This is a genomic window from Streptomyces sp. NPDC043878 (assembly GCF_056435735.1).
This window is the reverse complement of sequence record NZ_JBWKDW010000027.1, coordinates 57,672-115,342: the sequence shown is the minus strand read 5'-3', so window position 1 is coordinate 115,342 and position 57,671 is coordinate 57,672. Positions and strand designations below refer to the sequence as shown.

Annotated in this window: 26 protein-coding genes and 4 pseudogenes (1 of these 30 only partly in view); 9 read left to right on the top strand and 21 right to left on the bottom strand. The window is 70.1% G+C overall.

What is annotated here, in order from left to right; genetic code table 11:
* The 7 genes from AC07AZ_RS31005 to AC07AZ_RS30975 form a co-directional block, all read right to left on the bottom strand.
* A protein-coding gene (locus tag AC07AZ_RS31005) for an amino acid adenylation domain-containing protein (RefSeq protein ID WP_478853594.1) crosses the window boundary here: on the bottom strand, nucleotides 1-6,860 show its start. It extends 9,778 nt beyond the left edge of the window; 6,860 of the gene's 16,638 nt are visible here — the first part of the coding sequence; it begins with the start codon at nucleotides 6,858-6,860; the stop codon falls past the left edge of the window.
* Complete coding sequence (locus AC07AZ_RS31000) at nucleotides 6,860-25,987, bottom strand: non-ribosomal peptide synthase/polyketide synthase (RefSeq protein ID WP_478853589.1); 19,128 nt, start codon at nucleotides 25,985-25,987, stop codon at nucleotides 6,860-6,862. The genes AC07AZ_RS31005 and AC07AZ_RS31000 overlap by 1 nt, the downstream gene beginning before the upstream one ends.
* Nucleotides 25,988-26,080: 93 nt before the next feature.
* Nucleotides 26,081-26,365: an acyl carrier protein gene (locus AC07AZ_RS30995; RefSeq protein ID WP_478853587.1), complete on the bottom strand. Its 285-nt coding sequence runs from the start codon at nucleotides 26,363-26,365 to the stop codon at nucleotides 26,081-26,083.
* Complete coding sequence (locus tag AC07AZ_RS30990) at nucleotides 26,362-28,053, bottom strand: acyl-CoA dehydrogenase (RefSeq protein WP_478853585.1); 1,692 nt, start codon at nucleotides 28,051-28,053, stop codon at nucleotides 26,362-26,364. The genes AC07AZ_RS30995 and AC07AZ_RS30990 overlap by 4 nt, the downstream gene beginning before the upstream one ends.
* Complete coding sequence (locus tag AC07AZ_RS30985) at nucleotides 28,050-29,795, bottom strand: acyl-CoA dehydrogenase family protein (protein WP_478853583.1); 1,746 nt, start codon at nucleotides 29,793-29,795, stop codon at nucleotides 28,050-28,052. Before AC07AZ_RS30985 ends, AC07AZ_RS30990 begins: the two co-directional genes overlap by 4 nt.
* Nucleotides 29,792-31,573, bottom strand: coding sequence for a fatty acyl-AMP ligase (locus tag AC07AZ_RS30980; protein WP_478853581.1), 1,782 nt, complete (start codon nucleotides 31,571-31,573; stop codon nucleotides 29,792-29,794). The genes AC07AZ_RS30985 and AC07AZ_RS30980 overlap by 4 nt, the downstream gene beginning before the upstream one ends.
* Before the next feature lie 40 nt (nucleotides 31,574-31,613).
* A complete protein-coding gene (locus tag AC07AZ_RS30975) occupies nucleotides 31,614-31,832 on the bottom strand; it encodes an MbtH family protein (RefSeq protein ID WP_327320529.1) in 219 nt (72 codons plus the stop codon).
* 324 nt (nucleotides 31,833-32,156) lie between these two features.
* Between AC07AZ_RS30975 and AC07AZ_RS30970 the strand changes: the two genes are divergently transcribed.
* From AC07AZ_RS30970 to AC07AZ_RS30960, 3 genes are read left to right on the top strand one after another with little or no spacing between them, the layout of a single operon-like run.
* On the top strand, nucleotides 32,157-33,746 hold the full coding sequence (locus tag AC07AZ_RS30970) for an MBL fold metallo-hydrolase (protein WP_478853578.1): 1,590 nt from the start codon (nucleotides 32,157-32,159) through the stop codon (nucleotides 33,744-33,746).
* A gap of 9 nt (nucleotides 33,747-33,755) precedes the next feature.
* On the top strand, nucleotides 33,756-34,556 hold the full coding sequence (locus AC07AZ_RS30965; protein ID WP_478853576.1) for an alpha/beta fold hydrolase: 801 nt from the start codon (nucleotides 33,756-33,758) through the stop codon (nucleotides 34,554-34,556).
* A gap of 38 nt (nucleotides 34,557-34,594) precedes the next feature.
* Nucleotides 34,595-36,610 (top strand): ABC transporter ATP-binding protein, encoded by a 2,016-nt coding sequence (locus tag AC07AZ_RS30960; protein ID WP_478853574.1) that lies wholly within the window; start codon nucleotides 34,595-34,597, stop codon nucleotides 36,608-36,610.
* 34 nt (nucleotides 36,611-36,644) lie between these two features.
* On the opposite strand, the gene AC07AZ_RS30955 is transcribed toward AC07AZ_RS30960, so the two are convergent.
* A complete protein-coding gene (locus AC07AZ_RS30955) occupies nucleotides 36,645-37,637 on the bottom strand; it encodes a ParB and winged helix-turn-helix domain-containing protein (protein ID WP_478853572.1) in 993 nt (330 codons plus the stop codon).
* Nucleotides 37,638-39,160: 1,523 nt separating this feature from the next.
* Between AC07AZ_RS30955 and AC07AZ_RS30950 the strand changes: the two genes are divergently transcribed.
* Entirely contained in the window at nucleotides 39,161-40,165 is a 1,005-nt protein-coding gene (locus AC07AZ_RS30950; protein ID WP_478853570.1) for an ArsR/SmtB family transcription factor, read from the top strand.
* 260 nt (nucleotides 40,166-40,425) lie between these two features.
* On the opposite strand, the pseudogene AC07AZ_RS30945 reads toward AC07AZ_RS30950, so the two are convergent.
* From AC07AZ_RS30945 to AC07AZ_RS30935, 3 genes and pseudogenes are all read right to left on the bottom strand, one after another.
* Nucleotides 40,426-40,993: pseudogene (locus tag AC07AZ_RS30945) on the bottom strand (IS630 family transposase); the annotation flags it as partial.
* A 10-nt stretch (nucleotides 40,994-41,003) separates the two neighbouring features.
* Nucleotides 41,004-41,738: an SDR family oxidoreductase gene (locus AC07AZ_RS30940; protein ID WP_478853568.1), complete on the bottom strand. Its 735-nt coding sequence runs from the start codon at nucleotides 41,736-41,738 to the stop codon at nucleotides 41,004-41,006.
* Entirely contained in the window at nucleotides 41,735-42,001 is a 267-nt protein-coding gene (locus tag AC07AZ_RS30935) for an Atu4866 domain-containing protein (protein ID WP_478853566.1), read from the bottom strand. Before AC07AZ_RS30935 ends, AC07AZ_RS30940 begins: the two co-directional genes overlap by 4 nt.
* A gap of 141 nt (nucleotides 42,002-42,142) precedes the next feature.
* On the opposite strand from AC07AZ_RS30935, the gene AC07AZ_RS30930 reads away from it, so the two are divergent.
* Nucleotides 42,143-42,976 (top strand): helix-turn-helix transcriptional regulator, encoded by an 834-nt coding sequence (locus tag AC07AZ_RS30930; RefSeq protein WP_478853564.1) that lies wholly within the window; start codon nucleotides 42,143-42,145, stop codon nucleotides 42,974-42,976.
* 179 nt (nucleotides 42,977-43,155) lie between these two features.
* Here AC07AZ_RS30930 and AC07AZ_RS30925 read toward each other — a convergent pair whose 3' ends face one another.
* The 4 genes and pseudogenes from AC07AZ_RS30925 to AC07AZ_RS30910 all read right to left on the bottom strand — a co-directional run bounded on the left by AC07AZ_RS30925 (nucleotide 43,156) and on the right by AC07AZ_RS30910 (nucleotide 46,653).
* Complete coding sequence (locus tag AC07AZ_RS30925) at nucleotides 43,156-43,563, bottom strand: hypothetical protein (RefSeq protein ID WP_478853562.1); 408 nt, start codon at nucleotides 43,561-43,563, stop codon at nucleotides 43,156-43,158.
* 35 nt (nucleotides 43,564-43,598) lie between these two features.
* Nucleotides 43,599-44,777, bottom strand: coding sequence for a M24 family metallopeptidase (locus AC07AZ_RS30920; RefSeq protein ID WP_478853560.1), 1,179 nt, complete (start codon nucleotides 44,775-44,777; stop codon nucleotides 43,599-43,601).
* Nucleotides 44,778-44,907: 130 nt separating this feature from the next.
* Nucleotides 44,908-45,534, bottom strand: a pseudogene (locus AC07AZ_RS30915) (PfkB family carbohydrate kinase); the annotation flags it as partial.
* A gap of 90 nt (nucleotides 45,535-45,624) precedes the next feature.
* Nucleotides 45,625-46,653, bottom strand: coding sequence for an SIS domain-containing protein (locus AC07AZ_RS30910; protein ID WP_478853558.1), 1,029 nt, complete (start codon nucleotides 46,651-46,653; stop codon nucleotides 45,625-45,627).
* A gap of 396 nt (nucleotides 46,654-47,049) precedes the next feature.
* On the opposite strand from AC07AZ_RS30910, the pseudogene AC07AZ_RS30905 reads away from it, so the two are divergent.
* The 3 genes and pseudogenes from AC07AZ_RS30905 to AC07AZ_RS30895 all read left to right on the top strand — a co-directional run.
* A pseudogene (locus AC07AZ_RS30905) lies at nucleotides 47,050-47,718 on the top strand (transposase domain-containing protein); the annotation flags it as partial.
* A gap of 390 nt (nucleotides 47,719-48,108) precedes the next feature.
* Nucleotides 48,109-49,527, top strand: a complete 1,419-nt coding sequence (locus tag AC07AZ_RS30900; protein WP_478853556.1) for a non-reducing end alpha-L-arabinofuranosidase family hydrolase — start codon at nucleotides 48,109-48,111, stop codon at nucleotides 49,525-49,527.
* A 905-nt stretch (nucleotides 49,528-50,432) separates the two neighbouring features.
* Nucleotides 50,433-52,118 carry an LPXTG cell wall anchor domain-containing protein gene (locus AC07AZ_RS30895; protein ID WP_478853554.1) on the top strand — a complete coding sequence of 562 codons (1,686 nt, stop codon included), beginning with the start codon at nucleotides 50,433-50,435 and terminating at the stop codon, nucleotides 52,116-52,118.
* A gap of 129 nt (nucleotides 52,119-52,247) precedes the next feature.
* Here AC07AZ_RS30895 and AC07AZ_RS30890 read toward each other — a convergent pair.
* The 4 genes and pseudogenes from AC07AZ_RS30890 to AC07AZ_RS30875 all read right to left on the bottom strand — a co-directional run.
* A pseudogene (locus AC07AZ_RS30890) lies at nucleotides 52,248-52,430 on the bottom strand (hypothetical protein); the annotation flags it as partial.
* A gap of 346 nt (nucleotides 52,431-52,776) precedes the next feature.
* Nucleotides 52,777-52,974, bottom strand: a complete 198-nt coding sequence (locus tag AC07AZ_RS30885; RefSeq protein ID WP_478853552.1) for an RICIN domain-containing protein — start codon at nucleotides 52,972-52,974, stop codon at nucleotides 52,777-52,779.
* Nucleotides 52,971-53,351 carry a VOC family protein gene (locus tag AC07AZ_RS30880; protein ID WP_478853550.1) on the bottom strand — a complete coding sequence of 127 codons (381 nt, stop codon included), beginning with the start codon at nucleotides 53,349-53,351 and terminating at the stop codon, nucleotides 52,971-52,973. The genes AC07AZ_RS30885 and AC07AZ_RS30880 overlap by 4 nt, the downstream gene beginning before the upstream one ends.
* Before the next feature lie 217 nt (nucleotides 53,352-53,568).
* Nucleotides 53,569-55,143, bottom strand: coding sequence for an AsmA family protein (locus AC07AZ_RS30875; protein WP_478853548.1), 1,575 nt, complete (start codon nucleotides 55,141-55,143; stop codon nucleotides 53,569-53,571).
* A gap of 285 nt (nucleotides 55,144-55,428) precedes the next feature.
* Between AC07AZ_RS30875 and AC07AZ_RS30870 the strand changes: the two genes are divergently transcribed.
* Complete coding sequence (locus tag AC07AZ_RS30870; protein WP_478853546.1) at nucleotides 55,429-55,746, top strand: hypothetical protein; 318 nt, start codon at nucleotides 55,429-55,431, stop codon at nucleotides 55,744-55,746.
* 430 nt (nucleotides 55,747-56,176) lie between these two features.
* Here AC07AZ_RS30870 and AC07AZ_RS30865 read toward each other — a convergent pair whose 3' ends face one another.
* Entirely contained in the window at nucleotides 56,177-56,548 is a 372-nt protein-coding gene (locus AC07AZ_RS30865; RefSeq protein ID WP_478853544.1) for a fic family toxin-antitoxin system, toxin component, read from the bottom strand.
* Nucleotides 56,545-56,844 (bottom strand): hypothetical protein, encoded by a 300-nt coding sequence (locus AC07AZ_RS30860; protein ID WP_478853542.1) that lies wholly within the window; start codon nucleotides 56,842-56,844, stop codon nucleotides 56,545-56,547. Before AC07AZ_RS30860 ends, AC07AZ_RS30865 begins: the two co-directional genes overlap by 4 nt.
* Nucleotides 56,845-57,671 lie beyond the last annotated feature (827 nt).

Sequence of the window (57,671 nt, the reverse complement as noted above, 5' to 3'; positions counted from 1 at the left end):
GTCTCGAAGTCGGTGCCGAGCACGCGCAGCGACCAGCCGTCGCAGGCGATGTGGTGCATGACTCCCACCAGGACGTGGGCGTTCGGCCCGAGGGCGAACAGGACCGCGCGGATCGGCAGCTCCCGGGCCAGGTCGAACTCGTGCCCGAGCACCACTTCGACGTCCCGCTCCAGGTCGGCCTCCGAGGTCTGGACGACCTCCAGCTCCCAGCCGGACTCGGCCAGCTCGACGACCCGCTGGTACGGCTCGCCGGCCACCGCCCCGAACATCGTCCGCAGCACCTCGTGTCGGGCCACGACGTCGTGCAGCGCGACACCGAGGGCGTCCCGGTCCACCGGCCCGTTCAGCCGCAGCGCCGCGGACACGTTGTAGGTGGTGCTCGGCCCGGTCAGCTGGTCGATGAACCACAGTCGGCGCTGCGAGTGGGACAGCGGGATCAGGTCGGGCCGCTCGCGAGCCTCCAGTCCGACCCGTGCCGGACCGGCAACGGCTGTGTGCGCCGTCAGACCGGCGACAGTGGGGTTCTCGAACAGAGTCCGGATGCTCACGTCGACCCCGAGGGCGGCACGGATCCTGGACACCAGGCGAACCGCCAGCAGCGAGTGCCCGCCGAGGCCGAAGAAGTCGTCGTCCACGCCGACCGAGGGCACGCCGAGCACCTCGGCGAACACCCCGCACAGCAGCTCTTCGCGTGGTGTGGACGGTGCCCGCCCGACAGTGAGCGTGTACTGCGGCGCCGGCAGGGCCCTGCGGTCCAGTTTCCCGTTGGGTGTCAGCGGCAGTGCGTCAAGCACGACGACCGCCGAGGGCACCATGTAGGCGGGAAGGCGTTCGGCCGCGAGCCGGCGGACGGAGCCTGCGAGCCCGGCGTCCGCGTCCCCGGCGTCCGCGTCCCCGGCGTCCGTGGCGTTCGACACCACGTACGCGACCAGCCGCTTGTCGCCGGGCATGTCCTCGCGGGCCACGACTGCGGCCTCGGCTACCCCGGGGTGCGCGGCCGCCACCGCCGCCACCTCGCCCGGCTCGATCCGGAAGCCGCGGATCTTCACCTGCTCGTCGGCGCGGCCCAGGAACATCAGCTGCCCGTCGGCAAGCCAGCGGGACCGGTCCCCGGTGCGATACATGCGCTCACCTGGAGCGCCGAACGGGCACGCCACGAACCGCTCGCCGGTCAGGCCGGGCCGGTTCCAGTAGCCGGACGCCACTCCGGCGCCGGCGATGAACAGGTCCCCGGCGACGCCGGCCGGCACCGGTCGCAGTGCACTGTCGAGCACGTAGACCCGAGTGTTCGCGATCGGCCGGCCGATCGGCGGCTCCCCGACGGCCACGACCGCCGGATCCACCGGCCCGGCCGTCGAATAGACCGTGGTCTCGGTCGGGCCGTAGAGGTTCGTCACCTCGCCGAGACCGGACAGCTCCAGCGCCAGGTGCCCCGGCACCGCTTCGCCGCCGACCAACACCCGCAGCGGCGGCAGCCCGGCGATGCCGTCGGGATGCTCGGCGAGCACGGCGCGCCACAGCGACGGCGTGGCCTGCAGCACCGTCACCCTGTGCCGGAACAGGAACCGCACCAGATCCACCGGGTCCAGGACGATGCGGCGGGCGGCCATGACGAGGCGCGCGCCGGTCAGCAGCGGGACGTAGAGTTCGGGCACCGCCATGTCGAAGGAGACGGTCGTGATCGCGAGCCAGGCGTCCTGCTCGGTCAACGGGAGCCGGTTGGTCATGTCGATCAGGAAGTTGACAAGGTTGCCCTGGGAGATCACGACGCCCTTGGGCCGTCCCGTCGATCCGGACGTGTAGATCGAGTATGCCGGAAGCACAGGTGACAGGGGCCCGCCGCGCTCGGCGTCGGTGAGCGGCACCGACGCCGTCAGCGCAAGCCCGGCCGCCACCTCCGACTCGTCCAGGCACAGCTGCGGCACGCCCACGTCGGGCAGTCCCCCGGCCGTCGCAAGGTCGGTCAGCACGAGGGCCGGCGTCGCGTCTTCCATGACGTACGCGATCCGCTCCGGCGGGTACTCCGCGTCGACCGGCACGTACGCGGCTCCGGCGCGCCAGACGCCGAGCAGCGCCACGAACAGTTCCACCGATCGTGGCAGCGCCACCACCACGCGCGATCCGCGCTCCACACCCCCGGAGATGAGCAGCCGGGCCATTCTGTTCGCGCGCGCGTCCAGTTCCGCGTAGGTGACCTCATCGGTCTCGGTCACCACGGCCGTCGAAGCCGGGGTGCGTGCGGCCTGCGCGGCGAACAGCTCCGAAACGGTCACGTCAGGCAGCTCCAGCGCGGTGTCGTTCCACCCGTGCAGGAGCCGGTTCGCCTCGGAGTCGTCGGTCACGGCGACGGCACCGACGCGCGCCGACGTGTCCGTGACCACCTGGTCGAGCACCCGGACGAAACGCTGGGCGAACTGTGTGACCGTCTCGGCGTCGAACAGGTCCGCGGCGCCGACGACCGCGCCGATCAGGCCGGCGGGATGTCCTGCGGCGTCGAACGCCTCGCGCATCGAGAAGTGCAAGTCGAATTTCGCCGCCTCGCTTGCGTCGGCATCCGGGGTGAAGCCGTCGAAGTCGATCCCCGGGAGGGCCAGTCCGGTCCGGCCGTGCTGCTGGATGGTGAGCATGACCTGGAACAGCGGGTGGCGGGACAGCGAGCGTTCCGGGGCCAGCTCCTCCACCAGGCGCTCGAACGGCACGTCCGGATGGTCCAGACCGGCCAGGCTCGTCCGGCGGATCCGGTCCAGCAGCTCGGCCATGGTCGGGTCGCCGGACAGGTCGGTCCGCAGCACCAGGGTGTTGACGAAGAACCCGACCAAGTCGTGCAGTCCCTCGTCGGTGCGGCCGGCGATCGCTGTCCCGATCGGGATGTCCTCGCCGGCGCCGAGCCGGGCCAGCAGGACCGCCAGGGCAGTCTGGAGCACCATGAACGGCGTCACCGCGTGCGCTCGGGCCACTTCGGTCAGCCGGACGTGCACGTCGGCGGGAACGGTGAACGACTCCGAGCGGCCGCGGTGCGAGGCCGCCGTCGGCCGGGCGCGGTCGACCGGCAGTTCCAGCTCTTCCGGAGCCCCGGACAAGGCGTCGCGCCAGTAGCCCAGCTGGCGGGTCAGGACGCTGTCGGGATCGTCCTCGGAGCCCAGCACGTCCTGCTGCCACAGCGCGAAGTCCGCGTACTGGACCGGCAGGTCGTGCCATGAGGGCGTCCGTCCGGCCGCCCTGGCGGTGTAGGCGGCCGAGACGTCGCGGGCCAGGACCTCCGCCGACCAGCCGTCGGAGGCGATGTGGTGCATGACGACCGCGAGGACGTGCTCATCCGCGCTGAGCGTGAACAGCCCTGCTCGCACCGGGAGCTCGGAGGACAGGTCGAACCGGTGCGCGGACAGCTCGGCGATGGCCCGCTCTGTGTCGGCCAAGGTGGCCTCGACGACCTCCACCGCCCATCCGGACTCGGACAGCTCTACGACGCGCTGGTACGGCTCACCGTCGATGACCTCGAACACCGTCCGCAGCACTTCGTGCCGCTCCACCACGTCCCGCAGGGCGGCCGCGAGCGCGGCGCAGTCCAGGTCACCGGACATACGCGTGACCGTCGGGATGTTGTAGGCCGCGTCGGTTCCCTCGGCCTGGCCGATGAACCACAGTCGGCGCTGCGCCGGCGACAGCGGGATCCGGTCAGGACGCTCCTGCCTCGTCAGCGCCGCCCTGACGTCGCCCTCCTGTGGCAAGTGGGCGATCAGTGCCGAGACCGTCGGAGCCTCGAACAGGGCCCTGATGCCGATATCGACGCCGAGGCCGGCGCGAATACGAACGGCCAGGCGCACGGCGAGCAGGGAGTGGCCGCCGAGCGCGAAGAAGTCGTCGTCGATGCCCACCGAGTCCAGGCCGAGGACGTCGGCGAACGCCCGGCAGAGCAGCTCCTCGCGGCGCGTGGAAGGCGGCCGCGAGCCGGCCGAGGCCGAGTGGGCCGGCGCTGGGAGGGCCTGCCGGTCCAGCTTCCCGTTGCGGGTCAACGGCAGCTCGTCGAGCACCACCACCGCCGACGGAACCATGTACTCCGGCAGCCGCTTCGCGGCGAAGGCCTGGACGGCGGCGGGATCGCAGGCGCCGTCGACTGCCACGACATAGGCGACGAGACGCAGGCCGCCGGGCGCGTCGTCGCGCGCGACGACCGCAGCCTGTTCGACGCCCGTCATGGCGGCCACCACGGCCTGCACCTCACCGGGCTCGATCCGGAACCCGCGGATCTTCACCTGCTCGTCGGCGCGGCCGAGGAACTCGACCTGCCCGTCGGGCAGCCATCGCACCCGGTCCCCGGTGCGGTACATCCGCTCCCCGGAAGCGAACGGACATGCGACGAAGCGCTCGCCGGTCAGCGCGGGCCGACTCGCATAGCCGCGTGCCAGCTGCACGCCGGCCAGGTACAGCTCGCCAGCGACGCCGGGCGGCACCGGTCGCAGATGCCTGTCGAGCACGTACACCCGCGTGTTGGCGACCGGTGCGCCGATGGGAACCGCGCCGGTGTCGGCCGGGTCGCATCGTCGAGCCGTGACTTCCACCGACGCCTCGGTCGGCCCGTACAGGTTGTCGAGCGCGGTGGCCGGCAGCAGCTCGAAGAACCGGTCTCGCAAACTGCCCGGCAGTGCCTCGCCCGAGCACACCACGCGCCGCAAGGTCCGACCGGCTGCCACTGCACCCGGATCGGCCAGGAACACCTCGAGCATCGACGGCACGAAGTGGGCGACTGACACCCGCTCGGACGCCATGAGGTCGGTCAGGTAAGCCGGGTCGCGGTGCCCGCCGGGCCGTGCCACGACCAGCGCTGCGCCGACCGTCAGGGGCCAGAACAGCTCCCACACCGACACGTCGAAGGCGAACGGGGTCTTGTGCAGCACCCTGTCGCCGGCTCCGAGGGCGTATCCGCTCCGCATCCACTCCAGCCGGTTCACGATCCCGGCATGCGGTACCACCACGCCCTTGGGCCGGCCCGTGGAGCCGGACGTGAACATCACATACGCCGGATTCGCCCCGATCACCGCCACGGCTGGTGCCGAGGCCGGCAGCGCGGCCAGTTCCGACTGCGCCGTGGCGTCGTCCATCACGACGCAATCCACGCCGGCCGACACAGAGTCCGCCCATGCGGCCGAGGTGACAACCCACCCCGCGGCGGCGGCGGACACCATCACCGCCAGACGGTCGGCCGGGTTCTCGGGATCCAGCGGCAGATAGGCGCCGCCGGCCTTGAGCACACCCAGCACCGCCACCAGCAGGTCGGCGCCGCGCTGGAGGCAGACGCCCACCACGGACTCCGGTCCCACGCCACGGGCCATCAGCAGCCGCGCCAAACGGTTCGCGCGGGCATCCAGCTCCGCGTAGGACGTCTCAGCGCCTTCAAATATCACCGCCGGTGCGTCCGGGGTCCGCGCCGCCTGTGCGGCGAACATCTCCGGCAGCGTCCAGGCCGGGGTCTCAACCGCGGTGTCGTTCCAGTCGAGCGTCATCCGGCGACGCTCGGACTCATGCAGCACTGTCACGCTGCTGAGCCGCGACGAGGCGTCGCCGACCGTCTGTTCCACCACTCGCACGAAGCGTCGCGCGAACCAGACCACTGTCTCGCGATCGAACATGTCGGCCGCGCCGATCACCGCACCGCGCAGCCCGGCCGGGCTGCCATCGTGGGCGAACGTCTCGTGCACCGAGAACTCCAGGTCGAACTTCGCAGCCTGGTCGAACGTCGCGGCGGAGGAGAAAGCCGCCACTCGGGCGCCCTCCAGCTCGAGCCCGGGACCGTCTGGCTGCTGGACGTTCAGCATCACCTGGAACAGCGGGTGCCGGGACAGCGAACGCTCCGGGGCCAGCTCCTCCACCAGACGCTCGAACGGCACGTCCTGGTGGTCCAAGCCGGCCAGGCTGCCGTTCCAGACCCGGTCCAGCAGTTCGGCCACGGTCGGGTCGCCGGACAGGTCGGTCCGCAGCACCAGGGTGTTGACGAAGAACCCGACCAGGTCGTCGAGTCGCTCGTCGATCCGGCCGGCGACCGGTGAGCCGATGACAATGTCGGTGCCGGCGCCGAGTTTGCCGAGCAGCATCGCCAGCGCGGTCTGCAGCACGGTGAACGGTGTCACGCCTCGGGCCCGCGCGAGTTCCGCGAGACCGGCGTGCAGGTCGGCGGGGACGGCGAACTCGACACGGTGCCCCTCGTACGAGGCCACCGTCGGACGCGGCCGGTCGAAAGGAAGGTCCAGTTCGGTCGGGATCCCGGCCAGCTCCTGGCGCCAGTAGCCCATCTGCTCTGAGAGGACACTGTCCGGGTCGTCCTCCGAGCCCAGTACCTCCCGCTGCCACAACGCGAAGTCGGCGTACTGCACCGGCAGCGGTTCCCAGTCGGGCTTCCCGCCCTGCCGACGCGCCGAGTAGGCCTGGCCGAAATCCCGGGCCAGGATCCCGGAGGACCAGCCGTCGGAAGCGACGTGATGCACCACCACCGCCAGCACGTGATCGTCCGGGCCGCACGAGAACAGCACTGCGCGCACCGGTGTCTCGGCGGAGAGGTCGAAGCCGTGCGCGGCCACCGCCTCGACGGCCGCCGCCAGTTCCGTTCGGTGGACGTCGGCGGTCTCCAGGCCGCGGCCGACCTCGGACGGGTCGAGGATCCGCTGGTACGGCTCGCCGTCGACGACGTCGAACACGGTGCGCAGGACCTCGTGCCGCTCCAGGACGTCGCCGAAAGCGGCCGTCAGCGCGTCGCGGTCCACTTCCCCGGTCAGCCTGACGAGCACGGGAATGTTGTAGGTCGGGCTCGGCCCTTCCAACTGGTTCAGGAACCACAGACGACGCTGGGCGAAAGACAACGGGATCATCAGGACGACTCCTCCTGCCGGCGCATGGGCCGTAGCGCCGGTCTCGCCGGCTTCTGAGAATCGATGAGAGCAGCGAGTGCGGCCGCCGTGGGGTTCTGGAACAGAGTTCGGATTCCGAAGTCGACGCCGGCGGCATCGCGGATCCGGGCGGCCAGGCGCAGGGCGAGTAGCGAGTGGCCGCCGAGGGCGAAGAAGTCGTCGTCGACGCCGACCGAGGACAGGCCGAGGACTTCGGCGAAGGCTTGGCAGATTCGTGCTTCGCGCTCGTTGGACGGCCCACGCGAGGTGGTGGGCACCGTCGCCTCGGGGGCCGGCAGGGCATTGCGGTCGAGTTTGCCGTTCGCGGTCGTCGGCAGGGCGTCGAGCAGTACAACGGCCGTGGGGACCAGGTGGTCGGGCAGGCGTTGCGCTGCGTAGGCCCTGACCGAGGCGGTCAGGGCAGCGGGGTCGCCGGGCGCGTCGGCGACCACGTAGGCGACCAGGCGTTTGTCCCCCGGGACATCTTCGCGTGCGATGACCGCCGCTTGACCGACACCGGGCTGCGCCGCGAGGACCGAGGTGATCTCACCGGGCTCGATGCGGAACCCGCGGATCTTCACCTGCTCGTCGGCGCGGCCCAGGAACATCAACTGCCCGTCCAGGCGTCGGCGGGCCCGGTCGCCGGTGCGGTACATCCGCTCCCCGGCGGCGAACGGATTCGCGACGAACCGCTCACCGGTCGGACCGGGACGGCCGACGTAGCCGCGGGCGAGCTGGGCTCCGGCGATGTACAGCTCCCCGGCAACGCCCGGCGGTACCGGGGAGAGCCGGTCGTCGAGCACGTACAGCCGGGTTCCGGGGGTCGGGCGGCCGATCGGTACCGCCGTGGCCGGCACAGTCATCGCCGCGTTCACCGTGAAGGTGCAGCAACCGACGGTGGCCTCGGTGGGGCCGTACTCGTTCACGAGCGCGGCATCCGGTACGGCGGCCAGCAGATCGGCGACCGTGGCCGGAGGCAGTGCCTCCCCTCCGACGACCCAGCATCGGGCGGCGGATTCCAGCTCGGCGGCGCTCAGCATCCGGCCGACCACCGGCAGGTGTCCGGGTACCACCTTCGCCATTGCGAACCGGCCGCCCGCAGAGACCGTGTCGGCCAAGCCCTGCACGCCGCCTTCGACCGAGATCGTGATCGCGCCTCCGACCAGCAACGGCAGTACCAGGCTGGTCAGTGTCAGGTCGAACGCGACCGAGGAGTGCAGCACGGTTCCGCCGGCCAACGGGTACTCGCGCACCGCCCAGCCCGCGTAGGCCGCCAGAGCCCCGTGCGAAACCCCCACGCCCTTCGGCTGGCCCGTCGATCCCGAGGTGAAGATCACGTAGGCCAGCCCCCTCGCATCCGCCGCCAGCGCCGGTGCCCGGTCCGGACACGCCGCCACCGCGCGGGCCGTCGCCGGATCGTCCAGCGCGACGGTGACCACGCGGCCGGTCGGCAGTTCGTCCAAGACCTCGGAGACGCCCACCAGGACCGAGGCCCGGCAGTCCGCGATGAGAGTGCTGAGCCGTTCGACCGGATGCTCGACGTCCAGCGGCACCACTGCCCCGCCGGCCCGCCAGATCGCCCACACGGTCACGATCAGGTCCACGCCGCGCGGCAGGGCCGTCGCCACCGTCGTCTCCGGACCGACGCCCAACGCCCGCAACCGGTGCGCCAGCCGCGCCGAGCGCTCGTCCACCTGGGCATACGTCAGCCGCAGACCGTCGCACACGACGGCAACCGCGTCCGGCGTCCGAGCCGCCTGCGCCGCGAAGAGCTCCGGCACCGGCTCCGACGACCCGGCACCCGTGTCGTTCCACTCGGTCAGGACTCTGTGCCGTTCGGCGGGCTCCAGAATCGTCAGAGCGCCGATGCGCTGTGCGGGATCGGAGACCATCGCATCCAGCACAGCCACGAACCGGCGCGTCAGAGCATGTGCCGTCTCGACGTCGAAGAGGTCGGCCGAGTACGTCACGGCTCCGTGCAGACCGGCCGCAGCGCCCGACTCGTCGATGGTCTCCGTCACCGTCAGCGCCAGATCGAACTTCGCCGTCCCGGCGTCCCGGATCACGACGTCGGTGGTCATGCCGACCAGATCGAGTCTGGCCTCGGTGGTGTTCTGCACGGTCAGCATGACCTGGAACAGAGGGTGCCGGGCCAGCGAGCGCTCCGGCGCCAGGTCCTCCACGAGCTGCTCGAACGGCACGTCCTGGTGCTCGAGCGCGGACAGCCCGGCTTCCCGCACCCGCGCCAGCACCTCCAGGAAGTCGGGGTCGCCGGACAGGTCGGTACGCAGCACCAGGGTGTTGACGAAGAACCCGACCAGATCGTCCAGCGCCTCATCGGTGCGTCCGGCGACCGGGGAGCCGACCGGGATGTCGGTGCCGGCCCCCAGCTTGCAGAGCAGCACCGCCAGCGCCGCGTGCAGCACCATGAACATCGTCACGCCCTGCTGCCGGGCGAGCAGCGCCAGTCGGGCGTGCAGGTCCGCCGGGATCGCCAGCTCGACGTCGCCACCGCGATTCGACGTCACCGCCGGACGTGCCCGGTCGACAGGGAGCTCCAGTTCCTGCGGCAGGCCGGCGAGCGCCTCACGCCAATGCCTCAACTGCCGCGACAGGACGCTTTCCGGGTCGTACGGCGAACCCAGCACATCCCGCTGCCACAGCGCGAAGTCCGCGTACTGCACCGGCAGATCACCCCACTGCGGGACCTTCCCGGCGACCCGGGCGGCGTACGCCACCGACACGTCCCGAACCAGAACGGCCGCGGACCAGCCGTCGGAGGCGATGTGGTGCAGCACCACCACCAAGACGTGGTCGTCGCCGGAGGTGAGCAGCGATGCCCGAATCGGCAGGTCGACCGCCAGGTCGAACGGCTCGGCACCGGCCCGGGCGACTGCGGCTTCCAGCTGGTCGGCTTCGTCGAACACTGTGGTGGTCAGCCGCCAGTCGACGCTGTCGGCCGCAAGGATCAGCTGGGAAGGCTCGTCGTCGACGACGGGGAACATGGTCCGCAGGACTTCGTGACGGCCGATGACGTCCCGCAGCGCGGCGCCCAGCGCCTCCGGGTCGATCCGCCCGGACATGCGCAAGGCCACCGGGATGTTGTACGTCGAGGTCGGGCCTTCCAGCTGCCCAAGGAACCAGAGGCGGCCCTGCGCGAACGACAACGGCACCCGCGACGGACGATCCAGCGCCGTCAACGCCGTCCGCGCGGTACCCGACTGTCCCAACTGACCGGCGAGTGCCGAGACCGTCGGGTTCTGGAACACGGTCCTGAGACTGACTTCAACGCCCAGGACGGCCCGGATGCGGGATATGAGCCGCACTGCCAGCAGCGAGTGGCCGCCCAGGGCGAAGAAGTTGTCATCGACGCCGACTGCATCCAGACCGATCACGTCGGCGAACGCCCGGCACAACAGCTCCTCGTGCAGGGTGGCCGGCCCTCTCGATCCGGCCGAAGCCGAGTACTCGGGGACGGGCAGCGCGCGGCGGTCCAGTTTCCGGTTCACCGTCAGCGGGATCGCATCCAGCAGTACCAGGACCGACGGCACCATGTATTCCGGCAGTCGTTCCGCGGCGAACGCGCGTACCGCGGCCGGATCGCAGTCGCCGTCCGGGACCACATAGGCGACCAGGCGCTTGTCGCCCGGCGTGTCCTCCCGGACGATCACCGCAGCCTGGTCGACCGCGGGATGCGCGGACACCACCGCCCGCACCTCGCCGGGTTCGACGCGGATTCCCCGGATCTTGACTTGGTCGTCGGCCCGTCCGACGAACTCCATCGACCCCTCGTGGGTCCACCGGACCAGATCGCCGGTGCGGTACATGCGCCGGCCGAACCCGGCGAACGGGTTGGCCACGAACCGCTCCGCGGTCAGGCCAGCCTGCCGGAGATAGCCCCTGGCCAGCCCGATACCGGACAGATAGAGCTCTCCGACCGATCCCGGAGGCGTCGGGCGCAAGGCGTCGTCGAGTACGAACACTGCCGTGTTCGCCACCGGGCCGCCGATCAGCACCCGGGCGCTCGACGGATCGCAGCGCCACAGCGTGGCGTCCACCGTCGTCTCTGAAGGGCCGTAGGAGTTGAACATCACCCGGTCCGTGGACCAGGAGGCCATTACCTTCGTCGTCAGCGCCTCCCCGGCCGCGATCACCCGGACGGTGTTCGCCACCGTCGCCGCGTCGACCGAACTCAGGACGGCGGGCGGAAGGGTCGCCACGGAGATCGCCTGTTCCGTCAGGAAGCGCGCCAGCGGAGGGCCCAGACGAGCCTCGTCCGGGACCACGACCAACGCGGCCCCCTGCAGGAGGGCCATGACCCACTCCCAGCCGAAGGTGTCGAACCCCGCCGAGGCGAACTGGGCCACCCGGTCTGCGCCAGAGACACCTACCAGATCGGCGTGGCCGGCCGCCAAGGACGCAATGCCGGTGTGCGACACCGCGACGCCCACCGGCTGTCCGGTCGAGCCCGAGGTGTACACGATGTAGGCGGTGTGGGCCGGAAGCAGAGCGTCCAACCGGTCCACGTCCGTGACCGGATCCGCCGCGAACCGCGAGACGTCCACTCCGTCCAACAGCAGCGTCGGCGCGTCCGACGGCAGGACATCGACGCAGTCCTGCGCGGCCAGCACCACCACCGGCGCCACGTCGGCCAGCACGAGGGCCACGCGCTGCGACCGGTACGCCGGGTCGATCACGGTGTACGCGCCACCGCACTTGAGCACCGCCAGCAGCGCCACCACCAGATCCAGGCCGCGCGGCAGGCACAATGCGACCGTCCGGTCGGGGCCGACACCCAGACTGATCAGGAACCTGGCCAGACGGTTCGAGCGGGCATCGAGCTGCGCGTACGTCAGCTCCTGACCGCCGGCCGTGACCGCGACCGCCTCCGGCCGCCGGGCCGCCTGCGCCGCGAACAGCTCCGGCACGGTGGCCGCGGGCACGTCGGCGTCGGTGGCGTTCCAGTCGACCAGGATCCGTTCGAGCTCGGAGTCCGCGAGCAGTTCCACGGCGCTGACCCGCGTCGAGGTGTCCTGCGCCATGCCCTCGAGCACGCGCACGAACCGTTCCGCCAGCTGCCCCACCGTGCCCGGCTCGAAGAGATCGGCCTCGCCGATCACCCCGCCGCGCAGCCCCGCCGGACGGCCGTCGGCGTCGAACGCCTCCTCCACCGTCACGTCCAGGTCGAACTTCGCCGCCGCGTATCGGACGGCTTGGGCCCGCGCGCCCGGCAGCCGCAAGCCGTTCTGGGCGCTGTTCTGCAGCGTCAGCATCACCTGGAACAGCGGGTGCCGGGACAGGGAGCGCTCCGGCGCCAGTTCCTCGACGAGGCGCTCGAACGGCACGTCCTGGTGGTCGAACCCGGCCAGCGCCGTGTCCCGCACGCGGTCCAGCACCTCGGTCAGCGTGGGGTCCCCGGACAGGTCGGTACGCAGCACCAAGGTGTTGATGAAGAACCCGACCAGGTCGTCCAGCGCGGCGTCCACGCGCCCGGCCGTGGCGACGCCGATCGGGATGTCGGTGCCGGCGCCGAGCCGGGACAGCAGGACCGCCAGAGCGGTCTGCAGCACCATGAACGACGTCACGCCCCGCGATCGAGCGAGATCCGCCAGGCTGGCATGCACATCGGCAGAGACTTCGAAAGCCGACGAGTGCCCCCGCTGTGAGGGCATCGGCTGCCGCTGCCGGTCGACCGGCAGCGGCAGCTCCACCGGAGAGCCGGCCAGCGCCTGGCGCCAATAGTCCACCTGCCGGGACACCAAGCTGTCCGGGTCGTCGTCCGAGCCCAGCAACTCCCGCTGCCACACCGCGAAGTCCGCGTACTGCACAGGCAACTGCTCCCAGGTCGGAGCCTCGCCCCGACAGCGCGCCGCGTAGGCCTCGCTGAAGTCCCGGGTCAGGACCGCCGCCGACCAACCGTCCGAGGCGATGTGGTGGAGCACGACCGCCAGCACGTACTCGTCGTCGCCGAGTGCGAACAGCACCGCGCGCACCGGCACTTCGGACGAGACGTCGAACGGATGGGCGGCCACCGCTTCGACGCCCAGCTCCACCGTGGCCGACGAGGCCTCGACGACCTCGAGGATCCGTTCGGCCTCGGCCGACGCCAGCACCCGCTGGCACGGCTCGCCGTCGACGACCTGGAACACCGTGCGCAGGACCTCGTGCCGCTCCAGGACGTCGCCGAAAGCGGCTGCCAGCGCGTCGCGGTCCAGGTCTCCCGACAGCCGGCTGACCATCGGGATGTTGTAGGTCGGACCAGGGCCGTCCAACTGGGTCAGGAACCACAGCCGTCGCTGCGCGAACGACAGCGGCACCCGCTCCGGGAGCGCGCGCGCCGTCAACGCCACGCGGGCCGGGCCGGCCTGCTCCAGACGGGCTGCCAGTGTGGCCACCGTCGGGTAGTCGAACAGAGTGCGGACCGTGACCTCGATGCCGAGCACGACCCGGATCCGCGAGACCAGGCGCACCGCGAGCAGCGAGTGGCCGCCCAGGGCGAAGAAGTCGTCGTCGACCCCGACCGAGTCCCGGCCGACCGCTTCAGCGAAGACCTGGCACAGCAGCTCCTCGCGGAGCGTCGACGGCACCCGCGAGCGGGAGACGGCGCGGTCGAGAGCCGGCAGTGCTCTGCGGTCGAGTTTGCCGTTCGCGGTCAGCGGGAGGGCGTCCAGCGCCGCCACTGCCGACGGCACCATGTACTCCGGCAGACGCTGTCCGGCGAATGCCCTCACCGACGCGGCCAGGGAGTCGGCGTCGGCGATGTCGGCGGGGACCACGTAGGCGGTCAAGCTGCCGTCGTCGGCAACCACGGCAGCCTGGGACACCCCCGGGCACGTGGCGAGCACCGCCGCGACCTCGCCGGGCTCGACCCGGAAGCCGCGGACCTTCACCTGATCGTCCGCCCGGCCAAGGATCTGTATTCGACCGTCACCCAGCCACCGCGCCAGGTCCCCGGTCCGATACATCCGCTCACCAGTGGCGAACGGGCAGGCCACGAACCGCCCGCCGGTCAGAGCACTGCGACCCATGTAGCCGCGCGCCAGCTGGACACCGGCGACGTACAACTCGCCCGCGACCCCGGGCGGAACCGGACGCAGCCCCGCATCCAGCACGAACACCCTCGTTCCGGCCACGGCCGTCCCTGCCGGGACCCGTCCCGTGGCCACGTCGTGCGCGTCGAACGGCCCGGCCAGCACACCGATCGTGGCCTCCGTCGGCCCGTAGTGGTTGACCATCGCACGGTCGCCGGCCGCCGCGAGCAGCTGTCCGGCCAGCGCCGGAGAGGTCGCTTCGCCGCCCAGTACCAGCGCCCGCGCCGGAAGCAACGGCTCCACGCCGTCGGCGCTCGACAACGCTGCCAGGTGCGACGGGACGATCTTCAAGAAATCGATTCCGTGCTCGGCGAGATACGCGGCCACAGCCCCCGGATCCGTCACCGCCTCCTCATCCAATACGTGCAACTCACCGCCGGCCGCCAACGCCGCGAACACCACCGTGTTCCCCAAATCGGTAGCCTGTGCCTGCAACAGCGCATACCGGCCGCCACACCCAGCAAACGCCAACCGATTCGGCATCGAGCCCAGATAACTTGCCAACCCGGCCTGAGTGACCCCCACACCCTTCGGACGCCCCGTCGAACCCGACGTGTAGATCACGTAAGCCAGGTTGTCGCGCCACGACCGCGGCAGTCCTGCAGCCATGGGACCCGCGGCGAGCATCGCGGCCGTGGCCGGATCGTCGACAGCGACGCTCAGCATCCGACCGACCGGCAGCTCGTCCACGAGTTCGGTGGTGCCGACCAGAATCGACGCACGGCTGTCGGAGAGCATGAACGCGATGCGCTCAGCCGGAAGACCGGCGTCGATGGGCAGATAGGCGGCCCCTGCTTTCCAGACGGCGAGGATCCCGACCACCGTCTGCGGGCCGCGCGGAAGGCACAGGCCCACCACACTGTCCGGGCCGACACCGAGTCCGCGCAGGTGATGAGCCAGTCGACCGGCCTGCTCGTCGAGGCCCGCGTACGTCAGCCGGCCTTCGGAACTCACCACGGCGAGCGCGTCGGGTGTCCGGGCCACCTGTGCGGCGAAGATCTCGGGGAACGTGGGAGGTGTCTCCGACGGTGCCGTACCGCTCCATTCGCTCAGGACCCTGCGGCGCTCGGCGTCGTCGAGGACGTCCACCTCTCGCAGGCGCGTGTCCGGGGCCGCCGTCACCGTGTCGAGAACCCGTGTCAGGCGGCTCGCGAACTGGTCGGCGAACGCTTGGTCGAACAGGTCGGAGGCGGCGGTGATCACGCCGCGCAGTCCCGCAGGGGCACCGCCGTCGTCGAAGGTCTCGGTGAGCAGGACGTCGAGGTCGAACTTGACTGCGGGCCGGCCGGCCGCCTCCACACCGGCGGCCAGGCCCGGCAGTGCCGGGTCCGCACCGGCGTCCTGCATGGTGAGGATGATCTGAAACAGCGGGTGCCGGCCCGGCGACCGCTCCGGCGCCAGTTCCTCGACGAGGCGCTCGAACGGCACGTCCTGGTAGTCCAGGCCGGCCAGCGTCGTCGCCCGGACCCGGTCCAGCACCTCGGCCATGGTCGGGTCCCCGGACAGGTCGGTGCGCAGCACCAGAGTGTTGATGAAACAGCCGACAAGGTCGTCCAGGGCGGCGTCCGCGCGGCCGGCGACCGCCGACCCGATGGGGATGTCGGTGCCGGCGCCCAGCCGGGACAGCAGCACCGCCAGGGCGGTCTGCACCACCATGAACACTGTGGCATGCCGGTCCCGTGCTGTCGCCGCCAGCCGGGCGTGGAGATCGGCCGACACCTGGAACGGCGCGCTGTGGCCGTGGTGGGAAGCGTTCGCCGGGCGCGGACGATCGGTCGGCAGTACGAGTTCGGTCGGCGCACCGGCCAGGGCGGCACGCCAGTAGGCGACCTGCTGGGAGATCAGACTGTCGGGTTCGTCTTCGGACCCGAGCATCTCGCGCTGCCACAAGGCGTAGTCCGCGTACTGCACCGGCAGTGGGGACCAATCAGGGGCACGACCCTGGCGGCGAGCGGCGTAGGCGTCTGCAAGGTCCCGGGCCAGAGGTCCGGTGGACAAGCCGTCGGAAGCGATGTGGTGGACGACCGCCATGAGGACGTGTTCCTCCGCGCCGAGCGCGAAGAGGTGGGCTCGCACCGGTAGGTCGGTCGACAGGTCGAAGGGGCGGCGCGCCTGGCCGGAGACGGCTTCCGGCAGCAGCGCCTCGGTGATCTCGACGACCTCTGGTTCCCACTGGGCGTCATTGAGGTCCAGGACGTGTTGCCAGGGCTCGCCGTCCGCCACGGCGAGGACAGTCCGCAGCACTTCGTGGCGTTGGAGGACGTCGCCGAGCGCGGCCCGCAGCGCGGCGCGGTCCAGCGGTCCGGACAGCCGCAGCAGCATGGGGATGTTGTAGGTGGGAGTCGGGCCGTCCATCTGGCTCAGGAACCAGAGGCGGCGCTGCTCGAAGGACAGCGGGGTCCGCTCCGGATGCGGTCGGGCCACCAGCGCGGGCCTGGCGGCGCCGATGTCGGCACCGGACAGAACGGCCGCCAGCCCGGCGACCGTCGGGTGCTCGAACAGGGTCCTGATGCGGATGTGGACGCCGAGCCCGGAGCGGATCGCGCTGAGCAGCCGGACCGCCGACAGGGAGTGGCCTCCCAAGGCGAAGAAGTCGTCGTCGACACTGACCGAGGGCACGCCTAGCACCTTGGCGAACACCCCGCACAGGAGCTGTTCGCGCGCCGTGGCCGGGCGTCGTCCGGGTGCCACCGCCTCGTGACGGGGAGCCGGCAGTGCTTTGAGATCCAGCTTGCCGTTCGGCGTCAGCGGCAGTACGTCGAGCACGACGATCGCCGAGGGCACCAGATGACCGGGCAAGTGTTCGGCCGCGTGGTCGCGGACCGCTGCGTCGATGCCTTCGCCGCTGGAGCCGACGGGTACGACGTAGGCGACGAGCCGCACCTCGCCGGTGTCGGTCCGGGCGACGACCGCCGCGTCGCTGACGTCCGGGTGGCAGACGACCACCGCGCGCACCTCGCCGGGCTCTATCCGGAAGCCCCGGATCTTGACCTGGTCGTCGCTCCGTCCCTGGAAGACCAGTCGGCCGTCGTTGATCCGCCGCGCGAGATCGCCGGTGCGGTACATCCGCTCACCGCAGCGGAACGGGTCCGCGACGAACCGGCAGGCGCTCAGTCCCGACCGCCCGAGGTAGCCGCGGGCCAGGCCGGCGCCGCCGACGTACATCTCGCCCACGGCACCGTGCGGGACCGGCTCCAGATTGTCGTCGAGCACGTAGACGCGGTAGTTCGCCAAGGGCACGCCGATGACGCTGCCCGCTGAGTCCGGCTCGGAGCCGAGCTCGGTGAACGTGACGTGGACGGTCGTCTCGGTGATCCCGTACATGTTGATCAATCGCGGTCCGGTCGCGCCGAACCGGGACCACCACGGACCCAGCCGGCCCGGGTCCAGGGCCTCGCCGCCGAAGACCACGGCCCGCAGCCGTGGAAGCTGGTCCGGGCGGTGCTCCAGCTCGTCCATGAGCTGGTAGAACGCCAACGGCGTCTGGCTCAGCACACTGACGCGCTCGCGTTCCAGCAGCGTCACGAACTGCTCGGGGAAACGGGCCGTGTCCGACGGCACCACCACGACCCGGCCGCCGTACAGCAGCGCACCCCAGGTCTCCCACACCGAGAAGTCGAAGGCAAACGAGTGGAAGCAGCTCCACACGTCATCGGCCGTCGGCGCCACGACCGCCTCGGCGGCGGCGAACATCGAGACCGCGCTGCGGTGGGTCACCGCGACGCCCTTGGGCTCGCCGGTCGAACCGGAGGTGTAGATGACATAGGCGGGATGGTCTGGCAGGCACTGCGCCAACGTGTCCGTCGCGAGCTGGTCATAGACGTCCTCCAGCAGCAGCACCGGGACGTCGTCCTCACTCACCGCCGCCGCGACAGCCGCAGCCGTCCGCGACGTCAGCACGCCGACAGCACCGGAATCGCGCAGCGTGTAGGCGATCCGATCGGCGGGATACGACGGGTCGACCGGCAGATACGCCGCGCCGGACTTCACAACGGCGACCATGGCCACTATGAGTTCGGCCGAGCGCGGGAGCAGCAGGCCGACCACGGACTCCGGGCCCGCTCCCCAGGCGGCCAGGCATCGTGCCAGCCGGTCGGCGCGCTCGTCCAGTTCGGCGTAGGTCAGCTCCACGCCGTCGCAGGCCACTGCCACAGCGTTCGGAGTCCGCGCCACCTGCGCGGCGAACAGGTGGGCGAGTGTGGCGTCCGGCCTCGTCGCCGCCGCACCGTCCGCCTCGGCGAGCAGCGCCTGCCGTGCAGCGCCGTCCAGCACCCGGACCGCGGAGAGTGGCGCGTCCACACCGCCGTCACAGCTCTGTTCGAGGGCCGCGACCAGATTTTCGATCGTGGCCCGGAACAGCCGGCCGACCTCCACCGGGTCGATCGGGGCGACTCCGTCGACGGTCAGCCCGATCGTCTCGCCACGGTCGTCCACGGAGACGGTCAGCGGGTAGTTCGACCTCGACCAGGCGTAAGCGGTCCGGACCCCCTCGGGGTCGCCGAGACCCGGGACCGCCGAGTCGTCGTCAGCGTGCCGGTAGTTGAGGATCGCCGTGAACAGCGGGACGTTGCCCGGCAGGCCCGCGGCCTGCTGGACCGCGGCCAGGGAGGCGTGCTCGTGATCGAGCAGTTCGGCGAGCCGGGAACGCACCTCGCCCACGGCGGCCGTCGCGCCGAGCCCGTCCAGCCGGACACGCACCGGCAGGGTGTTGAGGAAGGGCCCGACCGCGCGGCCGGCCGAGGTCCCGGAACTGCTCCGGCCGAACAGGACGGTGCCGAACACCACGTCGGTGCGGTCGGAGACGGCGGCCAGCAGCCGGGCCCACGCAACGTGCAGCACGGTCGCGGGGCTGGCCTTGAGCCGCCGTGCGACGGCGGCGATCCGACCGGTCAGGTCCGGTCCCAGATCCAGGCTCTCCTGCGCGGCGTCGGCTCCGCTGTGGACGTCGAGAACTCCGTACGGGGCGGTCGTCCCGTCGACGCCGGACAGCACCTCGGCGAAGTAGCGCTCGTGACGGTCGCCGTCGGCGCCGGCGCGGGCCTCGGTGACGAACTCCCGGAACGGCAACGGCCTCGGGAGCTGATCGGCGGCGGCTCCGGAGAGCAGGGCGTTGATCTCGGCGAGCGCCGCCTCCATGCCCAAGTGGTCGAGGACCACGTGGTGGACACGGATCAGGGCCCACCAGCGCTGGCCGTCCGGGTCGGCCGCTGCGGCGACGTCCATGATCGGAGCGCGGGTCAGGTCCAGAGCCGGTGGGGCCGAGCGCAGCAGCTGCTCGACGGGATCGGCATCGGAATCCAGGACGACCTCGGCGACCGGCAGTTCGACATTCCGCCAGACGACCTGGACCCCTTCCGGCAGGCCCTGCCAGAAGATCGACGTCCGGTAGATGTCGTGCCGGGCGACCACCTGTCGCAGTGCTGCGAGAAAGGCGTCGAGGCGGTCGCGGGAGTCGAGCTCCAGGACCATGGGCTGGGCGTAGACGTCGGTCTGTCCGTCGTCGGCGAACAGGTGGTGGAACAGGAGGCCTTCCTGTAGCGGTGCGAGCGGGTAGATGTCCGCGACGTTGGCGGCGCCGCCGTCGACCGTTGCGGTGATCGCGTCGATCTGCTCCTGGGTCAGCTCGACCAGGGGCAGCATGTCCGGGGTGACGCGGGTGGCGTCCGCCGGGATCAGGTTCGGGGGCACGACGACGGTCTCAGCGCCGACGGCGACCGAGAGCCCGGCGACGGTCGGGGCCTGCAGGAGCGCGCGCACGGTCACCGAAACGCCGCGCTCTCGCAGCCGCTCGACGAGCGACACGGCGAGCAGCGAGTGGCCGCCGAGAGCGAAGAAGTCGTCGTCGACGCCGACCGAGGGCACGCCAAGCACCTCGGCGAAGGCGGCGCACATCAGCTCTTCGCGGCGCGTCGACGGGGCGCGCGAGCCGACCGGTGCGGAGAGCTCCGGGGCCGGCAGGGCTCGACGATCCAGCTTCCCGTTCGCGGTCAGCGGCAGGGCGTCCAGAACCACCACGGCGGCGGGAACCATGTACTCCGGCAGCCGCTCTGCCGCGAACTCCCGGACGGCGTCGGGATCACACTCATCGTCGGGGACGACGTAGGCGACCAGGCGCCGGTCCGCGGGGGCGTCCTCTCGGGCGACGACCGTCGCCTGTGCGACGCCGGGACCCGTGGCGATCACCGCCGCGACCTCGCCGGGCTCGATCCGGTACCCGCGGATCTTCACCTGCTCGTCGGCGCGGCCCAGAAAGTCCAGCTGTCCGTCGGGCATCCAGCGGGCGCGGTCGCCGGTGCGGTACATCCGCCTGCCCGGGACGAACGGGCACGCCACGAACCGCTCACCGGTCAAGCCCGGCCGGCCGACATATCCTCGAGCCAGCTGCGTGCCGGCGATGTACAGCTCACCGGCGACGCCAGGCGGCGCCGGCGCCAGGGAGGCGTCGAGCACGAACAACTGCGTTCCCGGGCTCGGCCGCCCGATCGGCACCTCGGCGCCCAGCGCGGTGTCGGAGCCGGCTGTGAACGTGCAGCAGCCGACCGTGGCCTCGGTGGGACCGTACTCGTTGACGACAACCGACGCCGGGGAGGCCGCCAGCAGCTCGGCCACCACGGCGGGCGGGAGTGCCTCGCCACCGACGACCCAACATGCGGCGGCGTCCCGAAGCCCCGCGCCCACCATCTGCCCGAGTATCGGCAGGTGGCCCGGAACCACCTTCACCACGCCGAAGCGGGCACCGCCCCGGATGAGGTCGGCGAGGCCTGACACACCGCCCTCGCCGGAGACCGTCACCGAACCGCCGGCCAGCATCGGCAACACCAGGCTGGTCACGGTCAGGTCGAACGCCGCCGACGAGTGCAGGGGCGCTCCCCGGTCCAAGGGGTACTCGCTCAAGGCCCATGCCGCATAGGCCGCCAGCGCGCCATGTGAGACTCCCACGCCCTTCGGTCGGCCCGTCGACCCCGAGGTGAAGATCACGTAGGCCAGGCTCCCCGGGTGCGCGACGGCCCACGGCACGGTCTCGCCGACCTCGGGGAGCGGGTCCTCGACCGCCACCGTCACAGTCCGGCCGGCGGGCAGCTCGTCCAGCACCTCGTCGGGGCCGAGCACCACCGAGGCCCGGCAGCCGGCGATCAGGGCACCCAGTCGCTCGACCGGATGCGCCACGTCCAACAGGGCCACCGCCCCGCCGGCCCGCCAGACCGCCCAGACGGCGACCAGGAGGTCCACCGATCGCGGCAGGACGATCGCGATGACCGACTCCGGACCGACGCCCAGGCCGATCAGGCGATGGGCCAGACGGTTAACCCGCGCGTCCAGTGCCGCGTACGACAGCTCCACACCGTCGCAGACCACTGCGAGCGCGTCCGGCGTGAGCGCGACCTGCGCGGCGAACAGCTCCGGAGCCGGAAGCGACAGCCCGTCCGCCCCGCCTCCGGCCCAGTCGGCCAGGGTCCGGCGACGGTCCGCGCCGAGCACTTCGATCGCGGCCAGCGGCACCTCCGGCCCGCCCTCCAGCGCCGACGTCAGGTTACGCAGCGCCGTGAGCAGCATTCCGCACACCATCGCGGCGTCGAAAGGAGCCGCCACGTCCACCGCCACGGAGAAGTCGCCGCCGCTGTCGTCGACCACGACCGACAGCGGGTAGTTCGTCCGCTCCCGGAAACGGGCCACCTCGACGCCGGGGATCCCTATCTCCATGGACTCGGGCTTGAAGCCGTCGTCCGTGTTGTGGCGGTAGTTGAGAATCGAGGTGAACAGCGGCATCCCGACCGGCACGTCGCTGGCCTGCTGGGCCACCGACAGCGGGGCGTGTTCGTGATCGATCAGCCCGGCGAGTTGGACGCGCAGGTCCAGGATCGCCCGCTGCGCCGACAGCGCGCCGGTGCGGACCCGCACCGGCAGGGTGTTGAGGAATGGTCCCGGCACCCGCGCGGCTTGCAGACCGGTGTTCATCCGGCCCAGCAGGACGGTACCGAACACCACGTCATCCCGGCCTGACAGCACGGCCACGACCCGAGCCCACGCCACGTGGAACAGCACCGCCGGACTGACGCCCAACCGGTGCGCGGCCGCCCTCACGGGATCGGACAAGTCCGCCCCGGCGCGAGTCCCGGCCCAGACCGTCGCCGCTCCCTCGTCACGGACGTCCAGCAGGCCGAACGGCGCCGTCGGCTCGTCGACGCCGACGAGCAGCGCGGCGAAATGCCGACTGTGCGCCGCGGGATCCACGGTGCCCCGGATCTCGGCGACGAACTGGCGGAACGGCAGCGGATCGGCCGGCGCGGACGAGTCTCCGGCCATGATCGCGCGAACCTCGGCGAGGGCCGCGGCGAGACCGAGGTGGTCGAGGATCACGTGGTGGACCCGGAGCAGGGCCCAGCGCCGGAGGCCGTCCGGATCCACGGCGACGTGCAGGTCGAGCAGCGGTGCGCGCTGAAAGTCCATCGCCATTCCCGCCGCCGCTGTCAGGGCGTCCTCCGGATCCGCGTCCGCAGCCAGCGGCACCTCCGTCAGCCGCAGGCGGGCGCGGCACCGGACGACTTGGACCGGCTGTGGCAGATTCTCCCAGGCCAGGGACGTACGGTAGATGTCGTGTCGGTCGACCACCTGCTGAAAGGCGGCGACGAACGCGTCCCATCGCTCACCCGACTCGAAGACGAGAACGGCCTGGGACAGGTACGCGTCGGGACGCTCGTCGTCGGCGAGCAGGTGGTGGAACAGCATCCCTTCCTGCAGCGGTGTCAGGGGGTAGATGTCCGCGATCTCGGCCGCGCCGCCGTCGATGCTCGACACGACCGCGTCGATCTGCGGCTGGGTCAACTCCGTCAGCGTGAGCATGTCGGGGGTGATGGCAGTCGCGTCCGCCGGGATCAGGTTGGGCGGGACGACGACCCGGTCCCGGCCGGCCGAGGCCGCCAGGCCCCTCGCCGTCGGCCTCTCGAATAGGGTCCGCATGTCGACCGACATCCCCGCCGATCGGAGCCGCCCAGCCAGGTGCACGGCCAGCAGGGAATGCCCGCCCAGGGCGAAGAAGTCGTCGTCGACGCCGACCGCCGGGAGGCCGAGCACCTCGGCGAAAGCCGCGCACAGCAGTTCCTCGCGCGGCGTGGATGGCGCGATCAGCCCGGCTGCGGCCGAGAAGTCGGGCGCGGGCAAAGCTCTGCGGTCCAGCTTGCCGTTGGCCATGACCGGCAGTTCGTCGAGGACCAGGACCGCCGACGGAACCATGTATTCCGGCAGCCCCTTCGCGGCGCGCGATCGCACGGCTTCGGCGAGATCCGCGCCGTTGGCATTGTCGCCGCCGTCCGGGACGACGTACGCGACCAGGCGCATGCTCCCGGAGCCGGCCTCGAGCGCGAGGACTGCGGCCTGGCCGACGCCCGGCGTCGCGGCCACCGCGGCCCGGACCTCGGCGGGTTCGATCCGGAAGCCGCGGATCTTCACCTGCTCGTCCGCGCGGCCCAGGAACACCAGACGGCCGTCCACCCAGCGGACCCGGTCGCCAGTGCGGTACATCCGCTCTCCGGGGACGAAGGGGCACGCCACGAACCGTTCGGCGGTCAGGTCCGGGCGCTGGACATAGCCGCGGGCCAACTGCACCCCGGCCAGGTACAGCTCCCCTTCGACGCCGTCCGGTAACAGCTGCAGGTGCGGGTCCAGGACGAACACCCGCGTGTTGGAGACAGGCACGCCGATCGGCACGACGGGTCCGTCCGACGGGTCGCAACGATGCGCCGTGACGTCCACGGAAACTTCGGTGGGACCATACAGATTGGACAGCCCGACGCCCGGCAGGGCCGCAAAGAACTGGTCCCGCGTGCCGGCGAACAGCGCCTCGCCCGAGCAGACCACCCGACGCAGCACGCTACCGACGCCCGGGCATGCCGGGTCGGCGAGGAACACGTCCAGCATCGACGGCACGAAGTGCGCCGTCGTCACCCGCTCGCGCAGTATGAGCTCGGCCATGTACCCCGGATCGCGGTGGCCGCCGGGCCGGGCCACCACCAGCGCCGCGCCGGTGACCAGGGGCCAGAAGAGCTCCCAAACCGAGACATCGAACCCGAACGGCGTCTTGTGCAGCACCCGGTCCTCGGCACGCAGACCGAACTCGTCCTGCATCCACAACAGGCGGTTCACGATGCCAGCGTGCGACACCGCCACGCCTTTGGGCCGGCCTGTCGAACCGGAGGTGTAGATCACGTAGGCCGGATGGCCGCCGGCGACCGGGACACCGGGATCAGAGCCCGGCGACGTGATGAGTTCCGCGGCTGTCCTCGGCTCGTCCAGCACCACCGGCTCCACACCGTCCGGTACCGCATCCTCGCAGGCCTGCGAGGTCACCACCCATGCCGCACCGGCGTCGGCGACCATGACCGCGACACGCTCGGCGGGCAGGCCCGGATCCAGCGGCAGGTAAGCGCCGCCCGCCTTGAGCACACCCAGGAGCGCGACCACCGTCTCCGCCGATCGCGGCAGGCACACTCCGATCACCGACTCGGGCCGCACGCCCTGCGCCCTCAGAGCCCACGCCAGCCGGTTCGCCCGGGTGTCCAGCTCCGCGTAGGAGATCTCGGCGCCCTCGAACACCACCGCCGTCGCGTTCGGAGTGCGTGCCGCTTGAGCGGCGAACAGCTCAGGCAGTGTCGCCGACGGCATTTCGGTCGCCGCGCCGTTCCAGTCGCGGAGCAGGGTCTGCGCCTCGTCCTCGCCAATCAGCCGAGCCCGGCCGATCGGCTCGTCCGGCGCCGCACCGGCCAACCAGTCCAGAACCCGCCGGAAACGCTCGGACACCTTGGCGCCGTCTCCGGTCGTACGCAGGTCAGGGTTCGTCACGGCGCCGACGCGCAGCCCGGCGCCTGCCAGCGCCGGGTAGACGTCGATCCGCAGGTCGTCGGCCGGGCCGCTGGCCAGGGCGGTGCGGACAGTGGTGCAGTCGCCGAAGAGGAGCGGGCGCTGGTCGGAGACCACGTTGACAACCAGCGGGCACAGCGGTGCCGCGCCGACCAGTTTCAGGTCGGCGAGGATGTCCCTGTGCTGATAGCGCTGGTGGCGCAGTCCTCGCAGTACCGCCGAGGAGACCTGCTTGACGAGGCCCGCGGCCGAGGTCTCAGGGGTGAGCCGGAGTCGGACCGGCATGATGTTCGCGGTCATGCCAGGGATGCCGAACTGCGCCGGCACGGTTCGGCCGTTCACCGAGACGCCCAGCACGACGTCCTGCGCACCGGTGACGCGGTGACGGTACAGCGCCGCGGTCGCGATCATCAGTGCGGGGAGGCTGGTCTTCAGTCGCCGCGCAGCCGACGTGAGCACGTCGACGGCGTCGGCGTCGATGTCAGCGGTGTGCACGTCCGGCGCGGTCGGCCGACTTCGGTGGCCGGTCTCGGTGGCGTCGGGCTCCAGGTCGGCCAGCGCGTCGAGCCAGTATTGCCGGTCACGCTCCAGATCCGCAGAGTCCCTGTACTCGCGGTCGGCGTCCAGCAGTACGGACAACGGTGCCAGGGCCCCGTGGTCCGCGGCCGTGCCGTTCCGCAACATGGTGTAGATCCGGGCGACCCGCTCGCTGAATACGGCGAAGCTCGCGCCGTCGACGGCTATGTGGTGCGCGCGCTGATACCAGACGAAGTGGTCCGGACCCAGCCGGAACAGGGCGTGCGCGGTCAGCGGACGGTCGACGATCTCGACCGGGCCCCGCAGGTCGGCGTCCATCCACGTGCGGGCCGCGGACAGCGGATCCGGTTCGTCGCCGAGGTCCGCCACATGGATCGGCCAATCCTGCGAATCGTCGACATACTGATAGGGCTTGCCGTCCTCGACGCGCAGGCGGAGCCGGTAGGCCTCGGCTTCGGCCATCGCACGCTTGAGCGCTGTCAGGAACAGGTCCCGGTCCAGGGCGCCCCGGATCTCCAGGTACTCGCCCTCGTGGTAGACCGATCCGTCGGGTGCCAACTGTGCGCCGTACCAGAGGCCCACCTGTCCGGACATCAGCTCGTGGAGCCGCGCTTTCGACGCAACCATCACGCGTACCTCTCTCGCTCGAATCGCCGGCGGGGCCGGAGAGGATCAGGAATCGGACGCCCGCGAGGGCCGGGGAGGGGGACGGGCCGACTGTCAGTCCGGGTGCTGCTCGTCGATCAGGGCGACGACACGCTCAGCAAGGGCCTCGACGGTGTCGACGTCCCAGATCAAGGTGGGTTCCACGGTCAGCAGCCAGGTGTCCTCGATCTCGCCGCACAGCGCCACGGCGTAGACGGAGTCCAACCCCCGGCCCGCGAGCGCGGTCTGCGGACCGATTTGCCCGGCGAGGTCGGGGAGGTAGTAGGAGATGCGCTCGATGATCCAGGCCCGCATCTCGTCGTGCAGCGGCTGGTTGGAACGCGGTTCGGTCGTGGTCATGGCGTGTCCTTCCCACAGCCCGGCGTCGCCTGGGCGGTCGGATCGAAGAGCTGGTGCTCGCCGTGCCGGAGGCCTGCGGCTGCGAACAAGGCGTACTCGGCCTGCTCGCGTTCGCCCGCGGTGAGCAACGCCGGGCCGCGCAGGCGGGCGGCAAGGCGGTCGAGGACGCCGGGCAGCAGGTCGTCCGGGTACCGGGGCCCGCCACGACGCCAGACCGCCAGCACGGATGCCGCGGCCAGAAGCACGGTGTAGCGGTCTGCCAAGTCGAAGGCGGCCGGGCCCGCGCCGCTAGTGAGATCGCCGGGTGCGAGGGCTATGCACTCGTCCCGCAGGACTCGTAGTTCGTCCCGGAATCGCGCGGCGAAGCGGGTCGCGAGGCCGCCGTCGTCGAGTTCGGCGGTCTCGATGAGCGTGCCGAGAACGCCGTCGGTCCGCGCCATCGCTGCGACCAGGGCATCGAAATCGAGGCTCGGCAGGTCGGCGCCGAGGTCGAACAGCTCGGGAGGCGCGGGTGGCCCCGTGAGCCAGGACTTGCGGGCCAGGCGGGGCAGTTGCGGAAGCAGAGTGATCAGGCAGGCCGTGCGTGAGATGTGGACGAAGGTGGCCGGGGCCGCGTCCCGGGCCACCTTCTGGAAGATGGCGTAAGGCCCCTGTCGCAGATAGCCGGAGGCGCCCAGGACCGAACGCAGGTCCTCGACCGCGTCCAGGACGATCCGCGAGGTCAGGTACTTGGCGGCCGCGGCGTAGGCGGCCATGGATTCGGGAACCAGGTGCAGTCCGCGGACCACGACACCGGAGAAGGCCTCGACGGCGAGCAGGTCGGCATGAGCGCGGGCGATGACGGCGCGGACGTATGGCAGTTCGCTGACGGCGGCGCCGTAAAGACGGCGTTCGGCGGCGAAGTGGAGCGCGGTGCGCAGCGCGGTGTCGAGCGAGCCGAGGGCCATGGCCGGCAGGACGGCCCGCGTCACCTGGTAGGCCCGCAGGGCGATCTCCATGCCCTGTCCCGGGTCGCCGATCACGGCGTCGGCCGGAATCGGGCAGTCGGCGAAATCAATGCCGCCCAGTTGCAGGCCGCGCATCCCGGACGTGCCGACGCGGGGCAGGTCGCGCACCCGGTCGGCCGGGACGGCGTCCCGGCCGACGAGGAACTGGCTGTGGCTCCGGCGGCCGGCGTCCGGGCCGGTGCGGGCGAAGACCACGAGGGTCTCGGCCCGGCGCACGTTCGCCACCACTTCCTTGCGGCCCGACAGCGACCAGCCGGATCCGGCCGGAGACGCCGCGCACCCCGTGTGCGCGATGTCGTTTCCGTGGTCCAGCTCGTGGAATGCGGCGGCGACGCGCTGGTTGGCCAGGAGCCGTTCGGCGACGCTCCCGCGCTGGTCCGCGGTGCCGGCGGTCCAGACGTTGACGGAAGCCAGGAACGACGCGAACCCGTAGCCGGAGCCGAGCGCCGCGTCCCGGCGCCACAGGGTCCTGAGGATGCCGGCGAGCCGGTCGGCGCGGGTGAACCGGCCGCCGTACGCGGCCGGGACGAACTCAGCGTTCAGGCACCAGGCGTCCAGCAGTTTCTCGGCCTCGGCAGACATCTCGCGCTGTTCGTCCGCGACAAGGATCGCCCGGTACCCGACCGGGTTGGCGTCGTCATAAGGGTTTCCGAGGACGGTCTCCAGGTCCTTGGCGCTCATGGCGTCCTCACCGGGATTCCGAACGGCGTGACCGCCGCGCCGACTGCGACCGCTTCACCGATCACGGCGGACAGCCGAAAGTCGATCGTGGCGTCGCCGGGTTCCGGCTCGGGCGCGGGAGCCCGCAGTACCGTGGCGATCCGGGCCCGCAGCGCACGCAGGGCGGCGCGCGCCCACAGTCCGTCGTCCCAAAGCGGTCCTGAGGCCCGCGACGGACCGCCCGTCGCCCACAGGTGCAGGCAGGCGGCACCGGCGTAGCAGAGCTCGTAGGCACCGGCCAGTTCATACGCAGCCATCGGCGGCCGGGACGAGGGCCTGGCCTCCCCCATGAGCAGGGCGATGTCGGCGGCGGTGGCGGCGAGGGCGGCCGCGTGCTCGGCGAGGCCGTCCGGGGCGCCCCGATCGGCGAGCGCCTCGGCCAGTATCGGCAGCGACTGGACGACCGAGCAGCCGCGGCGCGAGGTCAGGGTCAACGCTCGGTGATCGAGCCGTCGCGGCCGGGTGCCCAAGGCGGCGGCTTCGGCGAGGCCGTCCGTGTCCACGTCGGCTCGGGCGAAGCCGCGGGCGAGTCGGCCGTACTGCGGGATCAGCGCGGCGCGGTTCACCGGGGTGCTGCCGTCGAATATCGCGACGACGTGGTGGTCGCGCCACAGCTTCTGGAACGCGCCGTGCGCGTACTCACCGGTGAGGAACGAGCGCAGCCCGAGCAGTTCGGCGAGGTCGGCGATGACCGCGTCGATCAGGGTCGGGGCCAGGGCCTTCACGACCGCGGAGGTGACGCTGAGTTCGTCGGTGAGGCTGTGGATCGAGCGCGCGCTGAGGCTGGCCGCGGCTTCGGTGGCTGCGAGCAGGGCGGCGCAGCGGGCGACGATCGAGCGGGTGCGCGGGCGGTCCGCCAGAGGGGTCCGCTGGATCAGCCTGGTCGCGGTGAAGCCGGATGTCAGGCGCAGCGCCTGTTCGCCGGCGCCGAGCGAGAGGGCTGTGCACATCGTGCGGGTGAGCTGCAGGGTGCGCAGGACTGTCTCCAGGCCGGAACCTTCGGGGCCCAGAAGCGCCGCGTCGCAGAGCTTTGCGGCACTGAACTCGATGCCCGATATGTCGATGCCGCGGACGCCGTGGGTGGCGGCTTTGGGCAGCGCGCGCCAGGTGGCACGGGCCAGTCGCCGCTTGTCGACGAGGAAGAGGCTGTGGCCTCGTGCGGTGCCGGGGTCGCCAGTGCGGGCCAGGACGACGAGGTGGTCGGCGCGGGTGGCGTTGTTGATCGGCCACTTCGTGCCGTCCAGGAGGAAGCCGCCGGTCCGCCGGACCGCGGTGACCTCGCCGTTGGCGAGGTCGGCGCCGTGGCCGGGTTCGGTGAGCGCCCAGGCGAAGGGCTCGCCGGAGCGGACCGCGGTGGAGACCGCCGCGGTCTGACGGGGGGCGCCGACGGCCCAGACCGGGGCCGCGCCGAGATAGGTCTTGCCGTGTGCTACCGCGGCGCTCAGGTCGCGGCGGGCCACCACCCGCTGCAGTCTCAGCAGCTGTTCATGGTCGGCGAGGGCTCCGCCGTGGTCGGCGGGGACGTAGTAGGCGGGGAGGCCGAACGCGTCGAGGCGCGCGCACATCTGCGCGGGGAACTCTTCGGCTTCGTCGAGTTCCGCCGAAACTCTGGCCGAGTCCTCGGGGTCGCCCAGGGCGGCGTCGAGTGCGATGTCGGACGCGGCGGCGAGACCGGCCGCCGGTGCCGCGAACTCCGTGCTCACGGCGCACCGACCCGGAGCAGTGCGGGCTCGAGTTCGGTGTGCAGGGCCGTGATCTCCCCGGCCAGGAAGCGCTCACGCATGGCGGTCCGCTGGACCTTACCGCTGGTGGTGCGGTGGATCGAGCCCCGTCGCACCAGCAGAATGTTGCGGACCGGGATCCCGAACTCGACCGTGAGGCAGTCGGCGACGGCGGCCACGACACCCGGGAACTCCGCGGGCCGCAGGGTCGGGTTCACCTCGTGGACCAGCACGATCCGCTCGTCCGGGGCCGGTACGGAGAACGCCGCGCCGACGAATCCGGCCAACGCCTCGTGGACGGAGCGCGCGTGCTGTTCGAGGTCCTGGGGGAACAGGTTGCGGCCGCGGACGATGAGGACCTCTTTCAAGCGGCCGGTGATGTAGAGCTGGCCGTCGATGAGCGCGCCGAGGTCGCCGGTGCGCAGCCAGCCGCCGGTGCCGGATCCGACGGCGCCTTCGGCGTCCGCGTCTTCGAGCCGGACGTCGAAGGTGCAGGCGGAGAGTTCGGGATGACCCCAGTAGCCCAGGCCGATGCCGGGAACCCGGAGCCATATCTCGCCGATCCGGCCTGGCGCGAGCGCGCGGCGCGTGGCCGGGTCGACGATGGCGGCGTCGCCGGTGGGGATGCCGCAGCCGACCAGGGCGCGGCCCACGCCGACAGCCGTCGGGCGCAGTTCTGGCCCCTTGGCCCGCGACAGAGCCGCGACATCCGCCTGCATCACGGTCACCTGTCCCGCACGGGGTTTGGCCGAGACGTAGGCCGTGCACTCGGCCATGCCGTAGCAGGGGGCGATGACGTCCGGCCCCAGCCCGGCGCGGGCGAACCGCGCGCTGAACGCGGCCATCGTCGCGGCGTTGATCGGCTCGGATCCGTCGAGGAGGAAATCGAGCTCCGACAGATCCAGGCCCTCGATCGCGGCGTCCGGTATCGCGCGCGAACACAGGTCGAAGGCGAAGTCGGGGGCCGCGGTGACCGTGACGCGATACCGGTCCAGCATGCGCAGCCACTCGACCGGCCGCCGGACGAAGTCCGAGGGCGCCATCAGCGCGAGCGGCGCGCCGAAGACGAGCGGAGCCGACAGCATCGCGAACAGGCCCATGTCGTGGTGCAGCGGCAGCCACGATCCGAAGCGGTCGTCGGGTCCGATGCCGCCCGACTCGTGCATGGCCTGCACGTTGTCCAGGATCGTGCCGTGGGCGAGGACCACGCCGCGTGGAGTCCCGGTGGATCCGGAGCTGTACTGGATGACGGCTGGCGTGCCGCGGTGCGGACGCGGCCGGTCGGTGGGAAGGCCGTCGGCTTCGCCGGGCCCGGTCGGCGCGGCGGCCTCGACGGCGGTGGCGGCCGAACCCGCTCCGGCTAAGCCGTCGACCAGCGCCGCGACGTCGGACTCGGCGGCGACGATCAGTTCGGGGTCGCAGTCCGCCGCGACGACGGTGATCCGTTCCGCGGCACGGGCCGAGCCGCCGGGTGCGGGCACCGGCACACAGACGAGCCCGGCCATCAGGCAGCCCAGGTAGTACTCCGCGAACACGATGCCCGTAGGCAGGGCGAGGATCACCCGCTTCCCCGGCGCGAGCCGCGCGGCCAGCGCGGAGGCCCGCAGCCGGGCCCGCCGTGCGAGCTCGGCGTACGTGACGCTCTCCGGTTCGGCCGCCGCGCCCCGGTGAAGGGTCAGCGCCACGGCGTCCGATCGTGCGGCGACCCGTTCCTCGAACGCGTCGCCGAGGTTGTGGCGACTGGCGAGATCGAATGTCATGGCTCTGTCTCCTTCGGGTCCGAGCCGCGGCGGCCCCGGCTCAGGCGTTGCCCGACTGCATGGCGGCGATCAGGCTCTTGGGCCGCATGTCGGTCCAGGACTTGTCGATGTAGTCCAGGCACTCCTGCCGGCCCGCCTCGCCGAACACCACGGCCCAGCCCTCGGGCACCTCGGCGAACAGCGGCCACAGCGAGTGCTGGCCCTCGTCGTTGGTCAGGACCAGGTAGCTGGCGTCCGGGTCCTCGAATGGGTTCGTCACGACGTCGTCCCTTCTAGCGATGGACGGCGCCGCCGCGGGCCGCACTGGGCAGCCCGAAGCGGGCGCCGGTCCGTCGGAGTTGGTGGATGCGGTGCCACTATCGCTCGGCCGCCGGGCCGCTTCCAAGGGGCGCTGGCCAGGGCCGTCCAAGCGCGGCAGTGCCGCTCTTGGACACCTCCCTTAAGGAAAAGCCACTGGTGAAAGCCCTGAGCGATCCACGACGGGGCCCTGTTTGACGCATGGAACAGCAGGGCCCTGTCATGGAAGGACTTCCGCCGGCGCCGGCCGCGCAGGCATTCCCCCGCTTCGAGATGGAGGCAACACATGGGTGACGACGGCGTGCCGAAGTACCTCCGGTCCAACGTGATCGTCGAACCGCTGGTCGACCGCTTCTACGCCTGGCTGCACACGGTGGCCCCGGTGCAGGCCTCGATGAACCTGGCTTTCCTCCAACTGCCGCTGCTGGAGTCGTACCTGCAGTCGCCGCAGGTGCACATCGCGGCGAGCAACAACCCGGACCTGCGCGGCGGCTACTTCATCGACATCCCCGAGGACCGCGCGGACGAGGTCGCCGAACTGACCGCGTCCATAAAGCGTGACCGCGCCGGGATGCTCCAGTTCGCCGCGGCCGTCGCCGACGCCGAGGAACTGGTGCGGCACAACGCCACCGGCTTCGACCTGACCCCGCTGTATCCGAAGCTGCCGACCGCGCTGAACGGCCTGGTGGAGCTGGCCTACGACACCAGCAACCAGCCGTCGCTGCACTTCCTGGAACCGATCGTGTACCGCAGCCCCGCGTTCGACTCCCGCCGCCAGTCGTTCCAGCTCTCCTTGGACGACGGCGTGGAGCGGCCGTTCATCCTGAGCACGCCGCGCCTGCCCGGGCCGGACGTCCTGGACCTCGATCTCCCGCTGACCCACGCGGGGCTAGGCGAGCTGACCGCCTCACGGATCCGGCCCATCTCCCCGACGCGGCTCCGCGAGGCGCTGGAACTGACCGACGCGCAGGCGGTCTGGCTGGACCGGCTGCTGACCGATCGGCCGTCCCTGTCCCCGGACCGGCACATCGAGTCCGGCGGCCGGATCCGCTACTACGGCCACGCATGCCTGGTGCTGCAGAGCGCCGAGGCGACGATCGTCACCGACCCCTTCATCAGCACGGACAACCGCCGCGGCGACCGGTTCACCCTGGACGACCTGCCGGACCACATCGACCTGGTGCTGATCACGCACGGCCACCAAGACCACATCGTCCTGGAGACGCTGCTCCAGCTGCGCGGCCGGGTCGACAAGGTCGTGGTGCCCCGGTCCTCGCGCGGCAACCTCCCAGACCCCAACATCGCCCTCTACCTGAGGCACCTCGGGCTGCCAGCCGTGGAGGTCGACGACTTCGACGAGATCCCCTTCCCCGGCGGCAAGGTGACCGCGACGCCGTTCCTCGGCGAGCACTCGGACCTCGACATCCGGGCCAAGTCCACGTACTGGGTCGACATCGCGGGCAAGAAGGTGTTCGTCGGCGCCGACTCCTCAGGGATCGACCCGGTCCTCTACCGCTACATCCGCGGGCACCTCGGCCGGGCCGACATGGCGTTCCTCGGCATGGAGTGCGATGGCGCGCCGCTGACCTGGCTCTACGGCGGCCTGCTGACCAAGCCGGTCAGCAAGAAGATGAGCAGCTCACGCAAGCTGTCCGGCTCCAATGCCGCGCAGGCCGGCGACATCGTGGTCGAACTGGGTGCTGGCGAGGCGTACGTCTACGCCATGGGCGAGGAGAGCTGGCAGGGCCACGTCATGGCCACGACCTATAACGAGGACACCTACCAGCTCAAGCAGATCGACGAATTCCTGGGCTGGTGCAAGGAGCGGGACATCACCGCCGAGCACCTGTTCAACAAGCGCCAGTGGCGCTGGTAGAGGCCTGTCATGCCCTTCGTGGAGACCAACGGCGTCCGGCTGTCGTACGCGACGGCCGGTGCCGGCGAGCCGGTGCTGCTCATCATGGGCACCGGCGCTTCAGGCCAGGCCTGGACCATGCATCAGACCCCGGCACTGCACCGGGCCGGCTACCGGACGATCGTGTTCGACAACCGCGGCGTCCCGCCGTCTGACGCGCCCGACGGCAAGTACTCGATGGCCGACCTGACCGCCGACACCGCCGGGCTGATCGAAGCCCTGGACCTGGCGCCGTGCCGGATCGTGGGCACGTCGTTGGGCTCGATGGTCGCGCAGGAACTGGCGGTCGCCGCGCCCGGGCTGGTGCGCTGCGCCGTCTTGCTGGCCACCCGGGCCCGCACCGACGTGACGCGCAGCGCGCTGGCCGCAGCAGAGCGTTCCCTCTCAGAGGGTGCCGTACGCCTCCCGCCGGTTTACGCGGCCGCGGTCGCCGCGCAGCAGATGTTCTCCCCCGCCACCCTCAACGCCGACGCCGAGGCCGCGACCTGGCTCGACCTTTTCGAGCTCACCGGCGGCGGCCTCGGGGCTGGCGGGCAGGCGTGGGTCGAGACCGGTCAGGACCGGCGCGCGGCACTCGCCGCCGTCACCGCCCCCTGCCGGGTCATCGCCTTTGCGGACGACCTCATCACCCCGCCGCATCTGGCCCGCGAAGTCGCCGAGGCCATTCCCGACTGCGACTACGTGGAACTGGCGAACTGCGGCCACCTAGGCCACCTCGAACAGCCGGACGCGGTCAACGCGGCCATCGTCGATTTCCTCGACGCGCACTGACCCGTGCCAGCGCGGCGGGCGCGCATCGGCGAACACTGATGAGCCCTGTCGGCCGCCGTGGAGCGCTGACGAGCACCGACCCGAGCGAACCGAATAGGGCCCCGGACCGACGACCCCCAGGAGGACACGTGGCCACCGAAGCCGCGGGCATCGATCCATCGTCGCAGTCGGGCCCAGCCGGCCCGGTGCCACGCCGGCCGACACGGCCCGGCACGATCCGGCGGATCCTGCCCTACGCAGCCCGGCACCGGCGCCGGCTGGCGCTTCTGCTGACGCTGTCCGCCGTGAACGCGGTCGCCGTCTCGGCGAGCCCGCTGATCCTCAAACTCGTCGTCGACGACGGCATCGTGCCCGGCCGTGTCGGCCTGACCATCGCCCTGTGCCTGGCCACCGTGGGCCTGGCCGCCGTCGACGCCCTCGCCGAGTACCTCCAGGCGCGCCTGTCCGGAAAGATCGGCGAGGGCCTGATCTACGACCTGCGGACGTCCGTCTTCGACCACGTCCAGCGCCAGCCCCTGGCGTTCTTCGCCCGCACGCAGACCGGCTCCCTCGTCAGCCGCCTCAATACGGACGTGATCGGCGCCCAGCAGGCGGTGACCAGCCTGCTGTCGCAGTCCGTCGGCACGCTGCTGACCATGGTCTTCGTCCTCGTGTCGATGTTCTGGCTGTCCTGGCCCATCGCGCTCGCGGCGTTGCTGATGATCCCCTGTGTGCTGGTCCCGGCCAGGTTCGCGGGCCGTCGACTCCAGCGCCTGACCAGGGTTCTGATGCAGCACAACGCGGACCTCGGCTCGACCCTGAACGAACGCTTCAACGTCTCCGGCGCGCTGCTCACCAAGCTCTACGGCCGCCCCGAGGCCGAGTCGGCGGCGTTCGCCGAACGCGCCGGCGTGATCCGCGACGTCGCGGTCAGGGCCCGGGCCCTGAGCCGGCTGCTGTCCGTCACCGGCTCCCTGCTCACCTCGCTCACCATCGCCCTGGTGTTCGGCCTGGGCGGCGTCCTGGTGATCCACGGCTCGCTGCGGATCGGCACGCTGGTGGCGATGGTCACGCTGCTGATGGCCCTGTACGGCCCGCTGAACCAGCTGACGAACATGCAGTCGATGGCACTGACTGCGCTGGTCAGCTTCGAGCGGGTCTTCGAGGTGCTGGACCTCGAGCCAGCAATCGCCGACCGGCCCGGCGCGACCGCGCTGGGGATCGTGGCGACTGCGGGGAACCCCGGAAACGCCGGGTCCGCCGGAGCCGCGCCCGAGATCGAGTTCGACCGCGTCAGCTTCCGGTATCCCTCGCCCGCCGAGACGTCCCTGGTGTCGCTGGAGGGCGTCGCGGGACGCGGCGCCGAGCACGAGCCGACCGGCCCGGTCCTGACCGAGCTCAGCTTCATCGCCCCGGCCGGACGGCTGACCGCGCTGGTCGGCCCGTCCGGCGGCGGCAAGACGACGATCACCCAGCTCGTGCCCCGCCTGTACGAGGCGACCTCCGGGGCGGTCCTGGTCGGCGGCCGGGACGTCCGGGACCTGACCTCGACTTCGCTGCACGCGGCGGTCGGCGTGGTCACCCAGGACGCGCACCTGTTCCACGACACGATCCGCGCCAACCTCGCCTACGCGTGTCCCGAGGCGAGCGAACGCGACATCATCGAAGCCTGCGAGACCGCGCACATCTGGGATCTGGTCCGATCCCTTCCCGACGGCCTGGACACCGTCGTCGGCGACCAGGGCCACCGATTGTCCGGCGGCGAGCGCCAGCGCATCTCCCTCGTCCGGCTGCTTCTGAAGTCCCCGCCGGTCGTGGTGCTCGACGAGGCGACCGCGCACCTGGACTCGGAGTCCGAGGCTGCGATCCAGGAAGCGCTGAAGACCGCGCTGGCCGGCCGCACGTCGCTGGTCATCGCCCACCGACTGTCGACGGTCCGCGATGCCGACCAGATCCTCGTGGTCGACCGAGGCCGGATCCGCGAGCGCGGCACCCACGAGCAGCTGCTGGCTGCCGACGACCTGTATGCGGAGCTCCACAGGGCCCAATTCGACCGCCGGCCCGCGGTTCGGTGAACGGCGGCCCATCGTCGCGTCGGTCCTGCCGAGGTCAGTCCACGGATGCCCGGCCGTCGGCCAGCTGCTCCGCGAAGCCCGACCATGTGTTCGCATACTGCAATGCGAGCTGCTGCACCAAGTCCGCGCAGTGCGGCGGTACAGCGGCTATCAGAACAGTCCGCGCCTGCTCCACCGCTGCCGCGTGCTGGAGGAAGCACAAAAGGCGCCGGCCGTCCTCCTTGTGGCGAAGCGACGGGTCACGGATCAACTTTTGCAGGACCTCTGCGGAATCCGGCTGCACCATCGGTGCCTTCTTCGGCACCGCCGCAGCCTGTGAAACCGGATCAGGCTCCTCGTCGAGGTGCCGACGGACGTCGGCCACCGTCGTCGGGGACACCCCCGCCGCCCGGGCGATCTCCCGCAGCGAGGCCCGCGGCCGCTCGTGGAGAAGCCGCACCACCTCGCGCCGGTTCGCCCCGTGGTCCAGCGGCCGCACGCGGCCGTCCAGGCCCACCCGCTCCGTCGTCTCGGCGTCCTGGGACCGCTGCCGGATCCTTGCGACCGTCCTCGCCCCGAGCCCAGCGGCCTGGGCGATCGCCCGGTCGGCCATATACGGGTGGGAAACCAGGATGCGTTCGACGGCGGCCTGGCGGTCGGCGCGGGTCAGCGGGAGCCCGTGCCGCACGTTCGCCTCGACGGCCCGGAGGAACGCGTCCGCCTCGGACCCGTCGAAGTACTCGACCTCGATGGTCTCCCGGCCGTTGAGCATGGCAGCCATGACCCGGTGGAACCCGTCGATCACCCGCAGCCCGCGCCGGTCGACCAGCACCGGCGGCAGCGGCTCCTCGGTCTCGGCCAGCCGGAGCACGTGGTCGGCGTCATGGCCGTCGTGCCGGGGCGACTCGCCGAGTGCCAGCAGCGCGATCGGGACCTCCCGGATCTCGCGCGCCGGCTCCCGGCCGGACCCCCCGAAGTCCCCAAGCGCCGCCCCGGACCCCTGGAGCAGATGTATCAGAGCCGTGGCGTCGTTCTTCCTCTGCCCCAAGGCCGTCTCCTTACCTGTACCCGGTCAATCGAGGGTCTGGTCAGCGGGAGCCGCCGCACGCGGATTTCCAGTCCGCGCAGACGAGCTGATCCGTTGACCGCTCTCCGACACAGTCCCGAAATGTCGACCAATGACGCCGGAGCGGCCTCGGCCATCGCGAAGAAGACCACTTCGACGCCTCGCCCCGAGGGGCGGGCGTAGAGGCTTCCCGCCGTGGTTGCGCCCTCTTGAACGGTCCGAATGGGCGGCCGGAACGGCCCGCGCCGGGACGGCTGCGGCAAAACCGGTCAGGGCGATCACTCAGCCGGCCCGCGGCCGCAATCCGGATCTTTGATATGGACACTGTGAGTTCCCTTCCGTCGATGTTGCGGCCGTCGATGTCGCGAACCATGTGACCAATCGCCGCTCACCGCATGACTGTGAAGACCGACGTGGTGGTGCCGCCGGCACACAGGGGAGTCCGGCCTCCTCGAAGCCAGGACGGAGTGGACGACAGGGCGGGACCCAAGGGGCCTTGTCGCCTGCCGAAGAGCGTTTCCCGAGCGTTGTCGCCCAGGTGCATGGAAAGTTAGCCGGAGCGGCCGTCGCCTCTCGCCCACCCATGGTTTGAACTGCGCCTGCAACTAGGGTGGTTGGCGGTGTACAACCTGGGGTGTAGCTGTGGTGGAAAGCCGGCGGAGCGATCGCTTGGGACCTACGCTCGGACGATGATCGCGCAGCGCACGTGGAGCGGGGCAGTTCGCAAGGCCTTCCCACAGGTGGCAGACATCGACCACTCGCTGGTGCCGGTCGACCATCTCGGGCACGATGCTGCTCAACAGGCCCAATCCGCACGGCTACTGGCGGCACACCGACGTATGGCCCCACATTCTGATCGCCCTCCCCGGTCTACCATCCCCTTCGATGGGCCCATGGTGCGGCGAGAGCGCGGGACGTGGCGGGGCGAAGTGGCCTGCATCGGCCTGAACCGAGGTTGGCGCTCCTGTCACTGCCTTCCCTTCGCGGTGGCGGGTCTCTTGGTTCCGTGTGAGATCTGACTGTCTCCCTGCGAGTGAACGGGGAGGGTGGACCAGTAGTTTCCAGGCGGAGCTGGGGTTTGCGGTCTCGGCCTGTTGAGCGGTCCTTGTGTCGCTCTCCTTGGGTGCGGAATCAGTCGATGACGGTGCGCTGGACGTCGCAGGCCTTGGCAGCGCCCCGGTCCTTGGACAGGTCGATCGTCCTGCCCTCGAAGTGCGCGATGGTCGACGTCCGGACTGGGCGGTTGGTGCTATGACGGTGACGCTTCCCACTGCCGGCGCGAGACCGCCGAGCGTGATGCCTGCCTTCACGGGGGAGGGTCCCTCTGCATGCTGCTTGCCCCCTGGTCGGATCGGTTCGAGGCCTGGTGGAGGGCTACTTGCGTTCGGCCGCCAGCCTGCCCCACCCGGGCAGGGAGGTCGACGTGTTTCAACCTGGGCTGAATCACGGTCGGCTGGAACAATCACCGGTGATCGCCAGGCACGGCTCGAGCACGAGGGGAAGCAGTGGTCTACCGGATCCATTTCACCGCCGAGGACCTGGCCCGGACCCGGGTGGCCGAATCGCCGAGGCCGATGCTGGAACTGACCAACGCGGTACGGGTTCTCCAGGACCGGAATCAGCCGGTTCGGTATGATGTATGGCGACAGCGGTCCTTTACCCGGTTGCTGCCGGAAGCGCGCCTGGCCCTCGATCTGATCCCGCCGCGCGGATGGACACCGGACTTCCTGGCCCGGGTGCAAGCGGGCAGCCCACAAGATCTGCTGGAACAGATCCGCTCGACCTCACCGAAAGAGATCCGTCAGACCCTGGCAGCCCTCGCGGAACACCAGCCGCTGCCGTCCTGGACCCGGCGGCTGGACGATGACCCACGCGTGCTGCAGCAGCTGGCCGACGGCATGCATCTCCTCCACAGGACGGTCTTGGCACCGTACTGGTCGCACGTGGTGACCGACCTTGCCGCCGACCGGGCCGTTCGGATACGCGAACTGCTCCACGGTGGCGTCGAGCGCCTGCTGACCGGGTTGTACCCGCCGCGCATCCGGTGGACACCGCCGACGCTGGAAGTCGCCATGGCCTCCGGCATGCAAGGTGAACTGTGGTTGGAGGGCCGGGGGCTGCTGCTGGTGCCATCGCTGTTCGGGTCGGAGTCACCGGTCATCGACCCCGATGCCGAGCCGCAGCCCTTCCTGACCTATCCCGCCAACTTCGGCGTCGGCCTCACCCCCCTGACCCCCTTCTCCGCAGAGTCCGCGGCAACCGCAAGCGCCCCCGAGGCTCTGACGTCGCTGCTGGGTCGGACCCGCGCCGCAGTCCTCCATGCCATCGCCACCTATCCCGGCTGCAACACGGCCGAACTCGCCCGCGTTCTGGGCATCGGCGCCTCCGGCGCCAGCCAACACGCCACCGTTTTACGACAGGCCGGACTGGTCACCACCCTCCGGCACCGCAACAACGCGGTGCACACCCCCACCAGCACCGGACTCAGCCTCCTCATGCTGCACGGCTGAAGGACCGCCCCAGGCCCCACCAAGGGGTTGCCGCCTTGCGAAGGTGGCGGCCGAAGGATCTGCGCGCGGTCACACCGTCGGACGCACTCGGGATGGTCCCTCGAAGACGTACCGGTCGGTGCATGACATCGTCTGCTCCCCGCACCCGCGGGGATGTTCCCGGCCGCGGAGGGCGAAGACGACGGTGTGCTGCGGCTGCTCAGCGACAACGAACTCGCCCAGCACCCCGACCCAGCGTCTGTCCTGCAGTCCTGGCTCACTGAGTCGGAGATTCGTCGGCAGTAGGCGGCGACTTTGTCGAGGATCTCGTCAGCGGTCTTCGTCCAGACGAAGGGCCTCGGATGCTCGTTCCAGTCGGCGAGCCAGCCGCGGATGTCGCGCTCGAGAATGGACGGAGCGGTGGACGCCACGCTTGAGTTCCTTCTGCGTGAGTTCGGCGAACCACCGTTCCACCAGGTTCAGCCAGAACGAACTCGTCGGTGTGAAGTGCAGACGGAAGCGCGGGTGGGCCAGCAGCCACTTCTTGATGGCGGGCGTTTTGTGGGTGACGTAGTTGTCGAGGATGAGGTGCACGTCGAGGTCGGCGGGCACTTCCTTGTCCAGCTTGTTGAGGAACTTCTTGAACTCCACGGCGCGATGTCGCCGGTGCGGGGAGCCGATCACCTTGCCGGTGGCGACCTCCAGGGCGGCGAACAGGGTGGTGGTGCCGGCGCGGACGTAGTCGTGGCTGCGGCGTTCGGGAACACCGGGCACCATCGGCAGCACCGGCTGGGACCGGTCCAGCGCCTGGATCTGCGACTTCTCATCCACGCACAGACACATGTGGCGCTACCGCAGGTCATTGGGCGCTTGCGGCGGGACGGACGACGATTTCGTTGACGTCGACCTGCGAAGGCTGGGAAAGGGCGTAGGCAATGGCTTCTGCGATGGCGGAGGCAGGCAGTGCTACGGCACGGTAGGTTTTCATGGCCTCCCTGGCTGCAGGGTCGGAGATGCTGTCGGTGAGTTCGGACTCGGTCACGCCCGGGGAGACGAGGGTGACTCGGATGTTCCCGGTGGACTCCTGGCGCAGTCCTTCGGAGATCGCGCGGACGGCGAACTTGGTGGCGCAGTAGACGGCGGCGGTGGGAGAGACCTCGTACGCGCCGACGGAGGCGATGTTCACAAAGTGCCCGCCGCCCTGAGCGCGCATCGCGGGCAGGGCGGCGGCGATACCGTGCAGGACCCCCCGCACGTTCACGTCAATCATCCGGTCCCACTCGTCGACCTTCAGGGCGTCCAGTGGCGAGAGCGGCATCACTCCGGCGTTGTTGACCACCACGTCCACTCGGCCGTAGCGCTCGCGGGCGGCGGACACGAAGGCCCGGACATCGGCGGCATCCGTGACATCCAGCCGCTGGAACGCCGCGGTGCCGCCTGCGGCGGTGATCTCCTTGGTAAGCGCATCGAGACGATCGGTGCGCCGTGCTCCTAGGAGCAGGCTGTGGCCGTCGGTGGCAAGCCGGCGGGCGGTCGCCTCTCCGATCCCGCTGCTTGCCCCGGTGACTGCCACGACCTTGGCTGTGTCTGTCATGCCTGCTTTTCCTCTCGGTAGAGCACGAGGTGCTCGTGGTAGAGCACGCCATCGCGGATGTCGCCCGTCGCGGTGAACCCGGAGTCGTCGACGTAATCGAGGTGGCTGCCGGTCACCGTGTAGCGGCCCGTGTACGCGCTGCGCCGGTTGCCGCGGGCCTCGTCGTACCGGCCGTCCGCCCGCAACTCCTGGCGGATGTGACCGTCCGCGGTCACCCACATACCGACCACGTCGGCGTTGCCGTCCTCCGTGTTCCCTGTCATGACGGACTCTCCTCGTCCATGGGTGCGGATCTGTCCTGCCCGACCGAGTCTGGACAGGTCGAAGACCGCCGACCAGGACGTGTGCTGCCTGGGTGCACCACACCCAGGCAGTACGCCGCCCCCGCGGCCTAGCCTGGGGACATGACCGACAACCATCTGGGAGAGTTCCTACGTGCACGCAGGGCAGCCGTGCGGCCGCAGGACGTCGGCATGGCGAGCTACGGCGTGCGCAGAGTCAACGGACTGCGCCGTGAGGAGGTCGCCGTCCTGGCCGGGGTGAACGCGGATTACTACACCCGCCTGGAACAGGGGCGCGAACGCCACCCCTCGGCCCAGGTACTCGACGCACTCGGCCGCGCCCTGCGACTGGGCCCCGACGCACACGCGCACCTGCACCAGCTGGCCGGGACAGCGCCGAGCAACCAGTTCACCCACACCACGGACCGCGTCAGTCCCGCCCTTCGCCAGCTGATGGACGGCTACCCGGGCGCCCCGGCGTTCGTCATCAACCGGACCTTGGACCTCCTGGCAACCAACGCCCTGGCCGAGGCCCTCCATTCACCCTTCGAGCAGGCGGACAATCTGGCCCGCATGACCTTCCTCGACCCGGCAGGCCGACAGTTCTACACCCGGTGGAGCTACACGGCACAGGCCACCGTGTGCCACCTGCGCCAGGCGGCCGGCCTCGACCCGGACAACCCACGGCTGCGCGAACTCGTCCGCACCCTCACCGAGCACAGCGCGGACTTCACCCGCCTGTGGAAGTCGCACGCCGTGCGTGGCAAGACTCAGGACGCCAAGCACTTCCTCCACCCGGACGTCGGACCCCTGACCCTCACCTACCAGGCCTTCGACGTACGCGACGCTCCAGGCCAGCAACTCGTCATCTACCAGGCCGAATCCGGCAGCCCCAGCGCCCAGGCCCTCAACCTACTCGGCTCCATCCACGCCAGCTCGAATCAGGCCGCCATGTAGCCGAAAGCGATGGCCGGGACCTGCCGGATAACCGCCTCAACCGGCGCTCACGTTCGGACACCACCTTGAGCAAACCCCGGAAACGCCGAGATCCCGCCCGATCAATCCGATCGGACGGGATCTCGGCAACCATCCAGACCCGGCTTCGTGAACGGTCCTGGCGGCCGACCGGGACGGACTCAGCCACGTTGGTTCAGAGCCCTGGTCAAGTCCCGGTTGGCCGCCCGCGCGGCATCGAGGTCGGACCGGACTTCATCCAACGCAGTGGTCAACTCGACGTTTTGCTGCTCCAGCCTCGCGATCTTGCGCTGGAGTTCGTCGATGTCCGTCGGGGCTCCGAGCCCTGACTCCTGCCATGCCTGAGCTCCCAGCGCCTGCGACAGTCGCTTTTCCAGCTGCTGAACGCGGGCAGCCATGCGGGTGTCGCGGGCCTGGGCGTTGGCGAGGTCGGCCTGGAGCGAGGCCCGGCTCACCGGCGATCCACCGGCGGCCGGGTCCTGGGCTGCCGGTTCGAGTTCTGCGGCGTGGACGATTCCGAGCAGGTCGCGGTGGCGGTAGAGGAGCGCCTGACCATCCGCCCACCACACCCACCGAACTTGCGAAAAGATCAGTAGGGAGCACGTCAAAATTCCCGGCCCAGTTCCAGCGGGGTCAACGGCTCGAAGCCAGTGTCGGTGACCAGGACCGTGTCGCCGAACCGGGCGCCGGTGACCCCTTCGACGTAGACGCCCGGCTCGATTCCGATGATCATGCCCGTCTCCAGAACGGTCGGATCGCCCGCCTTGATCTCGGGCCACTCCGGGTCGCTCAGCCCGATGCCGCGTCCGGTGCGGTGACGCAGGGCCGACGGCAAGCCGGCGGCCTCGATCGCCTCGATCGCCGCCTGGTGCACTTGCCCGGTGGTCACGCCGGGGCGGATGCGGTCGAGCGCCGCCTCCTGCGCCGCGCGAGCGACGCGCACCACGCGGAGCACGTCTGCAGAGAGCGCACTGTCGCCCACCTGCACCGGCCGGTCGAAGCAGATGCCATGGCCGAAGAAGGGACGGCCGCAGTAGCTGACCTGCAGGACGTCTCCATCCTCCATCATCCGTCCGGCGCCGACCGCATGGGCTCGCGACGACCGCTCAGCACCCGACCCGAGCACGTGGATGCCCTGCGGCAGCGGCGAGTGCTCGATGTCGCCGTTCCACCAGTACGCAGCGCGCTCGATGGCGGCGTCACGCGAAGCGCGCACGACCTCCCACTCGGCGACGCCCGCGGCGGCCACCGCGACCGTGGCCCGGAACTGGTGCACGGCGATGTCCGCGGAACGGCGGACGACGTCGATCGTCGCCTGGTCCTTGACCTTGCGGACTTCCCGAACGAGGGGAGTCGCGTCGGCGATCCGCTCGGCACCGAGGGCCGCCCGGAGCGCTTCGAGTGAGGCGGCAGAAGTCGCGTCGTAGTCGACTCCGATTCGGGCAGCGCCGCCGAACGGCTCCAGCACCCGCACGACCGCCTCGATCGCCGAGCGCGGCACGCCCTCCTCTTCCCACTCGATCCACTCCTGCGCGACCGGAATCCAGGACTGCTGCCGGATCTCGGGAGCCTCGATGCGCGGCGACACGAAGACCGGCTCACCATCGGCCGGAACGATGACCCAGACAGGCCGCACGGTGGCGATACCGTCGACACCGCCGAGGAAGCGGTGATTGTCGAAGCTGCTCAGCGCGAGGACATCGAAGCCGCTTTCGCGGATCGCTTTCTGCAGACGCAGCAGCCGGGTGCGATAGTCGTCGATGGTGGGAAACGCAAGCTCCATCTTCATCCTCCTTCTGTGAAGACTTCGGCAGAGCCGGGGATGGGACGATGGCACGGCCGTAGCCGAAACCACCGGGCAGGCTGCACACCTCGGCGGAGTAGAGCGCGGCTTCAGCGGCGGCCGCCGGAAGCTCCGCGCCCTCCCCGAGCCGCACTACGAGGCGGGCGATGAACGAGTCGCCGGGTCCGAGGGTGTCGACGTGGTGCGCGGGCGCGGCGGGCTGATGATGGACGCGCGTCCCGTCCGAGACGACCGCACCGCGGACGCCCCGAGTGACGATGACGAGCGGGCGCCACGTTTGCGCGCCCACTCGATCTGTTCCTCCACATCCGCAATGTCGCTGTCGGAGCGTGAGAAGGTCGCCACGGAGACGTACGGGGGCATCGGCGCCGCGTAGTCGTTGTCGCGGTCGAAGAAGTCGTACGAGACTGCGGCCCGCGCGGCGATCTTCAGAAGTGCCGACTCCATCCGGATCGTCTCGCAGAGGTGCACGAGGTCGAAGCAGGCGAGATAATCCAGGTCGGCAGCATCGGGCAGGAAGAGCGAGATGCCCTTGCCACACAGCCCGAAGGAGCGGTTGCCGGTCTCGTCGATAGACGGTCGCGAACGCGTTCTCGCCCTGTGCCCGCCGGACGTGATCCAGGCGGACACCCTCCGGGCGCAGACTCGTTTCGACGAGGTCACCCGCATCGTCCGAACCGAGCACGCCGACGTATGCCGGCGATCGCCCCGCTGCGCCGGGCGTGCACAGCGACATTCACGGCATCGCCGCCCGGATACATCATTCCTTCGTTCACGTAGCGGTCGACGACATTGTCGCCGAGACCGGCTGGCATCACTGGCGCCATCAGTACTCCACGGTAAACATGTAGCGACGGTGCGTGAGCGGGTTACCGGTCGCCGCCTCCAGATGTTCGGCGAGACGCTTCGACAACGACGAGAGCAGAAGCGGCGTGACCTCGCCGCGCAGTTCGGCCGGCACACCTTCCAGGGCGAAGCGCCGGGAATCGATGACGTGGGTGTTCGCGTTGTACCGCGAGAGGAACGCCTCGAGCCGGTCGATCTGGGAGCTGCTCGCATCCTCCCCCCGCCACATCAGGATCGGGGTGTCGCGGTCGACGATCTCGAACGCCCCGTGGAAGAACTCGTTGGCGTGGAACGCCGTCGCGCCAAGGCGCTGCATCTCCAGGAAATAGCACATCGCCATCCCGTAGCCCACGGCGTAGTTGGGGCCGCCCGCGAGCACGTATCGATGCGCCGAAGCGGCCATCGCGTCGGCGATGCCGGGGAAGAACTCGTCCGCCTCGTCGTGTGCGACATCGAGTGCCCGGGGCAGCGCGTCGAAGGCGCGCTGGATGCCCTCGTAGTCCCCGGAGACTCCCGCCTCCTGCAGCAGGGCGTAGCCGAGCTGTGAGATTAGCACCTGCTTCGGCGCAATGATCGTGCGATCGCTGTCGTAGACGAACACATCGTCGCCGAGCGGCGCCAGCGGGGTGCTCTCATCCTTGGTGAACGCCACGACCCGGGCGCCGGCCTCACGGGCTACGCGCGCGGCCTCCAGGGTCTCCTTCGTGGTGCCGTTGTGCGAGGCGATCAGCACCAGCGAGCCCCCGCCGAGGTGAGCAGGGCGGCGGATCACGAACTCGTCGCTGTTCATGTGGAAGACGGGGAACCTGGCGCTGCGGCGTTCGAGTAGGTAGTGGGTCGAGCCGAAGGCGTTGAGCGATCCGCCGCAGCCGACCAGGTACACGTTCTTCAGACCTGTGGCAACCACCTCGCGTGCGATCCGCTGGGCACGGCCACGCTGAGCGAGCGCCGCCCCCACGATCGATTCGAACTGGTCGTCCTTGACGACGACTGTGCTTGTGATGGACACGCTCATCCTCATTGTGCGAGATCAGGATAGGAAGCTTCCCGAACAGCGCTTGCTCTGGGCAGCGAACCCATGCTGCTGTACATGCCGCACGGGCAGCAGCGGACACCGGCTTCAACAGCCTGATGAACTACCAGCTCTGCCCTTCTGGACAGAAGTACTGGCTTCGGCGTTTTGAGGTGGTTGGCTGGTTCTTGCAGCTGACTAATGGTCACCTGCGCGGTATGCCGCTGGTATGCGCTATGCGGATGGGGGCTTCCCAATCTGGAAGTCAAGCGGCATGAATGACTGGACAAGGCCACGAAGTTAAGGGCGCCGGGGAGACTTCAACTCGCCTGTCAGCTGGGGACCTTGGAGATGCGAGAACGGGACCTCTGGTAGAAGCGGGAGACCGGCCATCTGGGCGACCTGACCCAGTACCTACCCTTCGAGCTCGTCGATGACGTGCTGAAACAGACACGAGCCGTGCAGCACCGGCTGCGGCAGTTGCCGTCCCGGGTGGGTGTGTACTTCTTCCTGGCCCTGGGGCTGTTTCCCGGTCTCGGGTATGCGCGAGTGTGGGACAAGCTGGTCGCCGGCCTGCACGGACTGCCACTGCCGGCCCCGTCGGAGAAGGCCCTGCGCGATCTACGCCGACGGCTGGGGCCCGCTCCGTTGAAGGCGCTGTTCGAGGTCATGGCCGGGCCCCTGGCTCAGCCCGCGACGCCAGGAGTGTGCTATCGGCGATGGCGGACGGTCGCCTTCGATGGCTGCAGCTCCATTGGAGCCCCTGACCAGCCCCGTATCCGCGCTCTTCTGGGCAAGATCAGGCGTACCTGTGGCGGCCTGGAGGGCTATCCGCGCCTGCGGCTGATGGCCCTGTGCGAGACGGGCACCCGTGGTCTGCTCGGTGCGGTGTTCGGCCCAGTCAACACCGGAGAGACGATCTACGCCCGTCGGTTGCTGCCGCTGTTGAACCCGAGCATGCTCCTGCTCGCCGACCGGGCCTTCGACGGCAGCGGCTTCCTCACCGCGGTGGGCGACACCGGGGTGATCTTGGTCGGCAGGGTGTCCGGGTGCGTGCTGCCCTTGCACACGTCGACCGGACCGGCGTCAGTGAGTGCCACCGGCCCCGCCGCGGGCGCGGGTCGGTACCGAGCCGGACCAGAGGCTCAGGTGAGCGACCTGGTCGGGGCCCGTGATGATCACCAAGTCCGCGCCCGCACCGCTACCTGGCCCTCACGCCAAAGGCCCGTACAACCATGGGACTTGAAGCCGCCTGGTTTCAGCCTGCGAACGTTTCTGCCCGCGGATCTTGCGAGAAGTATTGACGTCATTCATGGGATGTCTAGCATTCTCCCGATCGGAACTTCGACCACTGTTCGATATGTCGAACTATCGGAGTTCCACCACACCGGCATCCGGGCAGCCCTTGACGGGCCGGACCGGAGTCGCTTGCTCAAGGATGACGAGGTCCTTATGCGCAGACGCAGTTTCAGCCTCAGGCGCCCGTCCGCGGTGCTCGCCGCCGTGGTCGCGGCCCTGGCCGCGTTGGCGGCGCTGCTCGTCGCCGGCCCGGCTCAGGCGGCCACCACCAGCGACGTGCGCGGTGTTGATTCCGGCCGCTGTCTCGATGTGGCAGGCGTCAGCCAGACCGACGGCGCGAACGTGCAGATCTGGGACTGCCACGGTGGAATCAACCAGCAGTGGACGTTGACGGACAGCGCCCAGCTGACCGTGTACGGCAACAAGTGCCTGGATGTCCGGGGCGGCGGCACCACGTCCGGGACCCCGGTGCAGATCTGGACGTGTACCGGCACTGAGAACCAGCAGTGGCGGGTGAACCCCGACGGCACGATCGTCGGCGTGCGATCCGGGCTGTGCCTGGAGGTCTCGGGCTGGGGCAAGGCCAACGGCACGGAGGTGCGGCTCTGGTCGTGCCACGGCGGCGCCAACCAGAAGTGGACCGGCCTGTCCGGGGCGAGCAACGCGTGTGCTCTTCCGTCGACCTACCGCTGGACCTCGACGGGTCCGCTGGCGCAGCCGGCGAACGGGCAGCTCGCGCTGAAGGACTTCGCCACCGTGAAGTACAACGGCAAGAACCTGGTCTACGCGACCACCGCCAACGAAAGCGGGTGGGGCTCGACGGGGTTCAGTCCCTTCACGAACTGGTCGGACATGGGGGCGGCCACCCAGACCAAGACGAACCAGAACGCGGTGGCGCCCGAACTGTTCTACCTCTCGACCAGGAACATCTGGGTGATGGTGTACCAGTGGCCGTCGTTCGTCTACAGCACGTCCAGCGACCCCACCAACCCCAACGGCTGGTCCGCCCCGCAGCCGCTGTTCACCGGCAGCCTCCCCGCCGGCGAAGACGGCGCCCCGCTCGACGCGACCATGATCGCCGACAACCAGAACATGTACCTGTTCTTCGCCGGTGACAACGGCAAGATCTACCGGACGAGCATGCCGCTCGAGAACTTTCCCAGCAGTTTCGGCTCCTCGTACACGACGGTCATGAGCGAGACAAACAGGGACCTTCTGTTCGAGGCGCCGGAGGTCTACAAGGTCCAGGGCCGGGACCAGTACCTCATGATCGTTGAGGCGCAGGGTTCGAACCGCTACTTCCGCTCGTTCACCGCCTCCAGCCTGAACGGTCCGTGGACCGTCCAGGCCGGCAGCGAGAGCAGCCCCTTCGCGGGCCAGGCCAACAGCGGTTCCACCTGGGCCCAGGGCGTCAGCCACGGTGACCTGGTCCGCAACAACCCCGACCAGACCATGACCATCGATCCCTGCAACCTGCAGTTCCTCTACCAGGGCCTCCTCAAGGACATCCCGCCGAACACCGGCTACATGAGCCTGCCGTACCGGCCGGGCCTGCTCACCCTGCAGCGCTGACCCGCCTGATCCACGGTGATCGCGATGGGGTGCGGTCCGCCGACGCGTGGCCGAGCTGTCCACGGCGTGGGTAACTCCACCTGCTGACCGATACTCACCGCCTTGAGGAACCCCGGCCGCGCGTCGGCTGGGGTTCCTCTCTTTCGTGGACTCTCATCGTGGGTACGGACCGAAGCCCTATGACGCCACCAGGAATCCGCCTGCCGGCCGTGGTGTGCCGAGAATTCCGCAAGCCCGTCCCGGGCATCGGTCCGTGTCGCCGTCGTCCTCCTGGACCCACGTCGTCTTCCTGCTGCGACTACGAGCCCATCGCTTCGGCGCCGACGCCCACCTTGGCTTCGTTCACCTTCCGTGACAGCGTTTGTCGACCAGTTTGAGCGGCGATTTGCGATCTCTGGGGGAAAGGTCTTCACGAGTTCCAGCACGAGTGGTCTGCTTCCTGGGGCCCTTCGGCCAAGGGTCCACGTTCTGTAGCGGCGGGTGGTTGGCTCCGCCGCATGCCGGTGGAATTTCCCTCTTCCTGTGCTTCCTGTGCGGCTTCAGCCGCTCGGCCACCGCGGGGCGGTGCGCGGCCGGAAGCATGTGATGGTTCGCGCCGTCGAGGTGGAAAGGGAGCCCGGGCGTGTCACCGTCTCACCGGGTCACGGGATCACCGGGTCCGGTGAGACGGTGCGACCACGTCTCGGCGAAAAAAATGATTGAGATGGCAACCTTTCCGCTCTGAGTGGCCACTTAGGGGTGTACCGACGAGGGCGAGCCGTGGTCAGCGGCGCTACGCCCTCTATGTCACCACCCGATCGGAGCACCACGTGTCATCAGACGACCCGAGATCCGCCGAGCAGCCGATGCCTCGGGGTCGCACGCCCCGCCGTAGCCGGATGCTCCGGCGTTGTGTCGTAGGGGCGGTGGCGGTGCTCGCCGCCTCGGCCGGTGTCGGCGCCCTGGCACCCAGCGCGGTCGCCGCGTCGACCGTCGGCATCCGTGTGGATGCCGGTACCTCCTTGGGCACGGTGCCCAGCAGTGGTGCCGGCCTCAACACGGGCGTCGGCGACGAGCACATGGGGGACGCCAAGGTGTCATCGCTGATGAAGGCCGCGGGAGTTCGGCAGCTGCGCTTTCCCGGCGGCTCCGGCGCGGACGGCTACCACTGGAAGACCCACACCATGAGCGACGGCGGCTGGGTCGTACCCAACACCGACTTCGACCACTTCATGGCCACCGCGAAGAGGGTCGGCGCCCAGCCGATCCTGACCGCGAACTACGGTTCCGGCACCCCCCAGGAGGCCGCCGACTGGGTCAAGTACGCCAACGCCGACAAAGGTTACGGCGTGAAGTACTGGGAGATCGGCAACGAGGTCTACGGAAACGGGCACTACGGCAACGGCAAGGGCTGGGAAACCGACACGCACGCCGACAAGAGCCCGACGGCGTACGCGAAGAACCTGGTCGCCTACGCGAAGGCGATGAAGGCCGTGGACCCGAAGGTGAAGATCGGAGCGGTGCTCACCACCCCCGGCTTCTGGCCGGATGCGGAGAAGGCTCCCGGTGACACCGCCGACTGGAACAACACGGTGCTCTCCATTGCGGGACGCTCGATCGACTTCGTCATCGTCCACTGGTATCCGGGCGGCACCACCACGGCCGACCTGCTGAAAACCCCCTCCCGGATCGCCGGTGTCAGGTCCTCGCTGCGCTCGCTGATCGCCAAGTACGCGGGCTCGCGCGCCGCTTCGGTGGAGATCGCGGTCACCGAGACCGACACCGTCTTCTCGCCCGCCCTGACCAGCCAGGCCGCGGCCCTGTTCGCGCCGGACACCTACATGACCTGGTTCGAGCAGGGTGCCACCCACGTGGACTGGTGGAACCTGCACAACGGCTCGGGCGACGCACCCACCACCGTCAACGGCCAGACCGACTACCAGGACGGGGGTGTGCTCTCCGCTGGAACCTGCGCCGGGGGGAAGTGTGAACCGCCGCGCGAGACGCCCTTCCCCACCTACTGGGGCATCCGCTCGCTGACCGCACTGGCGCGGCCCGGCGACACCATGGTCAAGTCGTCCTCGGGCAACTCTTCGGTTGCTGTGCACGCGGTGCGGAGCGGCAACGGCGGTCTGAACGTCATGCTGATCAACAAGAGCCCGCAGAACGCGGCGCGGGTGTCGCTCTCGTACGCCGGATTCACACCGGCCGCGGGGGCGGTCACCACCGTTTCGTATGCCAAGGGAGACACTGCCCTGACGACGGCGAAGCGGGGCACGGCGGTCGCACAGACGCTGCCGCCGTACTCGATCACGACTCTTCAGCTGAAGCCCGCGTCGGGGACCGCCGGCGCTGGCAAGCCGACGCCCGCCCCCACGCCGACCGCCGTCACGCCGGTTGACTCCGCCCCCGGCACGACCGGCACCCGTGCGCAGGGGGAGATCGGCGCACCCGTCGGCCAGCCGACCCCGAGCAGTACGTCCGGCGACCTGGCTTCCACCGGGGCGAGCAACGCTGTCACGTACAGCGCCCTCGGTGGCCTTCTGGTCATCGCCGGCGGCGGCGTGCTGGTGCTTCGCGGACGTCGCCGCAGGGGTTTGCACGGGAAGTGAGACCGCGTGAGTGACTGACGGCCCGGCAGCAACGCCACCACCCGTGGCGTACGCGCCGGGCCGTCGGCCTCCGCGCCGGCGTCGGCGGTCAGAAAACAAACAAGCGGCAGATCGGCTCCGGGCGCCGGCCGCGCCGATCCTCGACGTCACCTCGGCCTCGATCAGCTCCTGGAGCATCCGCTCGGCCACGGACCGGACGAGTTCGAGTCCGTCCGCCGAACGCAGTGACTCAAGCAGCCGAAGTAAGTCCTGCTGGGACAGGCCATCATGCACCTCCTGGTTGAACTTCCCGTTCACCAGGGAGAGTTGCATGGTGGCCCGCCTGCCGGGCAAGAAGCGGAATCCCAACGACACAACGACACAGCCCCCGGGAGGTACGCCCCCAGGTCGATCGGCTACACCACGAAGCGGGACGCCCTCCCCTATCGACGGGCCGGACATCTTTCAGCCGTGACCTCAGCAGAAAGTGAGCGTGAGCGTCGTAGGCACTCAAGTTCGGAGAGATCTGACCCGCGTGGCACACACCTGGTTACTGGTGCCCGGTCCAAGTTTTTTCGGACCTCGCTGTCGGCCGTGCGACCTCGGGCGCGCGCAGGCCGAAACTCCCCTTGCCCAGCGGGTAAGGGGAGTTTCGGTGGGCTTGAACCGGATAGCGATGTCAGCAGGAGGGCAAGCCCACGAAGCCGGCGCGGACGAGCTTCCACTGCTGGTCCACGCCGCCCCAGTCCGAGTACTGGACGATGCCGGTCCCGTCGGCGGAGGAGAAGCCCGGTACCTCGACGGCCTTCCCGCTGTTGCGGTTGATCAACCGGACGTATCCGTCCGATGAGTCCGCCAACCGGAACTGCTGGTTCACGCCACCGTGGTCGCTCCACTGGTGGATGGGGGCGTTGTCGGCCGTGCTTGCCGGAGTGCCTCGCCTTCAACCGGTAGTAGCCGCCACCGGAGTCCACGCAGCTCCAGCAGCCGGGCCTCGGCCACGGCCAAGTCCTCATCTACGTTGAAGCAGATGTGAAGCTGCTGGGGAACGACTTGGCCGGGCCAGCTCGGAGCCCGGTAGTCGTCGACCCGCTGAAAACCGATGAGGAGTCCGTGCTCACCATTGAGGCCCGCGAAGTCGGCGTCCGACTTCGGGTGCAGTTCAAGGCCGGTGGCCTGCCGATAGAACGCCGCCAAGGCCAGCGGATCAGGGCAGTCGAGCGTTATCGCAACCAGCTTCATCTGCAGGGACATGGCACCTCCGGGCCGACCAGTGAACTTCCGCCACGAGCACCCTAGAGACAGCTACCTGCGGTTGAGCGGGAAACCGGCCGCCGATGTGTCCCACTCAACCGTAAGCGCCGCTGGTCACAGCCTTGTCCTACCCACAGTTATCTGTGGAATAAGCCAGCAGGATCGTCACCAGCCGCAAACGGCGGGGCGCAGACGACCGATTAAGCCCCCTCCAGTGCTATGGAACCGGGGGCAGCCAATCGGAAGGAAGGGTGACCGTCGCAGGCACAGGAGCGCCGAGGGTAGCGAGAAGCCCACCGGGAGCCGAACCCGTCGCGCCAAGGAAGGACACCTCGCCGCCGGAGAACGCCGCGCCGGCGAAGGACACCCTGCCGTCGAAGGACACCGTGCTGGCGGAGAACGCCGCGCCGACGAAGGACACCTCGCCGCCGGAGAACGCCGCGCCGTCGAAGGACACCCTGCCGCCAGAGAACGCCGCGACGTCGAAGGACACCTCGCCGCCGGAGAACGCCGCGACGTCGAAGGACACCGCGCTGCCGGAGAACGCCGCGCCACCGAAGGACACCCTGCCGCCAGAGAACGCCGCGCCGTCGAAGGACACCTCGCCGTCGGAGAACGTCGCGTTGTGGAAGGGCACCCTGCCGTCGGAGAACGTCGCGTTGTGGAAGGGCACCCTGCTGCCGGAGAACGTCACGTTGTGGAAGGACACCTCGCTGCCAGAGAACCTCGCGCCGACGAAGGACACCCAGCCGCCGGAGAACGTCACGTTGTGGAAGGGCACCTCGCTGCCGGAGAACGTCGCGCCGTCGAAGGACACCGTGCCATCGGAGAACGTCACGCCGTGGAAGGGCACCTCGCCGCCGGAGAACGCCGCGCCGACGAAGGACACCCTGCCGTCGGAGAACGCCGCGCCGACGAAGGACACGCGGCCGGCGGAGAACGCCGCGCCACCGAAGGACACCCTGCCGCCGGAGAACGCCGCGTCGCGGAAGGACACCCTGCCGCCGGAGAACGCCGCGAAGTCGAAGGACACCGTGCCGCCGGAGAACGTCACGCCGCGGAAGGACACCTCAGCGCCGGAGAACGTGGTGCCGCGGAAGTCCATATCACCGTCGATGGTGACCCCGGTGAGATCAAGGTTGCAGCCCTGCCACGAGCGGTGAGCGCCCTGGGGGATGCGGGAGTGGTCTCCAATAAGGCGCAGGATCGTGTGCCGGACCTCGCGTAGTGCGCGGTACCGGTCCTTCTTGTCCTGGTGGGCCTCGCGCTGTTCTTGGGTGAAGGTGTCGTCGGGCGGGTTGCCGGGGTCGGGAGGGAAAGGCAGGCGGAGGTAGGCGCACAGAACGTCGATGCAGGTCTGGCGCAGATTGTCGTCGGGGGCGTCGTCGGCAAGACCAGCAAGGGCGTGAACGCCACCGAGCCGGACGGCCGGGGAGTCCGAGCCGAGTTTGTCGACGGCCTGGGAGAAGCGTTCGGTGTGAAGCCGGGTGGCTTCACGGTGGGCGCCGACCTCGTCGACGCGCTGTCGACGGTAGGCGACGACCAGGGCCACGAGCGCGCCGGCCCCGGCCACCACGCCGAAGGAGAGCTTCACCAGGTCGAAGAGCGTCGTTGCGTCGAGCTTCGCGGTGTTGTCGATTCCCTGGAAGTCCAGCAGAACCACCAAGCCGTAGAAGATGCCGCCCGCAACCAGAACCGCAGCGACGAAGGTAACGGTCAGGGCCCGGCGGACCTTCCACAGCCGCAGCTCCCGGTCGTCTCCGGTTGGTCGTGGCCGTCGGTTGGCTGTCATGAAGACGGAGACAAGGCTGGCAGATCGACGGTTGCAGTGAGGTTCAGGATATGAGGACCGATTACTGTAGGCCCCCTAACCTCAATACCGGCAAGCCCTTGGGAAGGCCGGATATGGACCGACGGACAGCACTCTTCAGCGGTGGCGTCCTGGCCGCCGCGACCCTCGCCAGCTGGACTGCCGCCTACCCAGCCGAAGCCGTCCTCGCCCCCGGCCGGCTACGTGTGACGGCTCGCAGCGCCTCGCTGATCGAAGCGCGCCTCGCCGCCCTGCGGCTGATGGACGATGAGATCGGCTCCGGAGACCTACGAACTGGCTCGCGTCGAGGGCCGCATGATCACCGAAGTCCTCCGTACCCGCTCCTACAGCGAAGCCGTCGGGCGTCGACCGTGGTCGGCGGCCGCCGAGGTGCCCCGGATCTGCGGCTGGTGCGCATTCGACTCGGGCAACACCGACCTGGCGGAAGCTCACTACATGGGAGCCGTACGGTCGGCCGCGAGCGCCCACGTCTACGAACCAATCTCCGAGCCCATCAGCAGTTGCCCGCAGTCCGCGAATTCCTCGACCGCACAATCTGACCACTCCACGGCCCGTGGCCGTTGAGCTTCGGCTTTGCGAAGGGGTCCGACACCTGCGCGCTCAATCCCCGCGGAGGTCTCTTTCGCCATACGTGATCAAGGGGCGCAAGCAGGGCATTGTCAGTGTCGGCGGCGAAGATGGCTGTATGGCCATCACGATGCAGAACTTTGCGCTCACCTGGACTGATCCGGACGGAACCCCGCGTTCCTCCGCTGTCGCGTACCACAGACCGAGCGCCGCCGGACGCAAGAAGGAACTCGGTGACGCGGGTTGCAGCGACGTGCAGATCATCGAGACCGAACCGGGGCAGCTGCCCGAACCGGCGGTCTGGGTTCTGCCCCCTGGGCGAGCATCTCCACGTTCCCTCTGGACCGGGCCTGGCTTCAGGCCCTCTGGGTCCAAGCGACGGCTGGGGATGACGTGCGGGTGCAGCCATCCCGCAAATGGCCGCAGGTCAGGCGGTGTGCCAGGCGCGAAGCTGGGCTGCGATCTCCTGCACGCCGGCGCCTTTGTGCTTGGCGCGCATGACGAGGGCGAGGGCGTCCTCGGGCTCGTAGCGCATGGACTTCTCGTTCGTGCTCAGGAACGTCTCGGCGACCAGCCAGGCGAAGAACTCGTTCTTCGCCTCCAGCGGCTCGTGGAGAGCGACCGTCTCCAGCATGGCCGCCGCCTTGAGCCAATCGCTCGAATAAACGTCCCGGCCCATGTAGCGGGCCTGCACCCGGGCGCTGACGGCGTTCAGGACGCCCAGGTCGAGGCACGCAGGATCACCGGGAAGGGTCTGGGCGATCTGCAGGAGTTCTTGAGGAGTGAGGAAGCGCGTCACGCCGCGCGGCCGTGCTGCCGGATCTCGAACAGTTCCCGGCTGCCCATGGGCGCCGGGTCGGGGTACTCCGCCGTGTCGGCGAGGGCCTCCTGGACGTCCCGCGTCGCGAAGACCTCGGCGAGCTGCGCGACCCGGTCGCGGGTGCGGTCCAGGGCCTTGATGAAGGGATCGTCGGCCGCGGCGAGGGCGGCGTCACGGACGAAGACCTCGGGAGACTTGCCCACCAGCTGCGCCGCCTTCTCGACACGGGCGTACTCGTCGGGGGCGAATGGCAGCTGTGATCCGTTCTCGTCCATATGAGGACGGTACCAGCGGATCCTGCCACGGACGGAGGCCTTGGCAGGACCAGGCCCTCTCGCGAGCGCCCACCGACCACACCGCCGAACTCTGTACCCAGGCCCGTTGAAGCGCAGGTCCTTGGTGGTAACGCTGAGCCAATGGAATGGCGACTGCCTGGGCGATGCTCGCGAAACCCGTCGGAAACCTCCCCACCAGCCCTTATGCCAGAGGCCAGAGGGGACGGGTTCCGCGCTCTGGTCCCCGTCGACGCAGGGCGGGTGGTGCTGCGCTCGAGGCTGGGATCGCGCAGCTGCCGGATGCGACCACACTGCCGAGGCACAGGTGCGGCCCGGGCCGCGGGCGAGTGGCCCGCGCACTTCGTCGCCTTGGATCTCCTGCGGCTGTCCGGGACCGACACCACCGCCTGGCCGAACCGGCGGCGCCGGGCCGCGCTGGAGTCGGTGTTCGCCGACCACCGGCTGTCGGCGCCCTGCAAGTCGCGTGCGTTCGACTGGCGACGTGCCACAGTCCGACTTACGGTCGCGGCAGTGGCCGGCACGCCGGGCCCTGGCACAGAACGGCATGCTTCGCCCGGGCACAGCGTCCGAGTACAACCTCCAACGGCTGTCTGTGTAACGCTCGCGCCGGCCACCGTGTGCCGCATCCTGGTGAGGCGAGGACTGAACCGGCTGCGCGACGTTGACCCGCCGACCGGCGAGCAGCCGCGCAACGTAATCCGCTACGAGCACGGTCGGGTCGGCGACTTGGTCCACGTCGACATCAAAAAGCTCGGACGCATCCCCAAAGGTGCCAGATGGCGCGCCGGCATCGGTACCGCGTCTCC

Excerpts from the sequence above, each read along its gene's own strand:
- AC07AZ_RS31000 (WP_478853589.1), bottom strand. The coding sequence starts at position 25,987 with ATGGTTGCGTCGAAAGCGCGGCTCCACGAGCTGATGTCCGGACAGGTG.
- AC07AZ_RS30995 (WP_478853587.1), bottom strand. The coding sequence starts at position 26,365 with ATGACCACGACCGAACCGCGTTCCAACCAGCCGCTGCACGACGAGATG.
- AC07AZ_RS30990 (WP_478853585.1), bottom strand. The coding sequence starts at position 28,053 with ATGAGCGCCAAGGACCTGGAGACCGTCCTCGGAAACCCTTATGACGAC.
- AC07AZ_RS30980 (WP_478853581.1), bottom strand. The coding sequence starts at position 31,573 with ATGACATTCGATCTCGCCAGTCGCCACAACCTCGGCGACGCGTTCGAG.
- AC07AZ_RS30970 (WP_478853578.1), top strand. The coding sequence starts at position 32,157 with ATGGGTGACGACGGCGTGCCGAAGTACCTCCGGTCCAACGTGATCGTC.
- AC07AZ_RS30965 (WP_478853576.1), top strand. The coding sequence starts at position 33,756 with ATGCCCTTCGTGGAGACCAACGGCGTCCGGCTGTCGTACGCGACGGCC.
- AC07AZ_RS30960 (WP_478853574.1), top strand. The coding sequence starts at position 34,595 with ATGAGCCCTGTCGGCCGCCGTGGAGCGCTGACGAGCACCGACCCGAGC.
- AC07AZ_RS30940 (WP_478853568.1), bottom strand. The coding sequence starts at position 41,738 with ATGACAGACACAGCCAAGGTCGTGGCAGTCACCGGGGCAAGCAGCGGG.
- AC07AZ_RS30935 (WP_478853566.1), bottom strand. The coding sequence starts at position 42,001 with ATGACAGGGAACACGGAGGACGGCAACGCCGACGTGGTCGGTATGTGG.
- AC07AZ_RS30930 (WP_478853564.1), top strand. The coding sequence starts at position 42,143 with ATGACCGACAACCATCTGGGAGAGTTCCTACGTGCACGCAGGGCAGCC.
- AC07AZ_RS30920 (WP_478853560.1), bottom strand. The coding sequence starts at position 44,777 with ATGGAGCTTGCGTTTCCCACCATCGACGACTATCGCACCCGGCTGCTG.
- AC07AZ_RS30900 (WP_478853556.1), top strand. The coding sequence starts at position 48,109 with ATGCGCAGACGCAGTTTCAGCCTCAGGCGCCCGTCCGCGGTGCTCGCC.
- AC07AZ_RS30880 (WP_478853550.1), bottom strand. The coding sequence starts at position 53,351 with ATGTCCCTGCAGATGAAGCTGGTTGCGATAACGCTCGACTGCCCTGAT.
- AC07AZ_RS30875 (WP_478853548.1), bottom strand. The coding sequence starts at position 55,143 with ATGACAGCCAACCGACGGCCACGACCAACCGGAGACGACCGGGAGCTG.
- AC07AZ_RS30870 (WP_478853546.1), top strand. The coding sequence starts at position 55,429 with ATGAGATCGGCTCCGGAGACCTACGAACTGGCTCGCGTCGAGGGCCGC.
- AC07AZ_RS30860 (WP_478853542.1), bottom strand. The coding sequence starts at position 56,844 with ATGGACGAGAACGGATCACAGCTGCCATTCGCCCCCGACGAGTACGCC.